The sequence below is a fragment of the Sphingobacterium alimentarium genome (assembly GCF_004342685.1).
In the GTDB taxonomy this organism is placed as follows: domain Bacteria; phylum Bacteroidota; class Bacteroidia; order Sphingobacteriales; family Sphingobacteriaceae; genus Sphingobacterium; species Sphingobacterium alimentarium.
Map to the genome: position 1 here is coordinate 1 of NZ_SMBZ01000027.1, position 49,147 is coordinate 49,147.

At 39.7% G+C, this 49,147-nt stretch carries 41 protein-coding genes, 2 tRNA genes and 2 pseudogenes; 22 read left to right on the forward strand and 23 right to left on the reverse strand.

The window, feature by feature from the left end; genetic code table 11:
• Window positions 1-570 (reverse strand): M15 family metallopeptidase (locus EDC17_RS10455; protein ID WP_132778031.1); only part of this gene is annotated, 570 nt, incomplete at its 3' end.
• Between the two features lie 124 nt (window positions 571-694).
• Here EDC17_RS10455 and EDC17_RS10460 point away from each other — a divergent pair.
• The 4 genes from EDC17_RS10460 to EDC17_RS10475 all read left to right on the forward strand — a co-directional run bounded on the left by EDC17_RS10460 (window position 695) and on the right by EDC17_RS10475 (window position 5,918).
• The gene (locus EDC17_RS10460; protein WP_132778032.1) at window positions 695-2,971 is read left to right on the forward strand and encodes an ATP-dependent helicase; all 2,277 of its coding nucleotides are present in this window, start codon (window positions 695-697) and stop codon (window positions 2,969-2,971) included.
• 57 nt (window positions 2,972-3,028) lie between these two features.
• Window positions 3,029-3,769, forward strand: coding sequence for a DUF4290 domain-containing protein (locus EDC17_RS10465; protein ID WP_132778033.1), 741 nt, complete (start codon window positions 3,029-3,031; stop codon window positions 3,767-3,769).
• A gap of 96 nt (window positions 3,770-3,865) precedes the next feature.
• The gene (gene murA, locus EDC17_RS10470) at window positions 3,866-5,191 is read left to right on the forward strand and encodes a UDP-N-acetylglucosamine 1-carboxyvinyltransferase (protein WP_132778034.1); all 1,326 of its coding nucleotides are present in this window, start codon (window positions 3,866-3,868) and stop codon (window positions 5,189-5,191) included.
• 97 nt (window positions 5,192-5,288) lie between these two features.
• Complete coding sequence (locus tag EDC17_RS10475) at window positions 5,289-5,918, forward strand: YceI family protein (protein ID WP_132778035.1); 630 nt, start codon at window positions 5,289-5,291, stop codon at window positions 5,916-5,918.
• A gap of 77 nt (window positions 5,919-5,995) precedes the next feature.
• Here EDC17_RS10475 and EDC17_RS10480 read toward each other — a convergent pair whose 3' ends face one another.
• From EDC17_RS10480 to EDC17_RS10555, 16 genes are all read right to left on the reverse strand, one after another.
• Window positions 5,996-6,514: an SRPBCC domain-containing protein gene (locus EDC17_RS10480; RefSeq protein ID WP_243646118.1), complete on the reverse strand. Its 519-nt coding sequence runs from the start codon at window positions 6,512-6,514 to the stop codon at window positions 5,996-5,998.
• A gap of 102 nt (window positions 6,515-6,616) precedes the next feature.
• Window positions 6,617-6,991, reverse strand: coding sequence for a response regulator (locus tag EDC17_RS10485; RefSeq protein WP_132778036.1), 375 nt, complete (start codon window positions 6,989-6,991; stop codon window positions 6,617-6,619).
• A gap of 10 nt (window positions 6,992-7,001) precedes the next feature.
• Window positions 7,002-7,571, reverse strand: a complete 570-nt coding sequence (locus EDC17_RS10490; RefSeq protein WP_243646119.1) for a chemotaxis protein CheB — start codon at window positions 7,569-7,571, stop codon at window positions 7,002-7,004.
• Between the two features lie 6 nt (window positions 7,572-7,577).
• Window positions 7,578-8,399, reverse strand: a complete 822-nt coding sequence (locus EDC17_RS10495) for a CheR family methyltransferase (RefSeq protein ID WP_132778038.1) — start codon at window positions 8,397-8,399, stop codon at window positions 7,578-7,580.
• Window positions 8,400-8,403: 4 nt separating this feature from the next.
• Window positions 8,404-8,781, reverse strand: a complete 378-nt coding sequence (locus EDC17_RS10500) for a response regulator (protein ID WP_132778039.1) — start codon at window positions 8,779-8,781, stop codon at window positions 8,404-8,406.
• A gap of 18 nt (window positions 8,782-8,799) precedes the next feature.
• Window positions 8,800-12,384, reverse strand: coding sequence for a response regulator (locus EDC17_RS10505; RefSeq protein ID WP_132778040.1), 3,585 nt, complete (start codon window positions 12,382-12,384; stop codon window positions 8,800-8,802).
• Complete coding sequence (locus EDC17_RS10510) at window positions 12,365-13,864, reverse strand: ATP-binding response regulator (protein WP_132778041.1); 1,500 nt, start codon at window positions 13,862-13,864, stop codon at window positions 12,365-12,367. The genes EDC17_RS10505 and EDC17_RS10510 overlap by 20 nt, the downstream gene beginning before the upstream one ends.
• 367 nt (window positions 13,865-14,231) lie before the next feature.
• The gene (locus EDC17_RS10515) at window positions 14,232-14,771 is read right to left on the reverse strand and encodes an Arm DNA-binding domain-containing protein (protein ID WP_132778042.1); all 540 of its coding nucleotides are present in this window, start codon (window positions 14,769-14,771) and stop codon (window positions 14,232-14,234) included.
• Between the two features lie 127 nt (window positions 14,772-14,898).
• Window positions 14,899-14,971 (reverse strand) — tRNA-Lys (locus EDC17_RS10520).
• A 143-nt stretch (window positions 14,972-15,114) separates the two neighbouring features.
• Complete coding sequence (locus EDC17_RS10525; protein ID WP_132778043.1) at window positions 15,115-16,374, reverse strand: DUF3472 domain-containing protein; 1,260 nt, start codon at window positions 16,372-16,374, stop codon at window positions 15,115-15,117.
• Between the two features lie 494 nt (window positions 16,375-16,868).
• Window positions 16,869-19,964, reverse strand: coding sequence for an efflux RND transporter permease subunit (locus EDC17_RS10530; protein ID WP_132778044.1), 3,096 nt, complete (start codon window positions 19,962-19,964; stop codon window positions 16,869-16,871).
• 18 nt (window positions 19,965-19,982) lie between these two features.
• Complete coding sequence (locus EDC17_RS10535) at window positions 19,983-21,065, reverse strand: efflux RND transporter periplasmic adaptor subunit (RefSeq protein WP_132778045.1); 1,083 nt, start codon at window positions 21,063-21,065, stop codon at window positions 19,983-19,985.
• A gap of 17 nt (window positions 21,066-21,082) precedes the next feature.
• On the reverse strand, window positions 21,083-22,354 hold the full coding sequence (locus tag EDC17_RS10540; RefSeq protein WP_132778046.1) for a TolC family protein: 1,272 nt from the start codon (window positions 22,352-22,354) through the stop codon (window positions 21,083-21,085).
• Between the two features lie 71 nt (window positions 22,355-22,425).
• Window positions 22,426-23,793 carry a sensor histidine kinase gene (locus EDC17_RS10545; RefSeq protein WP_132778047.1) on the reverse strand — a complete coding sequence of 456 codons (1,368 nt, stop codon included), beginning with the start codon at window positions 23,791-23,793 and terminating at the stop codon, window positions 22,426-22,428.
• Window positions 23,790-24,473: a response regulator transcription factor gene (locus EDC17_RS10550; RefSeq protein WP_132778048.1), complete on the reverse strand. Its 684-nt coding sequence runs from the start codon at window positions 24,471-24,473 to the stop codon at window positions 23,790-23,792. Before EDC17_RS10550 ends, EDC17_RS10545 begins: the two co-directional genes overlap by 4 nt.
• A 599-nt stretch (window positions 24,474-25,072) precedes the next feature.
• Complete coding sequence (locus EDC17_RS10555) at window positions 25,073-26,032, reverse strand: TolB family protein (protein ID WP_132778049.1); 960 nt, start codon at window positions 26,030-26,032, stop codon at window positions 25,073-25,075.
• A 510-nt stretch (window positions 26,033-26,542) separates the two neighbouring features.
• On the opposite strand from EDC17_RS10555, the pseudogene EDC17_RS10560 reads away from it, so the two are divergent.
• A pseudogene (locus tag EDC17_RS10560) lies at window positions 26,543-27,604 on the forward strand (DNA topoisomerase IB).
• 269 nt (window positions 27,605-27,873) lie between these two features.
• Here EDC17_RS10560 and EDC17_RS10565 read toward each other — a convergent pair.
• Window positions 27,874-28,155, reverse strand: coding sequence for a transposase (locus tag EDC17_RS10565; RefSeq protein WP_132778050.1), 282 nt, complete (start codon window positions 28,153-28,155; stop codon window positions 27,874-27,876).
• Between the two features lie 31 nt (window positions 28,156-28,186).
• On the opposite strand from EDC17_RS10565, the gene EDC17_RS10570 reads away from it, so the two are divergent.
• Together EDC17_RS10570 and EDC17_RS10575 are read left to right on the forward strand one after the other, a co-directional pair.
• Window positions 28,187-28,480 (forward strand): DUF3408 domain-containing protein, encoded by a 294-nt coding sequence (locus tag EDC17_RS10570; protein WP_243646120.1) that lies wholly within the window; start codon window positions 28,187-28,189, stop codon window positions 28,478-28,480.
• Between the two features lie 11 nt (window positions 28,481-28,491).
• Entirely contained in the window at window positions 28,492-28,644 is a 153-nt protein-coding gene (locus EDC17_RS10575) for a DUF3408 domain-containing protein (protein ID WP_207895743.1), read from the forward strand.
• A 56-nt stretch (window positions 28,645-28,700) separates the two neighbouring features.
• Here EDC17_RS10575 and EDC17_RS10580 read toward each other — a convergent pair.
• Both EDC17_RS10580 and prmC read right to left on the reverse strand, forming a co-directional pair.
• A tRNA-Lys gene (locus EDC17_RS10580) sits at window positions 28,701-28,773 on the reverse strand.
• Window positions 28,774-28,941: 168 nt separating this feature from the next.
• Complete coding sequence (gene prmC, locus EDC17_RS10585; protein WP_132778051.1) at window positions 28,942-29,802, reverse strand: peptide chain release factor N(5)-glutamine methyltransferase; 861 nt, start codon at window positions 29,800-29,802, stop codon at window positions 28,942-28,944.
• A 67-nt stretch (window positions 29,803-29,869) separates the two neighbouring features.
• Here prmC and ribD point away from each other — a divergent pair, with 67 nt between their 5' ends.
• Both ribD and EDC17_RS10600 read left to right on the forward strand, forming a co-directional pair.
• Window positions 29,870-30,925, forward strand: a complete 1,056-nt coding sequence (gene ribD / locus EDC17_RS10590; protein WP_132778052.1) for a bifunctional diaminohydroxyphosphoribosylaminopyrimidine deaminase/5-amino-6-(5-phosphoribosylamino)uracil reductase RibD — start codon at window positions 29,870-29,872, stop codon at window positions 30,923-30,925.
• Window positions 30,926-30,996: 71 nt separating this feature from the next.
• Window positions 30,997-32,238: pseudogene (locus tag EDC17_RS10600) on the forward strand (DUF2851 family protein).
• Here the strand turns inward: EDC17_RS10600 and EDC17_RS10605 are convergent.
• On the reverse strand, window positions 32,235-32,888 hold the full coding sequence (locus EDC17_RS10605; RefSeq protein ID WP_132778055.1) for an ankyrin repeat domain-containing protein: 654 nt from the start codon (window positions 32,886-32,888) through the stop codon (window positions 32,235-32,237). The pseudogene EDC17_RS10600 and the gene EDC17_RS10605 sit on opposite strands and share 4 nt — an antisense overlap.
• Before the next feature lie 345 nt (window positions 32,889-33,233).
• Between EDC17_RS10605 and EDC17_RS10610 the strand changes: the two genes are divergently transcribed.
• From EDC17_RS10610 to EDC17_RS10650, 9 genes are all read left to right on the forward strand, one after another.
• A complete protein-coding gene (locus EDC17_RS10610; RefSeq protein ID WP_132778056.1) occupies window positions 33,234-33,806 on the forward strand; it encodes a UbiX family flavin prenyltransferase in 573 nt (190 codons plus the stop codon).
• A 191-nt stretch (window positions 33,807-33,997) separates the two neighbouring features.
• Window positions 33,998-35,266 carry a dihydroorotase gene (locus tag EDC17_RS10615; protein ID WP_132778057.1) on the forward strand — a complete coding sequence of 423 codons (1,269 nt, stop codon included), beginning with the start codon at window positions 33,998-34,000 and terminating at the stop codon, window positions 35,264-35,266.
• A 4-nt stretch (window positions 35,267-35,270) separates the two neighbouring features.
• The gene (locus EDC17_RS10620; protein ID WP_132778058.1) at window positions 35,271-35,939 is read left to right on the forward strand and encodes a hypothetical protein; all 669 of its coding nucleotides are present in this window, start codon (window positions 35,271-35,273) and stop codon (window positions 35,937-35,939) included.
• Between the two features lie 3 nt (window positions 35,940-35,942).
• Complete coding sequence (locus EDC17_RS10625) at window positions 35,943-36,545, forward strand: DUF4199 domain-containing protein (protein ID WP_132778059.1); 603 nt, start codon at window positions 35,943-35,945, stop codon at window positions 36,543-36,545.
• A gap of 29 nt (window positions 36,546-36,574) precedes the next feature.
• Window positions 36,575-37,525, forward strand: a complete 951-nt coding sequence (locus EDC17_RS10630) for a glycosyltransferase family 2 protein (RefSeq protein ID WP_132778060.1) — start codon at window positions 36,575-36,577, stop codon at window positions 37,523-37,525.
• 4 nt (window positions 37,526-37,529) lie between these two features.
• A complete protein-coding gene (locus EDC17_RS10635) occupies window positions 37,530-38,537 on the forward strand; it encodes a glycosyltransferase (RefSeq protein WP_132778061.1) in 1,008 nt (335 codons plus the stop codon).
• 25 nt (window positions 38,538-38,562) lie between these two features.
• Window positions 38,563-38,835 (forward strand): hypothetical protein, encoded by a 273-nt coding sequence (locus tag EDC17_RS10640; protein ID WP_132778062.1) that lies wholly within the window; start codon window positions 38,563-38,565, stop codon window positions 38,833-38,835.
• A gap of 1 nt (window position 38,836) precedes the next feature.
• Window positions 38,837-39,607, forward strand: a complete 771-nt coding sequence (locus tag EDC17_RS10645) for an MBL fold metallo-hydrolase (protein ID WP_132778063.1) — start codon at window positions 38,837-38,839, stop codon at window positions 39,605-39,607.
• Between the two features lie 92 nt (window positions 39,608-39,699).
• Window positions 39,700-39,852: a lmo0937 family membrane protein gene (locus tag EDC17_RS10650; protein ID WP_132778064.1), complete on the forward strand. Its 153-nt coding sequence runs from the start codon at window positions 39,700-39,702 to the stop codon at window positions 39,850-39,852.
• Between the two features lie 11 nt (window positions 39,853-39,863).
• Here EDC17_RS10650 and EDC17_RS10655 read toward each other — a convergent pair whose 3' ends face one another.
• Together EDC17_RS10655 and queA are read right to left on the reverse strand one after the other, a co-directional pair.
• A complete protein-coding gene (locus tag EDC17_RS10655; RefSeq protein ID WP_132778065.1) occupies window positions 39,864-40,553 on the reverse strand; it encodes an IspD/TarI family cytidylyltransferase in 690 nt (229 codons plus the stop codon).
• Window positions 40,554-40,629: 76 nt separating this feature from the next.
• Complete coding sequence (gene queA, locus EDC17_RS10660) at window positions 40,630-41,679, reverse strand: tRNA preQ1(34) S-adenosylmethionine ribosyltransferase-isomerase QueA (protein ID WP_132778066.1); 1,050 nt, start codon at window positions 41,677-41,679, stop codon at window positions 40,630-40,632.
• A 259-nt stretch (window positions 41,680-41,938) separates the two neighbouring features.
• On the opposite strand from queA, the gene EDC17_RS10665 reads away from it, so the two are divergent.
• The 4 genes from EDC17_RS10665 to EDC17_RS10680 are packed head-to-tail and all read left to right on the forward strand — an operon-like array spanning window position 41,939 to window position 49,010.
• Window positions 41,939-44,389 (forward strand): glycoside hydrolase family 31 protein, encoded by a 2,451-nt coding sequence (locus EDC17_RS10665; protein WP_132778067.1) that lies wholly within the window; start codon window positions 41,939-41,941, stop codon window positions 44,387-44,389.
• A 3-nt stretch (window positions 44,390-44,392) separates the two neighbouring features.
• Entirely contained in the window at window positions 44,393-46,303 is a 1,911-nt protein-coding gene (glgB, locus tag EDC17_RS10670; protein WP_132778068.1) for a 1,4-alpha-glucan branching protein GlgB, read from the forward strand.
• 15 nt (window positions 46,304-46,318) lie between these two features.
• Entirely contained in the window at window positions 46,319-47,737 is a 1,419-nt protein-coding gene (locus EDC17_RS10675) for a glycogen synthase (protein WP_132778069.1), read from the forward strand.
• Window position 47,738: 1 nt separating this feature from the next.
• Window positions 47,739-49,010, forward strand: a complete 1,272-nt coding sequence (locus EDC17_RS10680; RefSeq protein ID WP_132778070.1) for a glucose-1-phosphate adenylyltransferase — start codon at window positions 47,739-47,741, stop codon at window positions 49,008-49,010.
• The last annotated feature ends 137 nt before the right edge of the window (window positions 49,011-49,147 follow it).

Here is a 49,147-nt window from a genome sequence, read left to right on the forward strand (position 1 = left end):
ACTTTTCAACTTTTGACGATTTTTCTTTTGCGAAGGGGATAGCTTAGCATAGCTATGCGCAGATTCCTCTCCAAAAAAGTCGAAGGGCACACCCATATCCAATTCTTTCTTGGTTTTGAGATCAATAATGGTCAAATCAATGGTGCTTCCGCGGCTATGTCCCGATTTGGAAGCTATAAAACCTTTTTTGAACAATTCCCGCTTGTCTACTTGGGGGTAGAACTCCTGGCGCATCAACGTATCCTTAATGTCTTTTGCCCATCTTTTGAAATGATTGACCGCTATCTGTGGTCTATAGCCATCAAATACTTTCAGACCGAGACCTTCTTTATTCAGTTCTTTTTCGACTTGCTGCAAGGCTCGGGCGGCACGCTCCGTCAGAATGACTTCTGCGCTGTGATAACCATCAATCGGACGGCCAACAAAATTGTGTGCGGTATGATATTTCATATCCACCTCGATGTGCGGAATATAATCGGTGACATACACAAAACCTTGCGGTAACTTCGCTTTTTGACCATATAAGGTCACATTCGATAGCAAAAACAGGATAAAAAGAAGTCTTTTCATGTTGTAAGGTTTAAGTCATAAAGGTAATCAAAAGTGCTAATAATTCCGGTATGCATGCGGTAGATTGAATCAAAATTCCTAACTTTACATCCTATTTCTAACGGAAAAAATAACGCATTATACTTTGGATTATTTAGCAGGATTAAATCCCTCCCAACGTGCTGCTGTAGAACAAACCGAAGGGCCGGTAATGATAGTAGCAGGGGCTGGTTCAGGAAAGACACGTGTAATTACTTATAGAGTTGCCCACCTTATTCAAAAAAGAGTAGACCCATTTAATATTTTAGTACTGACGTTTACTAATAAAGCCGCAAAAGAGATGCGCGAGCGTATTATGAGCGTAGTAGGGTCCGAAGCAAAAAATATATGGATGGGTACATTCCACTCTATTTTTGCACGTATATTGCGTGTCGAAGCGGAGTTGATTGGCTATCCTAAGAATTTCACGATCTACGATACGGATGACACCAAGAGCTTATTGAGGGCTATTCTCAAAGAGATGAATCTGGATGACAAGCTCTACAATGTCAATCATGTATATGGACGTATTTCTTCGGCCAAGAATAATCTTATTTCCCCTCAGGAGTATAATAAGAATGAAGCTCTCTTGGCGGAAGACCGCGAGAATGGTCGTCCACAGATGGGACAGGTGTATATGACTTACGCACAACGTTGTTATCGTGCGGGCGCAATGGATTTTGACGATTTATTGTTCAAGACCAATGTCTTGTTGAATAAATTTCCTGAAACATTGTACAAATACCAACATCAGTTTAAATATTTGATGGTGGATGAGTATCAGGATACCAACTTCTCGCAATATCTAATTGTGAAAAGATTGGCTGCGGTCAATGAAAATATTTGTGTGGTAGGTGACGATGCGCAGAGTATTTATGCATTCCGCGGAGCGAATATTCAGAATATATTGAATTTTCAGAAGGACTATCCAGATGTAAAAGTGTTTAAGTTGGAGCAGAATTACCGCTCTACAAAAACTATTGTCAATGCTGCCAACAGTATCATTGCGAACAACAAAAATCAACTGGAGAAAAATGTGTTCTCAGAAAATGAAGATGGTGATAAGATAAAAGTGGCACGAGCTTTTTCTGACAACGAAGAAGGAAAAATCGTGGCAGAGGCTATCTTGCAGGAGAAAGCGCTTAAATCGTTGAATTATAAAGCATTCGCGATACTTTACCGTACCAATGCACAGTCTCGTGCGATGGAGGAATCCCTACGCAAGCTCAATATCCCTTATAAACTTTATGGTGGAACATCTTTCTACCAACGTAAAGAAATTAAGGATTTAATTGCGTACTTTAGATTGACATATAATCCCAATGATGAGGAAGCATTGAAGCGTGTAATTAATTACCCGCGCCGAGGAATTGGAGATACCACGATCGAAAAAATTATTGTGGCAGCCGACCGCAATCAATACAGACTGTGGGATATTGTAGCCAATGCACAGATGTTTTTGGATGGGCGTAGTGCTACTTCAGTGTCGAATTTTGCGACAATGATTCAGAGTTTTCAGGCTGTTGGCAATAATTCTTCTGCTTTCGATACCGCTATGCACATAGCACAGCATTCGGGTATATTGAAGGATTTGTATGAGGACAAGTCGGTCGAAGGACTGGCACGCTATGAAAATATTCAGGAGTTGCTGAATGGTATCAAGGAGTTTTCGGAACGCGAAGATATCGAACAAAAAACGTTGGATGTATTCCTTCAGGATGTTGCGTTGTTGACGAATGATGACAATGACAAAGATCCAAATGCAGATACAGTGTCGTTAATGACTATCCACTCTTCCAAAGGATTAGAGTTTCCGGTAGTATTTATTGTCGGATTGGAAGAGAATTTGTTTCCATCGCAATTATCCTTAAATTCGCGAAGTGAGCTGGAGGAAGAGCGACGATTATTTTATGTGGCTGTAACACGCGCAGAAAAGAAATTGCATCTATCGTATGCCACCTCACGTTACCGCTGGGGTACTTTGAATAATTGTGAGCCGAGTCGATTTATTGATGAGCTGAATCCAAGTTTCTTAGACTTAGATTTCAATCCTCGTAGTTCTGCACCATCGTCAGATGGAGCCTTTAAATCAGATCGTATTGCCTGGCAGACGAAAGAGAAAGATACTTTTTCGAAACCCAAGCCGAAGGTTGTCAAAACGACTTCCATATTACCCAAAGCGCACGTACCAACACCGGGATTTGCGCCGTCCGACACGAGTAATCTCCAAGTCGGCATGGAAGTGGAGCATGAACGTTTTGGATTTGGTAAGGTAGTCAATCTGGAAGGAAATAAGCCGGATATAAAAGCAACTATTTTCTTCAAAGAGTTGGGACAGAAACAATTGTTGCTTAAATTTGCAAAACTTAGAATCGTTCAATAAGAACACATAGATAACTTGAATAAACTAATAACGTATCAATACGTTTAATATCACTATATGAATTTTGACTACAATAGCACTCGCCCCAAATTAATATTGGCCGAATATGGAAGGAATGTGCAAAATATGGTGGACTATATTTGTACTGTTCCCGACAAAGAGGAGCGTAATAGACTGGCACAAGTCGTAATAGATATGATGGGTGTGCTTAATCCGCATTTGCGTGATGTATCTGATTTCAAGCATAAGCTTTGGGATCATTTATATATAATTTCAGATTTTAAAATCGACGTTGATTCACCATTTCCTATACCTAAGCGAGAGGAAATCAGACAGCAACCAGAGCGTTTAGCTTATCCACAGCATAGAATTCGTTTCAAACACTATGGCCACATCGTAGAAGATATGATTCAGAAAGCCGTAGCTGTTACCAATGACGAAACAAAAGCAAAGCTGACTCTCGGTATTGCCAACTTCATGAAGATGGCTTATTTGACATGGAATAAGGATTCTGTAAATGATATTCAAATCGTTGAAGACTTAAAAGAATTGTCAAAAGGTGAATTGATATTGCCTTCGGATGTCGTGTTGACGAAATTAGATTTCCGTACACCGCCTCCAGGAAGCCGCGTGAAGACTTCACAAAACACCAATAACAATACTAAAGGTGGTACGCAGGTGAGAAAGCAGAACATGAAGAGCAATAATAATAACAATAATAATGATAAGAAAAGACCACACAGCAATACAGGTGGTGGTGGTTTTAAGAAAAATTATCAGAATAATTATAAAAAATAATCATTCTTACGTTATTTACAATTTTTTAATAAGTAACTAGTACATATAGATATTAGTTACTTATTTCATTTTAAAGAAATATCCTTTATAGTATATATGAATGCATTTGAAATACACGGTGGAAAGCCATTGAAAGGTGAAATAATTCCTCAAGGAGCTAAAAACGAAGCTTTGCAAATTTTGTCCGCAGTATTATTGACTGAGGAAAAAATGACAATCAGCAATATTCCGGACATTAAGGATGTGAATAAATTGATTGATCTATTAGGATCGTTGGGTGTTGCGACCACTAAAATAAATAAAGACACGTACGAGTTTGAAGCCAAAAATATAAATACCGATTATTTTACGTCTGAAGAATTCAAGCAAAAGGGTGGAGGTCTACGCGGGTCTATCATGATTGTCGGACCATTATTGGCGAGATTTGGTAAGGCAGCAATCCCAAAACCTGGAGGTGACAAAATCGGTCGCCGACGTCTTGATACCCACTTCATAGGCTTTGAAAAGTTAGGTGCTAAGTTTGTGTATGACGTAGAAAATGAGTTTTTCAATGTGGATGCTTCTCACTTGCAAGGTACATATATCCTGATGGATGAGGCTTCGGTGACTGGAACAGCAAATATTGTCATGGCTGCTGTACTTGCTAAAGGTACGACCACGATTTATAATGCGGCCTGCGAGCCATATTTGCAGCAATTGTGTAAGATGCTTAATCGCATGGGAGCCAAAATCTCCGGCATAGGCTCTAACTTACTGACGATAGAAGGTGTAGAACGCCTTGGAGGTACCGAGCACCGTATGTTGCCGGATATGATAGAGATTGGTTCATTCATTGGTCTGGCTGCTATGACGGGTTCTGAAATCACAATCAAAGATGTGTGTTATAAAGAATTGGGAATTATACCTACGGTATTCCAACGTTTGGGTATCAAGATGGAATTGCGTGGCGACGATATCTATATTCCTGCTCAAGATTCTTACGAGATTGATACATTTATCGATGGCTCTATCTTAACGATATCTGATGCTCCATGGCCTGGTTTCACACCTGATTTGTTGAGTATTGTATTGGTGACAGCCATCCAAGCAAAAGGAAATGTACTGATTCATCAAAAAATGTTCGAAAGTAGACTATTCTTCGTCGATAAATTAATTGATATGGGTGGCCAGATTATTCTGTGTGATCCGCATCGCGCTACGGTGATCGGTCTGAACAAGCAAACAAAGTTAAGAGGTATTCCAATGTCCTCTCCTGATATCCGTGCGGGTGTATCATTATTGATAGCAGCCCTATCCGCTCAAGGAAAGTCCACTATATTTAATATTGAGCAGATCGAGCGCGGTTACCAAAATATAGAAGAAAGATTAAAAGCACTAGGAGCGGACATTAGACGCATCGAAGCGCAGCCAATGGGGCATTAAGGAATTGTCGGTTTATTGTTAATAAATAAAATAATAAAGCAAAATATAGGAATGTATCTTATTTTTGTAACTTAATTAAAAACAACTTAATATACGCATGAATAAATTCGTTTTATTTGGAGCTGTAGCTTCATTAGTATTGGCGTCTTGTGCTGGAAATCCAGAAGGAAAAAAAGCTGAAACATCAGATTCAGTAGAAGTTGCTAAAAAAGTAACAGGTACATCATATACTGTGGATACTGCCCAATCTACATTATATTGGAAAGGCACTAAAGTTAGTGGTTTTCATGAAGGTACTGTAGACATCAAATCAGGAGCGATTTTCGTGGATAATGGTGCGCTAGTAGGCGGTAACTTTGTGTTGGATATGAACACAATCAACAGCACAGATTTAGAAGGTGAATACAAAGGGAAATTAGATGGTCACTTGAAAGCTGATGATTTCTTCGCAGTTGCATCTCATCCAGAAGCATCTTTCGAAATTTCAGAAGTAAAAGCTGGTGCTACTGCTGCTGATGTAGTTATTTCAGGTAATTTGACAATCAAAGGAATTACTAAAAACATTACTTTCGATGCTAAAGTTGATGAAATCTCTGATACAGTTGTAAAATCATCTGCAGATTTCAATATTTTACGTGAAGACTGGGGTGTAAACTATGAAGGTAAAAAAGATGATTTAATCTCTAAAGAAATCAACTTCAAAGTTACTATCGTAGCAACAAAATAAGGTATAATCTTTACATAAAAATAGGGTTTCAATTATTTGAAATCCTATTTTTTTTATGTATTAGTTCTACAAGTCTATTAGTAGATATGTGGGATTTGAAGCAGCAGCCTATCAAAATTTTCTTCATTTTTGTCTACCACATACGGTTTAAGCTTATTGCATTCCTCTACGGTGTCAAATATCATTTTGAATATAAGTTTTGTTTGCGTCGAGGATATACTTTCAAAAATAAACATCACTTGAAATAGCGGTTTAGAAAATCTCTTCCAGACAATCAATTGAGGAACAATAATCTGTGTGAATGCACAATGATTTTCATAATTTCCCTTTTCGGGCCCATGCATGGTATAGCGCCATTCTCCACCGACCTCAAAATTAAATTCGTGAAAGGTATTCGAAAAACCATGTGGACCCCACCATTGTGCTAAATGATGAGGATCCGAAAAAGCCTTAAACAGAATTTGTCTAGAGGTGGGGAATATCCGCATACTTACGATTTCGGCTTCCGGATTCGTATGCTCATTAGACTTGTCCATATTACAATGCTTATATGATTCTACAATTAATGACTTACCGGAGCGAACTTGATCCCACATCCTTTACTTTCTTATCCGGTATGCTATGTCTAATCTACAAATTTTCAGCCGATTATACGATGCATATACCACAGTCTCTCCTCTAGAAAAAAATGCATCTAGTTACGTCGTAGAAGATGCAATCACTTGTTCCACCTTTTGTTCTAAATCATCGAGATCAAAGGGTTTAGAAAGATATGTTTCTGCGCCTGCACGATTTGCCAAGGATTCTACATCATTATTTGCTGAGCAATATATAACAGGTATATGTTTATAATCAGCATGACTCTTCAATAATCGAGTAGCTTCCACACCACCGATATCTGGAATCCAATTGTCCATGATCACCACATCGGGGTTGACTTCCGCTACTTTCTCAATGATATCATGAGAGGTCGCAGATATTTGCACATTATATCCAGCACTCTCCAAAACTATAGTAAATATTTCCAAAATAGCTTTATCATCATCAAATACGAGAATCGTTTTGTTTTTCATGATTGTATTATTAGGTATTATATTTCAATTTATTAATAAAAGTAGCCATTTCATCTGGCTGCAATAGTTTGATGTCCGGTATTGCCTGTAAGGCTTGCTGCGGCATATAACTTACTTCGGCGGTAGCTGGATCTTGAATAGCTACAACACCCTTATTCTGCAGGATGTGCAGTAGGCCTTCTACACCGTCTTGGTTTCCACCCGAAAGTAGAAGTGCACCGACATTATTCTTAAAAATCCGAGCAGCAGACTCAAAGGTAACGTCTATAGATGGACGCGAAAAGTTTACTTTTTCGGAAGCATCCAGCGCCAGTAATCTCTTGGTTTCAAATAGAAGGTGATAATTGGCGGGGGCAAGATAACATTTTCCATTCTCAAGTTCGGTTTTATCCTCTGCTTCTAGTACACTCAAGGCTGCCGAAGTCTCCAGCAATATGTGCAAGGAGCTCTGAGGGAAAGACTTACGATGCAAAATAATGACAATCGGAAAAGGTAAATCCTTGTCCAAATGCGGCAGTATCTGCAATAATATAAGAATACTGCCTGCTGAGCCTCCTATCAAAAATACATCTGTTCCCATGATCACTTAATTACTTTTCTGCCAGATTTTGTGTTTCTGAATTTGTTTGTACCTATCTTGTAAAGAGGAAAAACGCAATGTTTCTTTATCACCTAACGCCAAATACCCCAATTTTTGCAAACTCCCGTCAAAGAGGCTAAAAACCTTATTTTGTAGATCTTTATCAAAATATATAAGCACATTTCGACAAAGGATCAACTGAAATTCATTGAAGGAACTGTCCGAAACCAAATTGTGCGTCGAAAAAAGTATACGATCGCTAAGTCCACTTTGGAATTTAACGACATCATACATAGCTGTATAATAGCTTGAAAAATCTTTCACTCCGCCGGAGTTAATATAATTTTCAGAATATAATTTCATCGTACGCAATGGAAAAATCCCCTTGGAGGCTTTTTCGATCACAGAAGGATTAATATCTGTAGCATATATCAATGCTTTATGTGCTAAATTTACTTCCTGCAATAGAATAGCAATGGAATAAGCTTCTTCGCCCGTCGAACAGCCAGCCACCCAAATACGGATAAAAGGGTAGGTGCCGAGCAGCGGAAGTATATCTGTTCTTAATTTCTTGTAAAAATTAGGGTCACGAAACATCTCCGTCACATTGACCGTGATCTCCTCCACAAAACGTTGTAGATAAGAGCTGTCATTGATCACCCGGTAGCGTAATTCTGCAAAACTTGCAAATTTATCCACGACACATATCCGATTGAGCCTTCTTTTGAGAGATGCTCTGCTGTATTGTGAAAAATCATAACCATATAAAGCTGATACATCCTCCAATAACAATTCTATTTCTTCATCTTTGATAATATCAAGCTCCATATTTTTATATATATTTTCTAAGTATTTCCATCAAAATATCTACATCAATTGGTTTGGCAATATAGTCTGTTGCACCTGCCGCTAGACATCTTTCTTTGTCACCGCTCATAGCCTGAGCTGTTACTGCAATCACAGGAATGTCCGGATATTTGTCTGATGATTGCATGATTTTAATAGCCTGATAGCCATCCATCTCGGGCATCATCATATCTATCAGCACGATTCCAATATCCGGCTGTGTAGCTATTATATCGAGACCTTCCTCCGCGGAGGAGCAAGATATAAATTTGTATCCCTTAGCCTTCAGGGTAAGCGATAAAGCAAAGGTATTCCGATTATCATCGTCGATAATTAAGACGACATCTCTTTTCACTGTTGTCATTTCTCCTTTCTTCTTAATTTATATCTCATATAACCAAACACGTAGTAGGGATAAAAGTTGATCTTTATCCACAGGCTTAGAAATGTAATCCGAGGCGCCAGCCTGAATACATTTTTCCCGATCGCCCGTCATAGCTTTTGCTGTCACGGAGATAATCGGCAAGTTTTTGTACTTTGGATGTTGACGGATCTTTTGAATAGTCTCGTAGCCATCCATCTCTGGCATCATCATGTCCATGAGTACAATCGATATGCTGTCATTACGTTCTAATTCTTCGAGCGCTTCCTTGCCATTGATCGTCGAGATGACATTCACTTGGTATTTCTCTAATATTTTGGACAGCGAGAATATATTGCGCACATCGTCATCCGCAATCAGCACCGTCTTACCATGCAGTACATCGCCAAGAGCACCGAGTTTATTTTGTTTGCTTTTCTGTTCGCCATTATTTTCTTCGACGAGATGTAAGAATAGACCGACTTCATCCAGGATACGCTGGAAGGAGTGCGCAGTCTTAATGACGATAGAATCTGCGTAGTTTTTGATTTTCATCTCTTCAGTATGCGACAAGTTCTTGCCGGTGAAGATGATGATAGGCAGATTTTCCAGCCCTTCATGGCTTTTGATAGCTTCCAAAGTCTCATATCCTATGCGATCCGGCAGCCCCATATCCAATATGACACAGTTTACCTTAGAATTAAGCAAGGTGTTGACACTTTCCTCCACATTGTTTTTGATTTCCGAACTGATGTCGTAGTTGTTCAAGAAGTAGGACAGGGCAGCTGCATGCTTCGGATTTTCTTCTACGATAAGCACTTTTTGCGCATTGCGCTGTAGTGCTTCTTCAATTCTTTTGAAGATGTCGCTCATTTTTTCCAACGCAATAGGCTTGTTGATAAAGTCGATTGCACCTTTGAGCAGACTTTCTTTTTTCATCTGCAGGGAGGACATAATATGCACCGGGATATGCCTGGTCTTCGGATTTTTCTTTAATTCGTCCATGACTTCCCATCCATTCTTCACTGGTAATTGAATATCCAATAAGATAGCCAGAGGTTGATATTTTTCCACTACAGGCAATACTTCATCACCACGTACAAGTACGATACCTTTGTAATTCTGCTGATGCGTATATTGCAACAAAGCTTTAGCGAAATTCGTGTCATCCTCCACTATTAATATACATTTCTCCCCAGGTTTTAGATTATCTCTATCGTCTTCGATATCATCCGGGATCTCGCTGAGCGTATATGGATCATTCACTATCAATTCAGCGGTCGGCTGAGGCATATTGGATGTAACATGCACCGTAGGACTCTCGAATTCATTTACCTCTTCGGTAATAGGTTTGATAGGAATACGTACGGTAAATGTACTTCCTTCACCATAACGGCTGTTTAATTCAATGCTTCCACCCAGGAGACGTACTATTTCACGGCTAATGGACAAACCTAATCCTGTACCTCCGAATCTACGTCGTGTAGACCCGTCGGCCTGTTGGAAGGCTTCAAAAATGATTTTTTGCTTGTCTTCACTAATTCCTATACCCGTATCCGAAACTGAGATAGTAAGATAATTTGGATTTTGATCCGCTTTAATGGATAGACGCACCTCACCTTGAGGCGTGAATTTGATAGCATTACCAATAAGGTTACGGATGACTTGCTCGACACGCAGTCTATCTGTTTCTATAAAATCTGGTAAAGTCTCGTCGAGTTCGGTATGGAAATTCAAACCACGCTCGGCGGCTAACGGCTGAAACATTTTGTGGGTGTCGTTACATACCGATTTCAGTGAAACCAATTCGTACTCCAACTTCATCTTGCCAGCCTCGATTTTGGATAAATCCAGAATCTCATCAATTAGACTCAGCAAACTCGATCCCGAACTTTGAATTACTTTAGCAGATTCGATTTGGTCATGGGTGAGGTTTTTATCATCATTTTCGACCATCAATCGCGATAGCAGTAAGATTGAGTTTAGCGGTGTACGCAGTTCGTGCGACATATTGGCCAAAAATTCAGACTTATACTTGGTGCTGAGCGCAAGCTCTTCTGCTTTCTTCTGAATTTCCGTGTTGCGGACAGCGATAAGCTGATTTTTTTCTTCGAGCAATTTGGCACGCTCTTCCAACTCTTGATTGGATTGAAGCAATTCTTCTTGTTGTACTTTTAGTTCCTCTTCGGAGGCTTGTAACCTTTGGGTGTAAGCTTCCAATTCTGTATTCAGACCTTCCAGTTCGCTGTGCTGCATTTGCAACTCTTCGGACTGCGCCTGTGTTTCTTCCAACAGCATTTGGATGCGTTGACGACTTTTGGCAGCCAATATCTCGAGCGTAACCAGCTTGCAAGCGTCTTCTAAGAATGTGATATCCACAGTTTCAAATGGCTTTGATGAAGCAAGCTCAATCACCCCGAAACATTCGCCTTTAGCTGTCAATGGTAACCAAATAATATGCGAAAGTTTGAGTTGACCCACAGCAAAGCTTACGACATAGTCATTACTTTCCACATTGTCAAAATGCCTGATCTTTTTATCTAAAAAGACTTGGCCGACCATCCCTTCGCCAGGTGCGTACTCATTTTTCATGGTATGCTCCATGCCATATGCGCTCTTTAACATGAGGCGTTTGTTTTCCAAGATGTAGCAAGCACCATTGGTACATTCTGTATAGTGAACAAGATGCGTCAACGCGTCTTCCGCAATAGTTTGCTCTGCTTTATTGCCAGTCAGTATTTCGTTTATTTTTACCAATCCAGTTTGTTTCCATTCATTCTGACGGATTGCTTCAAAGGACACTTGAAGTGCTGCGGTCATTTCGTTTAGCGCTGCTGCGATTCCGCCCAAGTGATCGCGTTCATTTTCGTCAGCCCGTACTGTATAGTCGCCTTCGGCTATTTTGCTGGCTATACGTTGTACAGTAGCCAATCGCTTAGCCAATTGTTCATCTTTCGTCTGCAATTCACGTTGCAATTTCTCCCGTGCAGAAAATTCATTACGTATCTGTCTATAGAAAATAAAGGTGATAAACAATGAAACTACACAGGCAAGTAGGATGAAGATAGACGTATAATTGGAGGATGCCGTCATAGCCCGACTACGCTCGTTCAGACTGGCGAACTCCGCCGAAATGATGTCTTGTATAATTGTACGACAGCTATCCATATATATTCTGCCTCGCTCCAGATCGGATAGATCGATTTCCTGACCCGATTTTTTAGCCTCCACCAATTCGTTTAGGATCTTAATCCTAAAATTAATGAGCCTGGATACCGTGTCCATTTTAGCCGCATGTACGGAGGTATCGGGAATTTGCTTTATGATCTGGTTAAGTGATTCGGGAAGCGATTCTAATCCCCTATAAAATGGGGTAAGAAACACTTCATTATTGGTCAAAAGGTAACCTCGCTGACCTGTCTCCGCATTGAGTAAATCGACGAGCACACGATCCGCTTGGAGCAATGTGTATTGGGTATTCAATACACTCGTGCGATGTACGATTTGATTGCGCACACTCATAAAGGAGGCGATCGAAGTTACCAGTAGAATGATAAAGGACATTCCAAACCCAATTTGTAACTTCTTAATAAGTTGCTTTGGCATAGGTAATATGATGTTTAATTGGTAATGTGAAATAGATTGTAGTGCCTTCGCCGACTTTGCTTTCTACACCAAAATTTCCTTGATGCTGTTTGAGAATTTCAGCACAGATATATAGACCTATTCCTAAGCCTTGGAATTTTAATGAAGACTCCTCCACACGATAGAATTTGGAGAATATATGTTTCTGTTTTTCTGCTGGAATTCCGATTCCGAAATCTTGAACAGCTATCAAGATATCATCCTCTTGTACCTCAGTTTTGATGATTACCTTTTCGGCATCGGGCGAATATTTGATGGCATTGGTCAGAAAATTTACCAACACCTGCTCGATACGCATGGCGTCAGCATAGATAGGCTGGTCAAATAAATCTCCCTGGCGCTCAATAGCTAGGCTGGAAGGGTAGGTTTGGTGGATCGTATCAATCGCATGGCTAATGATCTTTTCTAAATCTATTTCCTTCTTATTGACCTGGAGCTGGCCATTTTGAATTTTAGAAATATCCAACAAGTCTGCGATCAGGCTTTCTAATTTTAAGACCTCATCTTTGGCTCTTTCAATGTATAGGGGAGCTGTCGGTACGTCCGATTTCGTGACTACACGTTCTACAAGTTGTATATAAGCCTTTATACCCGTCAATGGGGTTTTTAACTCATGACTGGCGATACTTAAAAATTCATCTTTTTTGCTTTCTACCAGTTTTTGATCATTGATATCAGTGAGTGTTCCCACCCAGTTGCATACTTTGTTTTCTTCCGCAATAGGGATGATGCGCAACAAATGATAGCGGAAGGTGTTGGTTTCGATTTCCTTTATCCGTATTTCCCGCTCTACAGGTGCATGCAGCGAATGGCAATTGAGTTGAAAATTCTGCAAGGCATTTAAATCATCGGGGTGAGTCTCCGGAAAGCGTGCAGATGATAAAGAATACTTATACCAATTGTGGTTTACGAATGTGATATTACCTTGATTATCAGCGGTAAAAGCAATCTGAGGCAAGCTTTCCATGGTGGAATGCAAATGTTCCACCTGCGTTTTCAGCTCTTCCTGTGCCTGTTTGCGGCTTTCAATTTCCAGTTGAAGTTTCTGTTGGGCTTCATTCAGGGATAATGTCTGCTCATACAACCGAACAAATGTGCGAACTTTCAATAATAAAATATCGGGATCTACCGGTTTGGTAATATAGTCAATACCACCCGATTCATAACCTTTGGTGATAAACTTCTTATCCGTATTATTTGCTGTCAAAAATATCACAGGAATATCTTTGGTCTTGCTGTAGCCCGATAATGCTTCGGCTACCTCAAATCCGTCCATGCCGGGCATTTGCACATCCAAGATTATGAGCGCATAATCTTTTCGTAATACTTTTTTCAAGGCCTCTTCACCTGATAAAGATGTGTCCACTTCAAAATTCTTGGACTCCAAAAGGGTCTTTAATGAAAAGATATTCTCTTTTTTATCATCGACAATCAAGATCATAGATTATTATTAAATGTTTTTTTTCTAGGATTAGGAGGCTAATCATAGCTCATAACCTCGCCCTTGCAATAAGCAAATATCACACCAACAATGCTTTTTTGGCCAATAAACCGACTTTGACACGAAAAAAAGGTCAACGGATTAAGCTTAATTCTTTAAATGAAAATTAATTAAGCCTCGTCTGGAAATCCTTACTTACAATTAGGTACGCGGTAGATTGATTGGGAGGGAAGGGTATGGTTGTTTTACCGTCGTTGGTTGTTCGGAAAGGTCTGGGACCTTTGGTAAGAACCCAAAGGAATGAGGGTTTATCTTGTAGCAAGATCTGCGATACACTGTTCTCTAATTTTCCAGAGTTCTTAAAGGGTTAATTTTGGAGAATTTTGTTTGTGAAGCCAACTTTTTTGTGTTTTACCTGAAGGAATGTTTGTAGTTTCTTCTTTGTAGTTTTTAATTGAGTTTTTGTAAATGGTGATCGGTCATCCTTTTCCACCATCTTTTGAAACTTTTCGATGAATTCATCGAAAACTTCAAGGAGGGTAGGAGGCAGAGTAGAATCTTCCAATATTGATTCTTCAACTATTGGCTTATTGAAATAAACCCGTTTGATCATTTCAGGAGTAATAATATTATGTTCAAAAAAGAGTTTATCGTAGATCCTATTAAGATCGACTAACATTCCTTTAATTTTGTTATTTATAGCGCGGTGATCAGATTCGGATTTTGATACTGTTTTGCTTTCAACATCCCAATTCTCTGGGAGAATAGTCGTTCCAATGGGTACCTCCGTTGTTTTTTGATCTTTAAGGGTAATCCGAATTGTTAGTGGAGCTTTTCCAGTTGTCTTTCTTGCTTTAGTTCTTAAAACCATAGGAAGTAAATCCAGCTGATGTTTGATTTTTTCCATTTCTACACATTTAGAGTTAACAAAATTGCTAAGCCTTATCAGCCATTCTCACGTAAATCAAAATTAGTACTTTGAAGAAGTTTAGATATAGAATAAACTAAAAAAGGCACACCTAAGTGTGCCTTTGTGATCCCGCTGGGATTCGAACCCAGGACCCATACATTAAAAGTGTATTGCTCTACCAGCTGAGCTACGGAATCCTAATTCTCTCGAATTATCCTTCGTTGTTTGAAGTGATGCAAAGGTAGGGCTTTTAGTTGTAAATGCAAATTATTTCCAAATTAAATTTGCTTATTCAAGCTAATTCATTCTTTTAGTGGTTATTATTTTTAGCGTACCATATTTAAGGTAGTGCATTGAAGTCGATAACAGGAACTTGCGCATTGTTGTTATACTGGAATACCGAATTTGGTGGAACAATTTCATCAAAAAAACCACCCATTTTTAGGTAATATCCATTACTTGTCGTGCCACCCGATGCATCGACACGGTTGCCTTGTCTGTATGTTGCGTCCACGGTCAGCTGGGCTTCTTCCATCTTGGTCCAAGTGCCATTGTATACCCATTGATTTCGAAATTCTACCTGACGCTTGAGGTAGCCTTGATTGGGGCTGAAGTTTTCGAGAAAGCTGTGAAAACCTTTGAGAAAGGTATTCGTCTTTGATCGTTGGAAGCTGGCTATTAATTGCCAGTTGTTATTTTCGGGAGCAAAAAACCATGCACTGTATACCGTATTTCCTTTTCCGTCGGGCTCACCTTTTAGCAAAAACTTGTAAGTAGTTTCGGCCTGCCAATTGTAGCGCAGAAAACTCTGTCCACCTGATCTTTCATTTCCAAATTCGCCGGTATAGACGCCCTCGCCTTTTTTGAGAAGCAGAATTTTTTGGTCATCAGGAATAGATTTAGGATCGTCAGTATGAAATGGGCTCCATACGGAGAATAATATTCTGCGTTCTTTTTCCGAATTAACTTGTATGCCAAAGTACCCTTCCGCAAATCCATTTGCCATAAAGTAGGTTCCGATCATATCCTGTCCTTTAGGTACCCGTACCTCATTGTAAAAATAGGTTGCATTCTCCACTTTCGGGCTGTAGCCCAGGTGGCAGGAGGGACCACGGCGTGTCCAATAGAAATTCGCGGGATCACTGCAGTAGATGACGCCTTCCGTCGTAGCCGACCCTTCCAGCATAATATCCTTGATCGTTATGTCTCCATTACTGGAGATAAAATCCAAATGGGCATATCCGGCTTTCGGCACATTAAAGTTGCCAAGATCGATAGTGGTATATGCACTAGCCGTAATGTTTATGGTCTTCGTTTTGCTTCCGAAGCCCACTCGCAGGCGCGCTTTCTGACCTTCATTGATTTTTGCGAGGAGTTTAATGTTCAAGTTGCCCGAAGCCCCCAGTTTGAAATAGGAGCTTACCTTTTTGGAGGAGGACGTTAGTTTAATACCGTTTTTTTCTACGGCATTGCGTTCATGGGTATAATCAATTTCAAAGGAGTTTCCCGCAGTAGGGATGATGATGCTTTTTGGACTGCTATTCTGTGCAAAGCACAAACTTATTAGTCCCATTATACATAATATAGATCGTATTTTCATATCGTCTCAGTTCTTAGGATGAATGTATTGATTTTTGCCTATGAAATATAAAAGAAAACCCACTGCTTTTGCCAAATCGGGTAGGAGGCTTTATTTCAACCGTTTGTTCTAAATTGTAAAATTTTAGATGGGATATAATTGCATTAGTACTAAAGTTATCGTGTTCGGAACTTTATGAAACGAATGGATGGCATAAGCAAAGTCATCGTACGTTACTCACTGTACTGTACAAAGAAACTGGATTTTGCCGAGCGAAATAAAATTCAAGGTAGAGAATTACAAAGAGCCTGATATTAATTCGTATCAGGCTCTTGTTTACCGATTTCTTTTTTTCATTTCGGAAACTCTTGGGGCTGCTTGAGTTACTCGCTCCACTATACTTAACTCCTATTGACGAATAAGTATGTATATTCAAGGATATCTACATTCTTAGGCTTCAAGAATTGGAGGGTAGCCAATAAATGAGGAGATTTGCGGATCTCCATATTTTAAATCTATTTACTCCTTTCTTTCTTACTATAAGCCCAATAAAATACTTGGGGCAATACAGTAAAGGATAAAATCATACAAATAATTAATCCACCTACAATCATGATGGCTAATGGCTTTTGTGTCTCAGAACCCATCCCTGTGGAAAGTGCGGCAGGAAGTAAACCCAATGAACCCATTAAAGCAATCATAATGACCGGGCGAATCCGGCTGCGAACACCTTGTTCGATCGCTTCCACCAAGGGCATTCCTCGTCGGAAATTGTCCCGCATGACACCCAACAGGACTATGCCATCGATTGTGGCTACACCAAAAAGAATGATAAATCCGATACCAGCAGAAATACCGAACACAGTTCCTGTGACCCACAAGGATATAAATCCTCCTACAAATGCAAAAGGAATCGTAATAGCAGAAATAAGCGTATCCTTAATAGTTCCGAAATTGAAATATAACAGAAATAAAATCAGTAATAACACCGCAGGAACAATCACTACTAGCTGTGCTGTCGCACGTTCTTTACTTTCAAATTCGCCAGCCCAGACTACTTTATTTGCCTCTGGAATGTTTGTTTTTTCGGCTACTTTGGCCTTTGCCTCTGCAATAGTGCTTCCTAAATCTCTACCTTCAATACTAAATCCTACCGCAATGTACCGACTGCTTCCCTCTCTATAGATAAATGTAGGACCCGTAATATAACTGATGGTGGCAATTTCTCGCAAAGGAATTTTTACGCCAGACTCAGTAGGTATAAGGATATCCCCAACTTTCACTTCGTCATCACGATATTCTTTCTGAAAACGAACCGTTACGTCAAACATTCTTTCATCTTCGTAAAATGTAGTTGCAGCACTTCCACCGATTGCCATCTCTACGACAGCCTGAGCATTTGCTTTATCTACGCCATAGCGCGCCATTTTATTGTCGTGGAGTTGGATACGAAGTTCGGGAAGTCCAATATTACGGTACACATTCAAATCCTCAATTCCATCTACATCTCTGATGGCATCGGCTACTTGGTCGGCATATTTCTCAAGTTGAAATAGGTCATTGCCGAAAATCTTCACCACTAAAGAACTCTTCACGCCGGCAACATATTCCTCTACATTATCCTGTATGGGTTGGCTAAACCCAAATACTATACCGGGATAGGTCTGCAATGCTGTCCGCATTTCCTCCACCAATGTTTCCTTCGACCGCTTGTTTTTCCATTCTTTTTCAGGATCCAACTGAATATGGAATTCGATATTAAAAAAGCCAGTAGGGTCGGTTCCATCATTGGGTCTGCCCACTTGGTTCAATACAAATTTCACTTCTTCAAACTCACGGATTTTGCCTTTCATTTCATGGGCTAGCCTTGTTGCCTCCTGAATATTTGTACTATTGGGAAGTGTGGCTCTGACATACAATGCACCTTCATTTAGCTTAGGGATAAACTCCGTTCCATAATTCATAAACCGTACACCACAAATTATAATCAATACAACGAAAGCAATGGCAGTTATCTTTTTGTACTTGGTACTCCACTGAAACATGCTGAATAGGTTTTTGGTGAAGAATTTGGAAATTTTATTTTCCTTTTCTACTATATTTTTGCGAAGTAATGCTTTGCACATTGCTGGCACATAGGTAATGCTCAATATCAATGAGCCCAAAAGGGCATATCCTAAGGTAAAAGCAAGTGGAGCAAACATTTTTCCTTCTACTTTTTGGAAAGAAAAAATAGGGAATAGGGCGACTATAAGGATGATCTGCGCAAAAACGATATAGGTGGCGACACTACCTGCACTTTTTTTGATAATTCCCGATTTGGCCATAGTGTTGAATACCGGCATGCCCACTTTATGAGCTTTCTTTTCCATGGCTACAAAAACGGTTTCGACGATGACGAGCGTCCCCTCCAAGAGCAGCCCAAAGTCAATGGCTCCCATCGAAATCAAATTGGCGGGTAATCCTTGAATTCGTAACATCGTAATCGCAAATAGAAATGAAAGCGGAATGACGGAAGCGACGATAAAGGTGGTTCGCCAATTGTACAAGAATATAAAGACAATGATGGAAACAAGTAAAATACCTTCTGCGATATTTTTAGCGACGGTATTTACGGTAGCATTTACCAATTCTGTACGGTCTATGAAAGGTTCAATTTTAACGTCTTTGGGCAAAATACTATTGTTGAGCTCTTCGATTTTGGCTTTTAGCCTAGGTATGACTTCGTCAGGGTTCTCACCACGAAGCATAATCACAACACCTTGTACGAGATCATTTTCATCTTGCAGGCCGACCTGGCCTAAGCGCGGTTTTGCTGAAATTTCGACATGCGCCACATGCTTTACCAGAATCGGTGAGTTGTCACGGACCTCAATCAAGATGTTTTCGATGTCTTCGGTTTTCTCCAATAGCCCTACACCGCGTACCACATAAGCCTGCACGCCTCTTTCAATCACATCTCCACCTACATTAATATTACTTTTGGATACGGCCTCGTACACGTCCAGGGGCGACAAATCATAATTCGCTAGCTCGGTTGGGTTAATTTTGATCTCATAAATTTTCTCTTCTCCTCCGAAGCTCACGATGTCGGCTACTCCGGCGACCGAAACTAATTCACGTTCGATTACCCAATCTTGTATAGCGGTTACTTCTTTGATCGGTTTGTTGCTCCGGAGTACATACCTAAAAATCTCTCCTGTAGCTCCATATGGGGGCTCGATACGAGCTTCTGCTCCATCCGGTAGACCAATATTCTGTAAGCGGTTGGAAGCATATTGCTGTGCATAAAAATTATCCACATCATCGTCAAAGATCACAGTAACCACCGATAATCCGAATAGCGAGATAGAACGTACATCCATCTTTTTGGGAATGGTATTCATCTGCTTCATTATCGGCAGGGTAACGAACTTTTCTATTTCTTCGGCACTTCTTCCAGACCACTGCGTGATAATCCTTGCCCTCGTATTGGTTACATCTGGAAAGGCTTCAATGGGGGTGTGCTTTAGATTGATTAGACCCACTACGATCAATAATCCCGTTAGGAAGAAAATAATAATGGGATTTCTCAAAGATAGAGCTACTATATTTTGAATGAGTTTTTGCATGAAAAGGGAATTTGTCGATTAGTTATTAAGGGCTTCGAAAATTAAAAGCTGATTTTTGGTAATGATTTTTTCGTTTTCCTCCAATCCGCTTTCGATATAGGTGGTTTCATTTCGTTTGGTATAAAGCGACACCTCACGTATTTCTATATCACAAGCGCTCTTATACACCAATACGTGATTTTTATTATCAAAAAACACCAAGGATGACGTGGGTACAGCTACTTTTTCTGTGTCTGTATATTTAAGGGCAGTAATGTCGGCTATCATCCCAGGCTTTAGCCTGAAATTTCTATTACTAAGTACTATTCGCGCTTTCAATACTTTCGCATTCTCATCCAATACCTGTGAGATTACGCTGATTTTTCCGCTGAAAATTTCGTCCGGATAGGATAGGGTTTTGATTTCAACATCCATTCCGCTATGGATGCGTGCTATATCTGTGGAATATATATTGGCCATTGCCCATACATTATTTAAATCTGAAATCGAAAAAAGTGGTTCTCCTTTGTCGGCTACGGTAGTACCTGAATTGATGTTTTTGACTGTGATGATTCCCGAGGTTGGAGCTTTTATTTGAAACACATTTTTGGAGTTGCTGGCATTGAAAAGACTCAAATGCCTTTCTACTTTCTGCTTTTCGGATTCTAGAACCCGTAGGTTGGATTGTGCTTCAATCAATTCCTTATTAGACGAAACCTTATCTTCAAACATCTGCTCTCTAGCATTCAGCTCTACTTTTGCGACTTCAATCTGGGCGTTCAAGGCATTTAGCTCCGCCTGTAGTGCGCCCAAATTGGTGCTATACATCTCTGCCAAGACCTGCCCCTGGGTTACGGCATCACCTAAGGAAAAATAGGTCTTGGAAATAACTCCATCTACCAAACTTACAAAATGGATAACCTTATCGGGATTACTTTCGATGCTACCGGTGAGGTGTATTCCCTCCGTTACTACTTGTTTATGGACAGTTTCAACGTCAGTTTTGCTCATGAAGCTTTCGTTCAGGCAAAACGGCTCTTTTGGGATTTCTTTAGTTTCTTCCTTGTTCTTACAGCCCACAAGGGTTACCATTAATGTAATAGGAATAATATATTTTTTCATTGTCTGAGTTTTGTTGATTAAAGGTCTCTACCTATTGAATAATTAAGTTCTTCTGCTCTATGCTCTACGTCTCTGCGGGCTTCTAAAATGATTTTCTTATTATTCAGATAAGCATGCATAAAGTCGAAATACTCCAACATGCTCACATTACGGGAAGTAAAATTTTTGGTTTGCTTTTTTAGTAAATCATCCAATTCAACTTCGTAATTAGCGTCGACATGACGGAGAAAGTCCAGCGCCTGCTGTAAGGATTTATAGGTCAGAAAGACTTCGTTTTCTATGGATAGGAGGGTTTGTTTTTTATGAATTTTAGCATTTTCAATACTAATTTGCGCTTTTTTGATACCACCTTGATTTCTATTAAAAAATGGCAAATCCATAGAAACACCTACCCCGACGAAATTGAGCATCGTACTTCCATTACGATCGTAGTTCATTCCGAATTTTAAATCAGGAATTCGTTGAGCTTTTTCGTAAACTAATAGTTTGTGTGAATACTCCTCTTCCAATAAGGCGTATTTGTAATCTGGACGGCTTTCTTTGGCACGTTCGAACATCTGCTCTAACAGTATAGGCGGATGCGATTTGACATTAGTGCCTACACCCTCATTTATGATTTCAAGTGTTGTAATAGGGTCAAGGCGAAGCAGTAGTTTCAGTTGTTTTTGTATTTCGTTGGATTGATGGTTCAATTCCAAAATCTCTTTGTTGATTTCCAGCTCTTCTGCTTTCAACCGGATAGATTCGGATTTGCTGATATATCCTTTGTCCAATTGATTCGCGTAGGCAGAGGTCAGTTTTGAGATATTTTGTGACAGATTTTCATATACTTTTACCAGCTGTTGGACGTAGAGCAATTCAGTAAGGTTATTACGTAGTTCGAGTTTCAGACCTCTTAATAGCTCTTCAAAATATTGTTCTGCTTTCGACACGTCAACTTGCTCCAAAGCGATGAGTTTTTTACGTTTTCCTGCTGTTAAGATTAACTGGTTGATTTCAAAAGCAATCTGCTGATTTTGACCAATATTTCCGAAAAATGGGGGGGAGGGCTCGACGGTGGAATTTTTCCAGAGATTGATTTCGTTCAATGAAAATTCTGGATTGGGCCAGAGTTTTGCCTGAATCACTTCGGCTTTTTGTCTTTCGATATGTAGCTTTTCAGAAATTAGAAGCAAATTATTCTGTAAGAACAGTGCTTCTGCATCCTGCCGTGCTAGTCTGAGTGTTTCCTGAGCTTTCAACCCGATGGCTGAAGCCACGAGCATACATAGTATAAGAGTTTGTTTCATCCTGCAACAATTTGTGCCGCAAAGATGGATTTATCGACCTTAAAAAAGGCTTAAAGCTTATAAAAATTGGCTTAAGGCTGAAGAAATTCTATACTGAAAATATTGTTACGATCTTCTTCTGCACGGTATTTTAATACAGCATGATGCATATTGAAAATTCTCTGAGCTAGTACAAGACCAAGTCCGAATCCATGTTGGTTTTGTGCATTTTGTCCTCTAAAAAAGTATGTGAAAATAAATTTTTGCTCATCGTTGGAGAGTATCTTTCCGGAATTTGAAATACTAATCGTCAATAGTTCGGATGATCCGTCAAAAGTTATTATCGCTTTTTGATGATCTGAATAGTGTACAGCATTCATCAGCAAATTGATAAATGCCTGCCGGATGAGCGGTTCGTTAGCTTCAATATTTAAGATACTTTCATTGAAATTTTCTGGAGTAAAATATATCTCAAAATTAAACGCTGGATACAGTGCATTGATTTCGGATATGCAGTCAAACATGACCTCATCAATTCGGATATTGGCTGTTGTTATTTTTTGTCCGGCCTCGATTTTGGAGATTTGAAGTAACACATTTATGATGTTTCCAAGGGATTTTGCTCTTTGAGTCTGTGCGTGTAATTCGGTTTTTATTTGGGCAATGTCACTTTGCTGCCGTATTTTCTCGAGTTCGGAAACCAAGACCGCAATAGGGGTTTTTAGTTCATGAGAAATATGCTGAATGCTGTGCTTTTGAAACATAAATGCATCGTTTGTCCTTCTCAGAAGCTCGTTGAATCTCTCGGTAAGGTTTTTTAATTCGGAAGTCGAAGTTTTGAGCTTTAGGGGTTGGCTTTTTTCGTTGCTTAGATCGTATTCTTCCATCTTTTCTGTCAAGTCGGATAGGGGTTTGGCTATAATATTTGAGAGGTAAAAAGATATAGATATTACAATCAATACTATAGCAACAAAAATTCCGATAAGTACTTTTTGTAGGAAATCTTTTTTCGAATATCCAAAATAATCATACGCTTTACTAATCGCATAATAACCCTTTGAATTATGTTCTATGTACACCCCAATCAAGTCATACCCGTCCTCTTTGGTTTCCAGCCAGCTGGTTGAAACAGAGAGCTGATTAAGTATGGTTTGGGATTTAGCGATGTCAAGACTGTCAATGCTCGAAAAGATAAGTTTCTTTTTGTTGTCATATACAAGCATTTTTTCGTCGTAGAAGTCATGTATATCTTGTTTGTCGAGGTATTCAGATACTTTTTCACTTATTTTTTCAAATTCCTCAATTAGTCCAACGGTATGCTTGATCTTAGAATATTGTTGTTGCTGAAATTCTTCCTCTCGATGCTCCGAGAATAAAATAAAAACAATAACCAGTGACACCGCCGAGAGTAAGATCACTGTACTCGAAAAGTAGATAAGTATTTTGTTTCTGATCTTCATTCAACATCTAAATAATACCCATAGCCGATTTTTGTTTTTATGGAGTTCTTTCCGAAAGGCTTGTCGATTTTGTTTCGTAAGAAATTGACATATACCTCAATCGTATTGGTGTTGAGATCTAGCGAAGATCTCCAAATCTCTTTTATCAATTCGTTCTTAGAAATGATTTCACCCTGATGCTGACAGAGTTTGACCAATATTTGATATTCTCGTGGAGTAAGCTGGATTTCTTGATTTTGTCTTTTTACCTTTTTTTGAGCAGTATGTATAATAATATCCGAAGCAATAATGAGTTCGGAAACATTATTGTCGGACTGACTTTGGCTTCTTTTCAAAAGTGAATTAATGCGCATAGTGAGCTCTTTCATAAAAAAAGGCTTGGTGAGATAATCATCTGCACCCGAATCGAAACCTTTGATTTTGTCTTCCAATTCATCAAAAGCGGTAAGCATCAAGACAGGAGTGTGATTATTGTACTGACGATAATCCTTGCATAAATCATAGCCATTTTTCTTCGGCAAATTTATATCCATTACCACGCAGTCGAACTTTTCTTTTTTGAGTAATCGCTCAGCTAAAAATCCATCATAAGCACGCTCGACTACAAATTTTTCAGCCAATAGCGCATCACAAATATTTCTGTTGAGTGTAGTTTCGTCCTCAATTACCAAAATTCTCATATAACAAAAGTAAACGAAATTATATATAGATTGCACTCTTGAATTTACTAACGTTCAGCCTCACACCGTCCATTACCATCCCTAAACCTTCTTTGAAGCGAAGCCTGGGGTTCTCATCCCAGCGCAAAACGTAAAAAACCAATCTTTCGATTGAGCTTTTCTTGTTTTGTGATCCCGCTGGGAGTGGTTTGGCCCCGTGATTCCCGCACGCTTTCCCTAAACATTCTAGAATCGAACCCGTGGGTTCTCATCCCGGCGCAAAACGAAAAAAGCCTCCCTTTTTGAGTGAAGCTTTCTTGTTTTGTGATCCCATTGGTACAGAATTCGAACCATTTATTAGAAGATTTAAGGCGATTAAACCAAGTTAAAGACATTTATTTCAGTATGATTTGGCAGACAATCAAGGTAAAGAACCTCAGGATCCAACTAGAATAAGGAAGTTAATACGATAACTTTACTATAATATTCCGTTTTCAAATGGCTCCTTTGACTTGAATTAAAGGAGTAATGGTTGTTCATCACTTACAAAACTCATGAACCGCCCATGATTTCATAAACAGGAACTCACATTGCATCATCATTAAAAGATTCCTGGAAAGTTATGGTCGCCAGTACGTTACTTCATTAGCTTTTACGATCTTTTTCTGGCCATTTGGAATAACAGGAATAACTTCAGGACTAGAGTTCAAATTATATTTTTTTCCATCGGCGGGGACAATCTTTAAGAACCAATGGCTATTACTGGATACCGGAGCATGAAAATAATCTGCACCGACTAATAAGTACTTATTATCGGGCGAAAACTCACCAAAAACTTCTGAACCATCGCTTTCTGTAACTTGAATAAGATTACTACCATCGATATCCATAATATAGATATGATCATTGATAACCATACTCACTTTTTTACCATCGTTGCTTACACGCAAATTACCCCAGTTTTCGTAATTCATTTCTTTTACAAGAGTCAGGTTGGTGAAGGGGGCTTTACCACGAAGAAGAAAACGACCGTCAAAACAAATCAAGATACTATTATCAGGTAACCAAACGGCTTTATCGTCTCGCGTCAATTGTTTATCATTGATATTATCAAGTCGGTACTTTACCGTTCCATCAGTATCTATAATTACAATTCCATTGTCGTGATCAGGATTAACCAATATTAATGAGTTGTCAAAAGATAGCTCCCCACGGTTATTAGTGTAATTACCAAACCGAGGAATATAATCAAATTCTTTAAGAACAACTTCGTCACTGACTCTTATAATCTTGAATCGATTCCGATCGTATACACCGGCTTCTCGTAAGGACATTAATCGAAGTGATCCATCGTGGCTAATATCCCAACCAGCAGTCGAACCGGCTTTATAAGAAAATAATGTAGATTCATTACTCGTACTCGCGTCTATCTTTTTAACCTCCGTAGTATACTGGTGTAAAATTGAACCGGTGAGCCTTTTACCCAAATTCCCCTGGGGTCCGTTATCATTTTTCGAACAGGACATCAAGGTAATAAAAGGAAGAATTAAAATTAGTAGAAAGGAAGAAGACGCTTTCATAGGCGAGTATTTAATTATTATCTGTAAATCGTTATCTTGTACCTAAAAGGATGCACGAGGCAACCAATGTAATAAAAAATGTTATAGCAAATATAATGCCAATTTGGCAACAAAGAAATACGTGTTAATCACAATTAACACACTTACTGTCCTATTACCTTTTGCTTTACAACTTATTAACGGATTAAACATTCCGCTCCAGTACACTGCCTTTGTTGTTGCCCATACATGCGAATTGCCATTTCAGAAAAGGACAAAAGTTGTTGGGATGTATAGACTTGGTTATGAAGAAATTATCGGCTAAACTAGCACAAAGTGGAACATGAAATACCTTGTATCTAAAAGCAAGTGATGCTTTGGTTGAACTTGCAGGCACATATCACTGTTGAGAATAAAGGAAATGTACCCGCTTACAAGATCTGATCTCGAACGTTCTTTTGCTGTTACGCCCCGGCAATAAAAAATGTACATGAACTATTTTTGCGACATTTTGTTGTGCTATAAATAAGTATGATAAGTACCAGCGAAGTAATCAACGATAGTCATTTAGTCTTTGTAAGCCCCCAAAAAGGAGGGATTTATCGCAAAGGTTCACCTGGAAAGTTTAGATACGAAGACAGTAAGGGCAATCGCATAACCGATGAATCCACACTGGAACGTATCCAGAAACTGGTATTGCCTCCAGCTTGGAAAGATGTATGGATTTCTCCCAGAAAAAATGGCTATTTACAAGCAGTTGGTATTGATGTAGCCGGTAGAAAACAATACCGTTATCATTCGGATTGGGTAAAAAGACGCGCTAATGAAAAATACTTTAAGCTGTTAGAGTTTGGCAAAGCGTTGCCCAATTTGAGAAAACAAGTTGAAAAGGATTTGCGAAGAAGAGATCTAGATGAAAGAAAAGTGCTCGCTATTTGCGTTAAAGTGTTGCAAGAAACGTTAATCAGAATTGGAAATCCAGCTTATGAAAAAAACTATAATAGCTATGGGCTTAGTACATTAAAGGACAAACATTTTAAAGAAAAAGATGAAGCTGCCTGCTTATGCTTTGTAGGAAAAAAAGGTGTAAAACAAGAAGTAAGACTAACAGATAAACGCCTAACCAAACTCGTTAAAAAATGAAAGGAAATCCCAGGTCAGGAATTGTTTCAGTTCTACGCTAGTGGAAACGAAAGAAGAACTGTAGAATCTGGAATGATTAACAAATACATTCAGGAAATTACCAGCGACGATTTCACGGCAAAAGATTTTAGAACCTGGGGCGGAACTTTAGAGACTATGCGCCAATTAGCTATCTGCACAAGAGACAATCCAGGAATGTCGGCAAAGAAATTAGTTGCTGAAGCCCTTGATTGTGTGGCCGCTAAATTGGGGAATACAAGAGCGGTTTGTAAAAGTGCCTACGTTTGTCCAATATTACTGGAAGCTTTTGAAACGGGCGATCTCCAGCGTTATTTAAAACGACTTGCTCTTTCAGAGAAGGACGAGAAGAAAGCTTTGAGAAATGATGAGGCAGTGTTAATTCAATTCTTAAAAGCAGTGAAAAGAAAAAGAAATAAAATAACCTGCTGACCTTTACGATTATCATATAAAATACTGTCTTCTGGTAGCCAGCGATCAGGTAATCAGACTGAATGCAGTATTCACGGATCATATCGCTTGACCGTAATCCCATCCAGAATCTGAAATAGTAGGATACGACTGAAGGCTGAGTTTTCTTGTCCCAGTTACTTTTAGGCTTCGATAACCATTTGTAAAAGCCACTGCTACTTGCGTTTATCACTTTGTACATCTTTCAACTGAAAGGAGATCCATATACTTCTTTATGAACTCGTATTTCCTCAGTCGCCCTTGGAAAAGATGGCAACCGCCTTTTTTAGGATAATATTTTCTAGCTCAGCATCCTTTAATCTCTTTTTTAATGTTCTGATCTCTTGTTCCTCTGGGCCTAGTTTCGGATTAAAGGGCAATACGGCTCCGCCATTAAATCTTGGATCCATACGCCATTTACTTAATCTACTGGCATCTAAATCCAGTTCTTTAGTAGCTTCTGCTACTGATCCCTTTAAATAGGATAATTCTACCGCCATTTTCTTAAATGACTCATCAAATATTCTTGCCATGTCTTAACAAATTTAATTCTATTTTTCAAATCTGTCTCCACTCAAAGGTAGCAACTCCACCAAAGAACGTACCCGACAAAAGAGGGCTTCCGATACGGACTATGGCGAGCGTTTCCTCAATAGCCACACCATGATACGACGCGGCGATAAGAGCATCTATATCCGGCAGGAATACCACGAACGGCTTTCCCGTATCGTGCAGGTTATCGGCGAGGATAAAATACCTCTGTACGCTTATTTGGACAATATTCTCGAACGTCATTTTGAACAGTTCGAGAAAGCCATCACCGATGATGTCAACAATAAGTTTAAACCCATTTTATAAAATATTCGATTATGAACAAAACACAGCAAAAACAACCGGAAAAGTTACTTCGCAAAGCGCATTATAAATCGGCATTTTTAAGACCGACAGGGGTCGTGGCAAGGTGCGGAAAATCGGTCTACATAAGTCCCGATTTCCATAAGAAATTATCAGAATACCAGTAAATTACAGGGTAAAAAAAATGGGACAAGTCTATCATTTTTAGACTTGTCCCAAGACGTGATCCCGCTGGGATTCGAACCCAGGACCCATACATTAAAAGTGTATTGCTCTACCAGCTGAGCTACGGAATCCTAATTCTTTCGAATTATCCTTCGTTGTTTGAAGTGATGCAAAGGTAGGTTTTTTCATTTAAACTGCAAATAATTCTGTGATAAATATCCGCTGTTTTTTGTAATTCGCTCGTGCAAAGAGATTTATTTTTTGTTCTTAATCATATTTCTAGCCCTCTTAAAGGGCGATTATCCTCTTTTGGCCCGAATCATACGGTCTGCACCGTTGATGTCTTTCAGTATATCCACAGTTTTAAAACCTTTTTTGCGAATAAGGTCGGCAGTTTCGTTGCCCAAATATTGATTGATTTCAAAATATAAGGTTCCATCTTGGGACAAATGATGCAAAGCGAAGTCGCTTATATAGTCGTAAAAAAGAAGTGGAGCCGCATCTTCAACAAAGAGTGCTGTATGCGGCTCATGATTCAACACATTGGCGTGCATCTGCTGCATTTCAGCTTGCGTGATGTATGGCGGATTGCTGACTATAACATCAAAATTTTGCTTTTTGGAAAAAAGAAATTCCCACTCCAGAATGTCGGCAGTGATAAAATTTACTGCTGTCTGCAGCTGCTGATTGTTTTTTTTTGCAACCGCAATAGCAGGAGCGGAGATGTCTACAGCCCATACCTCACTATCGGCAAGAAGTTTATTCAGGGTGATAGGAATACAGCCACTGCCTGTTCCGATATCGATTATTCTAGGAGCCACGTGTTGCTTGTAGTCTTGTAGAATGAGATGTACCAGTTCCTCGGTTTCGGAGCGGGGAATAAGCGTATGTTCATTGACTACAAATTTATGACCATAGAAATCTGCCATGCCTAATACATGCTGAATCGGTCTGCCTGTGCTCAGCGCGGTCAGGATGTCTTCGAGTTGATCTTTATAGGCTTGCGCATCATCATTTTTGATCAAAAGATATTGAGAAGGCTTAATGCCGGCAAGTTCAGAAAGGACTAATAGGAATAAAGCCTTGATTTCCTCCGGTGGATACAAGGATGCTAACCTATCTTGATATTGTGATTCGAGATCTTTCCACGTAATTGACATAATACAAACTTACAATATTATCAGAGTCCTTTCTTTTTAAATATGACAAAATGCATAAGTTTGTACTATGCAAGCAGATGAAGTATATATCCGTAGATGTCTAGAATTGGCTGCCCTTGGTGCAGGTTCCGTAAGTCCCAACCCCATGGTGGGTGCCGTTATTGTGCAGGCGGATAAAATCATTGGTGAAGGCTATACATCACCCTACGGCGGTCCACATGCGGAGGTGAATGCTGTGCAGCATGCTATTCACTTATGGGGTAAAGAAAAGGCGGAGGAGCTGTTCAAAACCGCTACGATATATGTATCGCTGGAGCCATGTGCGCATTTTGGTAAAACACCACCTTGTGCCGATTTATTGATCTCTTGTCAATTCCAAAAAGTAGTGGTCGGCTGTCTGGATCCCTTTGCAAAAGTAAATGGGTTGGGGGTTCAAAAATTGCGGGAAGCAGGGATAGGAGTGGTTGTGGGCGTGAGTGAACAAGCCTGCCAATGGATGAACAGACGATTTTTTACCCGAATTGCAAAGCATAGACCTTATGTTATCTTGAAGTGGGCAGAGACGATGGATGGTTATTTTGCGCCAAAAGATAGCATGCAAAAATGGATTTCGAATGCTGCCAGTAAGCAACTGGTGCACAAATGGCGTGCAGAAGAAGATGCGATTCTGGTAGGAGCGCACACTGCAATAGTGGATAATCCTTCGCTGACTACGCGTTATTGGACGGGCAAATCGCCCAAAAAGGTACTTATTGATAAGAATTTAAGTGTTCCTCTTGATGCACAGATGTTTCTGACGGAAGCAGAAGACTTAATTGTTTTCAATGCGGAAAAAACCGATTGGAAAGGACACCTCAAATATATTCAGCTCGAAAACTTTGATTTATATCTACCCCAAAATATTCTTTATCAGCTTTATCTGATGGACATACAGTCAATTATTATTGAAGGAGGAGTCAAGACACTTAATCACTTTATTCAGGCAGGACTGTGGGACGAAGCGCGCGTGATTGTGGGCAATTCCAATTGGAATGAGGGATTGAAGGCCCCAAATTTGGATAAAATACCGCAAGAAGAAATGGCTGTAGGGGATGATAAGCTAAAAATATATTTTAATAATTAATTTTATATCGTTATTTTAATAAAATGAAGTTCTCCGAGAAATTGCTTCATTTTATATAGCGATATAAACTTATTGACCAATCCAAATTAATTACTTCCGAAGGTACGATGCTGCGTATTCTTAATTTTGGGAAGTATAATGAAAATGCTGGGCCTGATTTTGAATTTGCCAAAATAGAACTCGGTCAGCAGACTTGGATCGGCAATATAGAAATTCACTGGTCTTCTTCGGAATGGTATCAGCATAAGCATCAGCTTGATGCCCGTTACAATACAACCATCCTGCATTTTGTGTGGCATCATACCGATACCCAACCTACCTATCGCAAAGATGGAACGATCATCCCCACGCTAGAATTACAGCACTTTGTCCATCCGGCGCTCCTAACAAAATATCAATATTTGATGGAACAAGAGGCATGGCTCCCGTGCGAAAAACAATTGCCATTTATCGATCCCTTTCAAAAAATCAATTGGTTGGACAGAATTATCGTAGAACGGCTCGAGTAGAAAATTAAATTAGTTCAAGACTGGTTACAGCAAACAAATTATGATTGGGAAAAGGTACAATTGATTGCGATTGGCAGATCATTCGGAATGAAAGTGAATGCGGAAGCATTCGAAAAATTATTATTTCTCATGCCGCTGTCCATATTGCATAAATATGCTGATGATCCCCATAAGCTCGAATCCGTACTGTTTGGAATAGGTGGCTTTCTGGAATTATCCACCAAAAAGGTCGATAACTATTATGCCGACCTGCAAAAAGAATTTCGTTACCTGAAGCAATTGCATCAATTGCCCGTATTGGACGTACACGAATGGAAATATATGCGGATGCGTCCTTATAATTTTCCGACCCATCGTTTGGCGCAGTTTGTCGGCTTAATAGCTAAACGGTTGCAATGGTTTGAATTTGTCAAGCAAGCATCGCTGGATGAAGTAGTGTCTGATTTGGAAAATATTGCAGCTTCTTCTTATTGGTCTACTCATTTTCATTTCCGGCAGCCCTCCAAACTCCATAGTACCAAGCTGACAAAAGAATTTATCCAGCATATTTTGCTCAATGCATACGTACCCTTACTATTTACGTATGGTGATTATATTGGCCAAGCTGCCATGAAAAATAAAGCTTTGGAATGGCTCCAGCAGTTACCCGCCGAAAAAAATAATATAATGAAACGGTATGCCCACAGGGGGTATGAGGCTACCTCGGCAAGTGAGTCACAAGCTTTGTTGCATCTGTATAAAAATTACTGCTCCAGAAAGAAATGCTTGGACTGTGCAATAGGCTACCGAATTCTCAGCGGTTAGTTTATCTTTAATATTTCTGCAATTTCGCGGAATCCTTTTTCCGCAGCCAGCGACGCCGCGGATTCTCCAGTATCCGTGAGCACTGTGATGTCGGCTCCTTGTTCCAATAATATAATAATCAGATCTATGTTGCCGTGTTGTGCAGCGATATGAATAGGGCGAATACCGCCATTTTGGTGTACGTTGACTTCTGCACCTGCTTCGATCAACATCTTGCTGATATTTCCATTGTTGTTGCTGAGCGCAGTGTGCAATGGGTATACATGATAACCATTGCGTGAAGGCGTATTGGGGTCCGCTTTATTCGTCAAGAGTAGGCGAACTATATCTTCTTTATTGAAATGGGTAGCAATACCGAGTGGTGTAAAACCATTTGAGGACCATTCTTCTACAATATCGGGCTTGTGATCTATCATCATTTCCAGGTGTTGTAACAATCCTACAGCGCAGGCTTCATGCACGGTGATGCTTGTGGTGTACTTGAGGATGACCTGTACGATTTGGGGTTTGTTGTAATAGCAGGCCAAGAGCAAAGGCGATACATCGTGGCTGGTTTTACTCTTGAGGAGAGAAGCATCTTGATTTAATAAATGTTCTAAATCCCTAAAGTTGCCGGTTTCGATATATTGTTCAAGTACATTTATGTGCATAATCGTGTGGTTTTACAATTCGAATTAAGCAAAAATATTATAAAAAGCACTTTGTCCAAGCCAAATAAATAAAAAAAGGATTTTTTTAGAAAATATATTTCGCTGAAAACCTTGCCGATCCCTGCGTTTTAATCCAAAGGATTTGAATGATTCTGTTATTTACAAACATAATGTAGTGCTATAATTACAAATTTATTTAAACAACGCACAGATTAATAGTTTCCCCTTGTGGTTAATATTACTCTTATTACTTTTGTTATGCCCTCCCCAGGGGCATGTTTTTCATAGGTAGATGTAGGGGTCGAATATTTCTTATTCGACCCTTTTTTATTTAGCTTTGTTTTTATGGAAAAAAGGAAGATTATCGTGGCTATTACCGGTGCCTCCGGATCGATATATGCAAAGTTGCTTTTGGATAAATTAGCACAAATCGGCGATGCGCAAATTTCGGATGTAGGAATCGTAATGTCGGACAACGCGAAAGATGTGTGGCGGTTTGAATTGGGAAATGATTCGTATAAGGATTATGATTTTACTTTCTATTCCAAAAATGATTTCATGGCGCCCTTTGCTTCGGGATCAGCCCAATATGATAGTATGGTCGTATGTCCCTGCTCTATGGGTACGTTAGCGCGTATTGCTACAGGAACATCTTCGGATCTCACCACGCGAGCGGCTGATGTGGTGCTGAAAGAACGCCGAAAACTTATCCTTGTCACACGAGAAACGCCACTAAGCCTTATCCATATCAATAATATGGCTACAGTTACCCAGGTAGGAGGAATTATTTGCCCAGCTTCACCTTCCTTTTACAGCGTGCCGACCTGCATCGAAGAGGTAGCTGCTACAGTAGTAGATAGGGTGTTGTCCCTGCTGGACCTGAAAATTGATACGTATCGTTGGGGTGAGAAAATATAGTAGGCAAACAAAAAAAGCTTCAAATCTCAATTCAATTTTACGTACATTTGTCTTTTGATGAATAAACACAGAAATATCGTCTATTTATGCAGATTTCCCCTAGTCAGCTTGCTTGATTTTTCTATTTCTTATTCATGGTTACCTAGACTTTTAACAAATCAAATTCCTATTTATTTCAAGAATTAATACTCATGAGTACATTTCTAATTACTTCTGCCAAATTGATTTTGCCCAATCATAAGTTTAACGGACAGCATGTCGATATCTTAATTAAAGATGGTCTCATCGCTGATATAGGTAATAAGATAACTACGAAAGACAAGAATATACAAATCATTGATGCAGCAGATGCAGTAGTAAGTGCAGGATTTTTTGATTTGAACGCGAATATCGGAGAACCAGGCTACGAAACGAAAGAAGATGTACGCTCGGGTACAGCGGCAGCGGCAGCTGGCGGTTTTACCGGCATATCCGTACATCCAAATACCAATCCCGCTATACAAAGCCGATCGGAAGTGTCGCTATTGGTCAATGCGGCAAAAGGAAACTTGGTGGATGTATACCCGATAGGAGCAATCTCCAAGAAAAGAGAAGGCAACGAGTTGGCGGAGCTTTACGATATGAAAATCAATGGAGCTATAGCTTTCAGCGATGGAAATAGAAGTGTACAGCAAGCAGGACTTATGGGAAGAGCATTGTTGTATTCCAAAGGTTTTGACGGTCTTATCATCTCCTTTGCGCAGGATGAATCGATAGCTGGCGGCAACCAAATGAATGAAGGTATCGTAAGTACATATCTGGGTATGAAAGGTATTCCTAATCTTGCAGAGTCATTGATGATTTCTAGAGATTTGTACCTGGCCGAATACAATGAAGCGCCTATACATTTTACGACGATCTCCACGGCAGAATCTGTTGATTTGATCAAAAAAGCAAAAGCCAAAGGACTAAAAGTAACCTGTGATGTGGCTGCGCATAATCTGGTGTATACCGACGAAGAAGTAGCAGGTTTTGATTCCAACTACAAAGTAAGCCCACCATTACGTACTAAAAATGACGTAAAGGCTTTATTGAAAGGCTTGAAAGATGGTGTAATCGATGCAGTAGTGTCTCAGCATACACCGCAGGAGGTCGAATTCAAAAATGTAGAATTCCATATTGCCAAGAACGGAATTACAGGTTTACAGACTACATTGCCATTACTTATCAAAGCGGGCTTGTCTGATGAACAAATTGTTGATAAATTAGTAGTGGGTTCTCGTCAAGTGGTTGACGTGAAAGTCCCTACCTTTGACATCGGCGAACAAGCAAATCTTGTCCTTTTCGATAGAAAAGAAACGTGGACATTTGATGAGAAATCTAATAAATCCAAAGGAAGAAATAATCCGCTATTCGGTACAGTATTAGTAGGAAAAGTTAAATTGGTTGCGAACAATAACCAATTGTATATAAATAATTAATAGTATGGATAATAAAGTAAAAAATGCGTTAGAAGGTGGAATTTCTTCTTATGCATCTCTCGAAAATATTGACGCTGCCGAATTTCAGGCAGCCTTGTTTAAATCTTTTGCTCTTGATGCACCTTTTATGGATAAGGTGGCAGCCATGGATGCTGTTTTTGACGATTTCCAAGCCTTTGATGAATTACGCGAGGTGGCTTTTGATTTGTTGATGATCAACTTCTTCGCAGAAGATGTTCAAAAATTGGAAGAAGATTATTTGGAGTCGGAAGAATGGGAACAAATCGAAGAGGATACCTTGGACAGAGGTACAGAATTGTTAAATATATTCTTGTACCTGAAAGAGTGTGAAGATGATAAAATCGAAGCCACTTTGGATGATTACTTGAAAGAATTCTTGCTGGTAGAGGAAGATGAATTCCAAGATGAATACCGTATCTACGAAAAGGTAATCGCCAATCAGATTCTTGCGGAATCGGATTACTCCGAAATAGCAAAAGTGTCTACATCAGTAACACCAATGGATGAATTGTATGAGCTATTCTATCCATTAGTATCCTTTTTCTACGAGTCGAAGCCTTCTACTGCACAATATGGGGAATTTACTTCTCATGCAGGGAACAAGTCTTACGAGACAGCGCTTTATCACGTAATCGTTAACTTCAATAAATAAGATATGGCTGAAGCCAATTTTTCGGAGGCAGGCTTTAATGCCTCGTACAATAAGAAAGAAAGCATCAAGTATGGTGTTATTTTAGGTGTAATATCATTCTTATTGGGTATAGTCGTGCTTTATGTGAGCAAGCATGTGGAATCTTTCTGGATGCTTACCTCTATGTCTTTCGGTATTAATACCGTGTTGTATATGCTGATCGCGTTAGCTTTTGCTTATACTTTGCGTAAGCAAAACGGCGGCTTTTGGAATTTCTCCATCGCTGTAAAAAGTACATTCTTAATGTTGCTTATATCTACCGTTTTGGCTACTGTGAGCACCATGGTTTTTGTGAATGTCATTAATCCTGCCTTGCAAGAGGAAGTGTTGCGCAACACAATCAATATTACCATCGAACAACTAGAAAATAGTGGTGCACCTGATGACGTTATCGATTCTCGTGTGGCAACATTGGAAGAGCAAATGGCCACATTGGGACAGATCACTGTAAAAACTATATTCAGAAGTTTAATGATTTCGATTTTGATACAGTTTATCTTCTCGCTGATATTAGCGGCGTTGACGCGCAATGAGAAATTGATACAAAGACCTACGACCCTTAATTAATACACATACAATTAGCTCAATATATAAAAATGGATATATCTGTAGTAATACCATTATATAATGAAGAAGAGTCTCTGCCTGAGCTGACGGATTGGATTCGTCGCGTCATGCTTGCGAATAACTTTTCGTACGAAATCATCTTAGTGGATGATGGCAGTAAAGACAATTCCTGGAAGACAATCATGGATTTAAAAAAAAATCATGAGCAAATTTCGGGTATAAAATTCAGAAGAAATTATGGTAAATCTGCAGCCCTCAATGTGGGCTTTGCAGCGACTCAAGGAGAAGTTGTCATCACTATGGATGCCGATCTTCAAGATAGTCCGGATGAAATCCCTGAATTGTATGACCGTATAATGAATCAAGGTGCTGACCTGGTGTCAGGATGGAAGCAAAAGCGATACGATCCATTGACCAAGACTATCCCTACCAAATTGTTTAATTCGGTAACGCGAAGTGTCTCGGGAATAGATAATCTGCATGACTTCAACTGCGGACTGAAAGCTTACCGCAAGGATGTGGTAAAAAGTATAGAGGTCTATGGCGAAATGCACCGTTATATCCCTGTGATAGCCAAGTGGGCAGGCTTTAGTCATATTCAAGAGCAGGTCGTACAGCATTATCCACGCAAATATGGTACAACTAAGTTTGGTCCGGGGCGCTTTGTGAAAGGCTTTTTGGACTTAATGTCTATATTTTTCGTAGGTAAATTTGGAAAGAGACCTATGCACTTCTTTGGTCCTGTGGGCGTAGTGAGCTTTCTGATCGGTTTTTTCATTACCATATATTTGATAGCAGAAAAATTGATGAGCATAGCTAATGGTACAGCTTACCGTAATGTAACTGACCAGCCTTTGTTCTATTTATCCTTGTTGGCTATTATGATCGGTACACAGCTGTTTCTTACGGGCTTTATTGCCGAATTGCTTTCCCGCAATAGTTCTGAACGAAATAAATACCATATTGAACGCGTCATCTAATAGTATGTTCTTCTCGATAATAATTCCGTTATACAATAGACCCGATGAATTGAGAGAATTGTTGACTTCTTTAGTCAGCCAGACCTATCAATCTTTTGAGGTCATTATTGTAGAGGATGGGTCGAGTAGGCCAGGTGATCTCATTGCGCAGCATTTTAGCAAGAATCTTGATGTCAAATATTTCAAAAAAGAAAATGAAGGACAGGGGTTCGCGCGCAATTATGGATTTGCACGCTCATCAGGTGACTATTTCATTGTTTTTGATTCGGATATTCTCGTGCCGCCCAATTATTTGGAGCAGGTAAATGCAGCGATAACGCTTCATGGTTGGGATGCTTTTGGAGGTCCGGATGCAGCACACGCCTCATTCACTACGATTCAAAAAGCGATTAGTTATTCGATGACTAGCCCTTTTACGACAGGAGGGATACGTGGCAACAAGAAGCATGTGGGGCAATTTCATCCACGCAGTTTTAATATGGGACTTTCCCGCGCGGTATGGGAATCGACAGGAGGCTATAAGTTGTCTAGACGGTCCGAAGATATTGAGTTTAGTATACGTATGATAAATTCGGGATATAAGGTAGGACTTATCCCAGAAGCTTTCGTGTATCATAAACGCCGCACGAGCTTTCCTCAATTTTATAAGCAGACCAAAGGATTCGGAAAAGGTAGAGTGGATATATCCTTATTATATCCGAAAGAGTTGAAATTAGTACACACTCTTCCTTCGATTTTTACATTGGGAGTTATCGTGCTACTGGTGCTCAACATTATCAATTCTTTCATATTCAACGATATACTGTTGCTTAAATACATGGTGTACCTGGGGAATATTTTCTTGCTAGCATACACTGTATTGTTGTTTTTGCATGCATTGGTGGTGACCAAACATATTCTTGTTGCGGTATATGGTGTAGTAGCTGCCTTTACCCAATTATTTGCTTACGGTACAGGTTTTATGAAAAATTATGTCGATCGTATTTGGTTGAAAAAGAATACATCGATGTAAGGCTTTAATCGTAAAATTTAAGATAGTGGTATCGATTACACAGTATAATTTAGACAAAATAGAAAATCTATTATTAGATTTGGGTTACAAAGTACGGTATGAGAAAGGTAATTTCAGAACCGGTGCTTGTGTGATTCAGCATACAAAAGTAATTGTGGTCAACAAATTCTCTAATCTGGAAATTAAGATTAATTCCCTGATTCAGCTTTTGCGCGAATTTGATGTGTCGAAAGAAGACCTGAATGACGACAAGCAATGGACATTTTATAAATCACTTATTAAAAAGGAAGAAGGGTAGTTTGAAAGTTCGATTTTTAGGAACGGGTACTTCCCAAGGTGTACCTGTCATCGCGTGCGAATGTGCTGTATGTACCTCCTCAGATGTGCATGATAACCGCCTACGTTCCTCTATTTTGATCGAACTGGATATTGGGAAAAATATAGTGATTGATACAGGGCCGGATTTTCGGTACCAAATGTTGCGTGAGAAAGTCCGTCATCTGGACGCAATTCTAATGACCCATGCACACAAAGATCATATTGCTGGATTGGACGATGTCCGGGCTTTCAATTATCAGCAGCAAAGCTCAATATCCATATATGCAAACAACTTTACGCTGGAGGCTCTGCAGCGTGAATTTTATTACGCTTTTTCTGCGGTGAAATATCCGGGGGTTCCTCAGCTCGAATTAGTGGAAATTACCGCTTCGGATGATTTCCAACTTTATGACCACACGATCGAACCTTTGGAAGTGATGCATTACAAAATGCCCGTTTTAGGCTTTCGTATCGGTAAATTTGCCTACATCACTGACGCCAAAACGGTATCCGAGCAATCGCGCGATATTTTAAATGGTGTGGAAGTGCTGGTGGTGAATGCATTGCAGGAAGAACCACATATCTCGCATTTTACACTCGAGGAAGCTTTAGCATTTATTGCTGATATCAATCCGCAGTCAGCTTATCTCACGCATATTAGCCATCGCTTTGGTACACACGAATATATACAATCAAAATTACCTCCCCATGTATATGCTGCGTACGACACGCTGTGCATAGAAATAAAATAATTTATCGTTAATCAAACTTTTCTTAATCCTGCTTGTTATTACTTTAAACAAAAGTATTTAACACACTAAGTTCAATTATAAATTTTAGGAATATGGGAAATCTACTTTATTTGATCGCAGTAATATTAGTTATTATATGGGCGATTAGTTTTTTAGGAGGCTATGCAACAGGTGGTATCATTCACATCTTGTTAGTAATTGCAGTCATTGTTGTATTATTAAGAGTTATACGGGGTAATGCTTAGCGCATAATACATCACGTATTCAAATACAACTTGGCTATTTCAAAGTCTACTGCGAAAGTTAGTTTTATATTTTTATAGCTGCTTTCAACGAGATGGATGAAATAGCCATTTTTTTCTACTACCGATGCGTCATCCGTAAAGGTAGGCAATTCAGACTGTTGGTAGGCCTCTAAAAGCACTTGTGCCGGAAAGGTCTGTGGGGTTTGTATTTGCCATACCGTTGAACGGTCACATGAGGTATTGTCTGAGATCGTACCTATGCGTATTGAATTCGTGGATTGGTGTGCGAGGACATTACATTTCCCTTGTTGCGCCATAGCAAATGACTTTTCTATCAAAGTTTGATCTACCAAAGGCCGAGCGGCATCATGCACGGCAATAATTCCGTGTTCGTTGTAAAAAAAATCCGGAAATCTTTGTTCCAAATAATTAATGGCGTTTCGCACACTTTGGAAACGTGTTTTTCCGCCGATGATGAGGTCGTGCGGAATGTTGAAGTCATATTGTATACAGAGGCTTTGCCAATAATCTACCATATCGGCATGTAGAGCGATAATAATCTTATCTACATGATGCTCGAAAGCGCTAATGGTATGCATAAGGACAGGTAAGTCCTTCAACAGCATATATTGTTTGGGTATATCTGCATTCAATCGGGAACCTGTGCCACCAGCAGCAATTATAACAACTCGACTCAACATGTTTTTTCGCTATAAAATTAAAAAGCGTGATTGAAAATCAATCACGCTCAAAAATATTGAAATATTTCTTAAATTCTTAAATAATCAACATTGCATCTCCGTAGCTGTAGAATTTGTATTTTTCTTTTACAGCTTCTTCGTATGCATTCATTACATTTTCATAACCCGCGAATGCCGCTATCATTACCAATAGGGTAGACTCTGGCGTGTGGAAGTTTGTAATCATCGAGTTTGCAATGCTGAAATCATATGGAGGGTAAATAAATTTACTTGTCCAGTCTGAAGCAGGCTTCAAGCGTCTGTCTGCGGATACCGATGATTCAATGGCACGCATTGAAGTAGTACCTACCGCACATACACGTCTTTTGTTTTCAATGGCTTTATTTACCGTTCTGGCAGCTTCATCAGTAATGATGAATTGCTCTGAATCCATCTTATGTTTTGTTAAGTCTTCTACTTCTACTGTACGGAAAGTTCCTAAGCCCACGTGAAGGGTGATTTCAGCGAAATCAATACCTTTTAACTCAAGGCGCTTCATCAATTCACGAGAGAAATGCAGACCAGCAGTAGGCGCAGCTACAGCACCTTCGTTTTTAGCATAGATAGTTTGGTAGCGGAATTTATCTTCAGGTGTTGCCTTACGTTTTATATATTTAGGAAGAGGAGTTTCACCTAGAATTTCAATGTTACGACGGAATTCTTCATCCGTACCATCGAATAAGAAACGAATGGTACGACCTCTGGAAGTCGTGTTGTCTACTACCTCAGCTACTAACAAATCATCATCACCAAAATATAATTTGTTACCGACACGGATTTTGCGCGCTGGATCTACCAACACATCCCACAAACGCAATTCTTTATTTAATTCACGCAACAAGAAAACCTCGATAGTCGCTCCAGTTTTTTCTTTATTACCGTACATACGAGCAGGAAACACTTTCGTGTTGTTCAAGATCATAACATCCTTGTCGTCAAAATAATCTAAGACATCTTTGAAAATCTTATGCTCAATTTTTCCAGTATCCTTATGAAGTACCATTAAGCGTGCTTCATCGCGGTGTTCTGAAGGTTCGTTTGCAAGTAAAGATTCGGGTAAGTTGAATTTAAATTGTGATAATTTCATTTGTTATCTATTTATGTTTTAATTGCCAGCTTACAGGGCAGGCTAAAAAGCATACAAAGTTACTCTTTTTAATGTATATATTCTATTTCAAACTAATTATTATGACGTAATTGTAGCAATTTTCGTGCCTCCCGTCGTTGATATAAACCCTGGTCAAGACAAGTGAAAAAAAAATCTGAATTAATTGAAAGGTTATGAAAAATAATTGTAATTTAAAAAGCAGTAAACTTATCCAGCATAAACTTATCACTGTTAAATTATGGCAGAAACCAAAAAAGAAGGAATAGCTTCCGAACTCATTACTGAAGAGACACTAGAAAATATTCAGCACGTCAACAATCCAGTGTTGGACTTGCCCTCTATAGAAAAAACCTATTTAAAAACTGTAAAAAGCTTTCATCGTGAAGGAAATACATTTTTCTTTTCGGACAGCAAAGCCTGTATAGAAGTCAAGGTCGTGACGGATGACATTATCCGTGTACGTCTTGCGCCCATTGGCGTATTTTTGGACGACTTTTCATATGCTATCGTAGAGCAGGAACATCATCCGATAAGCTACGATTTGTCGGAAGATGAAGAGAACTACCATGTCAGTACGAATAATGTGCGCTGCACGATTCGCAAGCAAGACTTTTTAGTTTCGTTTTCGGATACAAATGGCAAGCTCATGAATTCGGATTATGCACCAATGCACTGGGAAGAAAATGTGGATTTTGGTGGCTATTATGTATACTGTACGAAGACAGCCTTTGAAGATGAAGTATTTTTTGGCTGTGGTGACAAAGCTTCGCACCTCAACCTTCGTGGTCGTCGAATTGTAAACTGGAATTCCGATACTTATTCGTATGCGTTCAATCAGGAACCGCTCTATAAGACTATTCCTTTTTATCTAGGTGTGACCGGGGGAGATGCCTATGGAATCTTTTTCGATAATACCTTCAAGACGTATTTTGATTTTGCAGCAGAGCACAATGATCAAACGAGTTTTTGGTCGGAAGGCGGCGAATTGCAATATTATTATATTCACGGTCCTCAATTGGTGGATGTGGTGAAAAGATATCACCAGATTACGGGTACGCATGACCTACCTCCGCTGTGGGCAATAGGTTATCACCAATGCCGATGGAGTTATTTTCCAGAGGCGAATGTCCGCTATATAGCGGATCAATTCCGAAAACGCGAGATTCCATGTGATGCCATATATTTAGACATCGATTATATGGATGGGTATCGCTGCTTTACGTGGAATAAAAAATATTTTCCGGACCCTAAAAAAATGATTTCAGATCTAGCGGCACACGGGTTTAAGACGGTGGTCATGATTGATCCGGGAATTAAGGTGGATGAAAATTATTGGGTATTCAAAGAAGGGCAAGACAATAAGTATTTCTGTCGAAGAGGAGATGACTATTTTATGGAAGGCTTTGTTTGGCCTGGCCGATGCCAGTTCCCAGATTATACCAACCCTAAAGTTCGTGACTGGTGGGGTGGACTTTATAAAGGCTTAGTAGAAGATGGTGTTGCCGGATTCTGGAATGATATGAACGAGCCTGCAATATTTGGTAAAGGGACTTTCCCTAATGATGTACGCCATTATTATGAAGGATACAGAGGTTCTCACCGTAAAGCGCATAATATCTACGGGATGCAGATGGTGCGTGCTACATATGAAGGATTAAAAAAATTATATAAGAATAAACGACCTTTCACACTGACGCGAGCGGCCTATTCAGGTACGCAACGCTACTCTTCGGTTTGGACAGGTGATAACATAGCTACGTGGGAACATCTGCGTATAGGAACATTGCAACTTCAGCGCTTGGCGGTATCGGGATTATCCTTTTGTGGTACGGATATCGGTGGTTTCACGGGCAATCCAGATGGCGAATTATACACGCGCTGGATGCAATTTGGCGTGTTTTCACCATTCATGCGTGTGCACTCCGCGGGAGATACCGTAGACAGAGAGCCATGGAGTTTTGGCCCCGATTGGGAAGCTATCTGTAAGAAGTTTATCGAATTGCGTTACAAATTGTTGCCGTATATCTATACGACTTTTTGGCAACAACACAAGTATGGTCTTCCTATTCTTCGTCCTATAGCGCTGATCGAGCAGCATGTATACAAGAATTTATTACGTGAGGAAGAGTTTGGTTTTGGTGATAAAATCATTGTTTCTCCGGTATTGAATCCTGGACAGACCTCTAAAATGGTTTACTTGCCTGAAGGAAATTGGTACTACTACTTTAATAATGCGTTATATATTGGTTCTCAAGAAGTGGAAATTGCAACTCCTCAAGATGAGATGCCGATTTTCGTAAAAGCGGGAACGGTGATGGCCGAATATCCTGTGATGCAGTATACCGACGAAAAAAAGATCGATGCATTGAAATTATTGCTGTACTATGATGAAGGCGAGAACCATAGCTATGGTTATACCGATCACGGCGATACCTTTGCCTATGAGCAGAATATATATTTAGAAAAACATTTTATTCAGGAGAGTACAAAAGAGCATGTTCAGTTGTTACAGCAACGTGAAGGCTTATTTACTGAGCGTTATGACGACTACAAAATCTACCTCATAGGCTTCCCATTTGAGCCAACTAGCATTAAGGTAGATGGCTTGACCCACGACCTGAAGGTTGACGAAAATGGCCAACAGTATATTCAAGTAGACAATGACTTTAAAAAACTTAAAATAGAATAATTTATGAGCAAACCTGTTGAAGTTTTTTCATTATTTACGGACTTTGATATCAGTCTGTTCCGAAGCGGGAAGCATTATCGCTTGTATGAGAAGTTTGGTTCTCAGACTGTATTCCTTAATGGTCGTCAAGGCGTCTATTTTGCAGTTTGGGCACCCAATGCAAAGAAAGTATCCGTGGTAGGTAACTTTAATGGGTGGAATCCGCATAGTCACGAATTATTCGTGCGGTGGGACGAAAGTGGTATTTGGGAAGGTGTCATCTTTAATATCGGGATTGGCGAACTGTATAAATACAGTATCGAAACTCATCAAGGGGATATCCTTGAAAAGTCAGACCCTTTCGCCTTGGTCATGGAAGTGCCTCCCAAGACAGCCTCCATGGTATCCACTACGTGGTATCAATGGAAGGACGAGAAATGGATGCGCAATCGTAACGAGCACAATCGTCTCGACCGACCTATTGCGGTCTATGAATTGCATCTGGGTTCATGGATTCGTGATCCGCATGAGTCGGAGAGATTGTTGACATATAGAGAAATAGCAGAAAAGCTGGTGCCGTATGTAAAATCCATGGGATTCACGCATGTGGAGTTGATGCCTATTATGGAGCATCCGTATTATCCATCTTGGGGCTACCAGATTACAGGATATTTTGCCGCCACATCACGCTATGGTACGCCGCAAGAGCTGATGTACCTCATAGAGCAGCTACACAAACAGGATATAGGGGTAATTTTGGATTGGGTACCTTCACATTTCCCGGGCGACGCGCATGGACTTTATCGATTTGATGGTTCTGCGCTATATGAGCATGAGGATATGCGCAAAGGTTTTCATCCCGATTGGAAATCCTATATTTTTAATTATGGACGCAATGAGGTTCGTTCGTTTTTGATAAGCAATGCCTTGTTTTGGCTGGACCGTTATCATATAGACGGACTGCGTGTCGATGCGGTAGCTTCCATGTTGTATTTAGATTACTCCCGAAATGCGGGAGAATGGGAGCCCAACGAATTTGGGGGACGGGAGAATCTGGAAGCCGTACATTTTATAAAAGAATTTAACGAAGCGGTATACGTAAATTACCCAGATGTGCAGACCATAGCTGAAGAGTCAACGTCATGGCCGGGAGTATGCAAGCCGACCTATGACAATGGACTAGGCTTTGGGATGAAATGGATGATGGGCTGGATGCATGATACCTTGAATTATTTCAAAGAAGATCCTATAAATAGACAGTATCATCACGATAAGTTGACCTTTTCATCAGTGTATGCTTTTCACGAACATTTTATGTTGCCACTGTCTCATGACGAAGTGGTGTACGGAAAGCATTCCCTGATTAATAAGATGGCGGGTGACGAATGGCAGAAATTTGCCAATCTGCGCGCGCTGTATCTGTACATGTATACGTTTTCGGGCACCAAATTGATGTTCATGGGCGGTGAGTTTGGTCAGCTGGGGGAGTGGAATGTCAATCAATCCTTAGACTGGCATTTGATAAGTGAAGCACCGCATAAAGGACTGATGAGCTATGTGAAGGGACTCAATACCCTTTATAAAAATGAGCCTGCCCTTTATGAAAAGGCATTTAGCGCAGAAGGATTTGAGTGGTTAGAAATGGGGGATACCCAACAAAGTATCTTCGCTTATATCCGGAAGGGGCATGATAAACATAATGATGTGGTGGTGGTGATAAATATGACTCCGGTGGTGCGGGAGCATTACCGATTGGGAGTGCCATCCTCCGGGAATTGGGAAGTTATCTTTAATTCGGACGAATTGAATTACTATGGCTCGGGGGTAAGCGTCGGGAATATCAAATCGGAGGCAAAGCATTGGATGAATAAGGATAATTCAATCACCCTTACGCTACCGCCATTAGGAGGGCTTGTACTCAAATTAACGACTTAAAATTTTGAATATAATATGAAGGTAATACATTTAAGTGTAGAATGTTATCCTATTGCAAAGGTAGGCGGACTGGCTGATGTAATCGGCGCTTTGCCTAAGTATCAACGCAAATTGGGTGTAGATGCCCAGGTAGTGATGCCTTGGTACGACAAACCGAGCCTGCAGCAATTTGATTTGGAGAAGGTAGCCGAAGGAGTATTTTTGCAAGGGTCTCAATCTCTCACTTATACCGTGTACGCCATTGCCGAACAGCACTTAGGTTTTCCAATATATTTAATTAAAGTTCCAGGTTTATTAGACCGTAATGAGGTATACGGATATGCTGATGAGGGTGAGCAATGGATAGCTTTCCAGCATGCTTTTTTAAATTGGATATTGACGGATAATATACGTCCCGATGTGATTAACTGTCACGATCACCACGTCGGCTTAATCCCATTTTTGCTTCAATACGGTAATGATTTTCGCGAACTTTCCTACATCAAGACCTTATTCACGATTCATAATGGGCAATATCAAGGCTGGATGAATTGGAATAAGGGAATTCTATTACCTGGTTTTGATACCTGGAAATGGGGTCTCCTTGACTGGAGCGGGGTGATTAATCCATTTTCTTCCGCGATACGTTGTTGTGATGCCTTTTCTACAGTTTCCGAAGGCTATTTGGAGGAGCTTTCTCAAGAATGTAAAGGTCTTGAACAATTATTCATTGATGAATCAAGTAGAGGTTTTGGCATTGTAAATGGAATTGATTGGGATGTGTGGGACCCATCTTCGGATCCACTTATTCCTTATCATTATAGTAACATTACGGTCAAAACTGGAAAGCGCAAGAATAAGGAGGCTTTTTGCAAAAAAGCTAATCTTCCTAGTGATTCTTTACTACTGACTTATATTGGACGATTTGCTGAAGAGAAGGGTGCTGATATTTTGTCTGAAGTAATCCGCAATTTTTATTCGAAGAATGAAAAAAAATTAATTATATTTATTTTAGGCTCAGGGAATGAACAGATTCAGCAAGATCTGGAATTACTGTGCCAATCTTATCCAAATCGAGTATCAGCTTTTTTTGGGTACAATGAAACACTAGCTCACGAAGCATATGCAGCATCGGACTTAATTTTAATGCCATCGAGGGTAGAACCTTGTGGCCTAAACCAACTCTATGCGCTAAAGTATGGCACTATCCCGGTGGTACGGGGAATAGGAGGTCTTAAAGATACGGTTATAGATATTTCTGAACCAAAAGGCTATGGATTTGTTTTTAAAGAATTCGAGGTTGATAAAATTGTAGAGACAATCGAGCGTGCTATAGAGTTCAGTTTGGACGAAAAGAAATGGGCAAGTATAGTGAAGCAATCCATGGCATTGGATTATTCATGGGACAAGTCTGCAAAGAAATATATAGAATTATATAACCAGTTACTTAAATAATATGACACATAAAGTTGTATCCATCGTGCTAGGTGGTGGTCGAGGTACTCGACTTTATCCACTGACAGACCAAAGATCAAAGCCTGCTGTTCCTATAGCAGGTAAATATAGATTGGTCGACATCCCTATCTCCAACTGTTTGAATTCGGGATATAACAAAATATTTGTCCTCACGCAATACAATTCGGCATCCCTCAACAAGCATATCAAGAATACCTATAATTTTAGTGTATTCAGCAAGGGGTTTGTGGACATACTTGCTGCCGAGCAGACGAATGAAGGCGATCGATGGTTTGAAGGAACGGCAGATGCTGTTCGCCGCACCCAAAAGAACTTAGCCAACGTGGATTACGATTATGTGCTTATTCTTTCTGGAGATCAACTTTATCAAATGGACTATGAAGCTATGGTGAATTTTCATGTCAATAATGGCGGTGAAATTACTATAGGTACGATTCCTGTGACTGCCAAAGAAGCTCATGCCTTTGGTATCTTGAAATCTAATGAAAACAATGAGATTGTCTCTTTTGTAGAGAAGCCTTCCGACGATCTACTTCCTGATTGGACTTCCGAAGTGCCGGAAAATTTAGCGAGACAGGGACGCAACTATTTGGCTTCCATGGGTATTTATGTGTTTTCAAAAGGTGTTTTAGCGCAACTATTACGCGATAATCCTGGTATGGATTTCGGTAAGGAAATCATTCCCGAAGCTATTGAAAACAACAAAGTATTAAGTTATCCATTTGATAGTTATTGGACAGATATTGGTACGATACCTTCTTTTTTTGAAGCCAATATCAGCTTAACAGATAATATTCCTTTATTTAATCTGTTTGGCGACCCTGTATTCACACGTCCGCGTATGCTTCCGCCGTCCAAAGTTTCGGGAACTACGCTTAACAGTGCTATTTTGGCGGATGGATGTATCATCCTTAGTGACAAGATAGAGCAGTCTGTCATCGGTATTCGTTCACGCATAGGCCGCGGTACAGTCATCAAAAGAACTTATATGATGGGTTCGGATTATTATGAAGACTTGAGCGAAGTAGTAGAAAAGACATCTTCCCAACAGCCACCACCGATCGGGGTAGGCGAAAGATGCTATATTGAGAATGCGATCTTAGATAAAAACTGCCGTATCGGCAACGATGTTCGGATAATAGGAGGTAAGCATCTTCTTGACCAAGATTTCGAACATTATACCATAGTAGAAGGGATAGTGGTGGTTAAAAAGAATGCGATCATTCCAAATGGTACGACCATTGGTCATTAATCAAAAAGAAAAGAGGCTGTATCATAAATAAGTGGTACAGTCTTTTTTATGTTATATTTCCTCTTATTTTTATTGATATAATCATTTGATTTTCATATATTTAAGTATTAAAAATCGATGATTATGTCTCGGAAATT

Coding starts and splice junctions, on each gene's coding strand:
- EDC17_RS10505 (WP_132778040.1), bottom strand. CDS start 12,384: ATGCCAAAGCAACTTATTAAGAAGTTACAAATTGGGTTTGGAATGTCC.
- EDC17_RS10540 (WP_132778046.1), bottom strand. CDS start 22,354: ATGAAACAAACTCTTATACTATGTATGCTCGTGGCTTCAGCCATCGGG.
- EDC17_RS10575 (WP_207895743.1), top strand. CDS start 28,492: ATGAACAAAACACAGCAAAAACAACCGGAAAAGTTACTTCGCAAAGCG.
- EDC17_RS10525 (WP_132778043.1), bottom strand. CDS start 16,374: ATGAAAATACGATCTATATTATGTATAATGGGACTAATAAGTTTGTGC.
- EDC17_RS10555 (WP_132778049.1), bottom strand. CDS start 26,032: ATGAAAGCGTCTTCTTCCTTTCTACTAATTTTAATTCTTCCTTTTATT.
- EDC17_RS10635 (WP_132778061.1), top strand. CDS start 37,530: ATGTTCTTCTCGATAATAATTCCGTTATACAATAGACCCGATGAATTG.
- EDC17_RS10630 (WP_132778060.1), top strand. CDS start 36,575: ATGGATATATCTGTAGTAATACCATTATATAATGAAGAAGAGTCTCTG.
- EDC17_RS10605 (WP_132778055.1), bottom strand. CDS start 32,888: ATGCACATAAATGTACTTGAACAATATATCGAAACCGGCAACTTTAGG.
- EDC17_RS10465 (WP_132778033.1), top strand. CDS start 3,029: ATGAATTTTGACTACAATAGCACTCGCCCCAAATTAATATTGGCCGAA.
- EDC17_RS10485 (WP_132778036.1), bottom strand. CDS start 6,991: ATGAAAAACAAAACGATTCTCGTATTTGATGATGATAAAGCTATTTTG.
- EDC17_RS10615 (WP_132778057.1), top strand. CDS start 33,998: ATGAGTACATTTCTAATTACTTCTGCCAAATTGATTTTGCCCAATCAT.
- EDC17_RS10680 (WP_132778070.1), top strand. CDS start 47,739: ATGACACATAAAGTTGTATCCATCGTGCTAGGTGGTGGTCGAGGTACT.
- EDC17_RS10490 (WP_243646119.1), bottom strand. CDS start 7,571: ATGGGAACAGATGTATTTTTGATAGGAGGCTCAGCAGGCAGTATTCTT.
- EDC17_RS10475 (WP_132778035.1), top strand. CDS start 5,289: ATGAATAAATTCGTTTTATTTGGAGCTGTAGCTTCATTAGTATTGGCG.
- EDC17_RS10655 (WP_132778065.1), bottom strand. CDS start 40,553: ATGTTGAGTCGAGTTGTTATAATTGCTGCTGGTGGCACAGGTTCCCGA.
- queA (WP_132778066.1), bottom strand. CDS start 41,679: ATGAAATTATCACAATTTAAATTCAACTTACCCGAATCTTTACTTGCA.
- EDC17_RS10530 (WP_132778044.1), bottom strand. CDS start 19,964: ATGCAAAAACTCATTCAAAATATAGTAGCTCTATCTTTGAGAAATCCC.
- EDC17_RS10550 (WP_132778048.1), bottom strand. CDS start 24,473: ATGAGAATTTTGGTAATTGAGGACGAAACTACACTCAACAGAAATATT.
- EDC17_RS10480 (WP_243646118.1), bottom strand. CDS start 6,514: ATGTGGGATCAAGTTCGCTCCGGTAAGTCATTAATTGTAGAATCATAT.
- EDC17_RS10620 (WP_132778058.1), top strand. CDS start 35,271: ATGGATAATAAAGTAAAAAATGCGTTAGAAGGTGGAATTTCTTCTTAT.
- murA (WP_132778034.1), top strand. CDS start 3,866: ATGAATGCATTTGAAATACACGGTGGAAAGCCATTGAAAGGTGAAATA.
- EDC17_RS10545 (WP_132778047.1), bottom strand. CDS start 23,793: ATGAAGATCAGAAACAAAATACTTATCTACTTTTCGAGTACAGTGATC.
- EDC17_RS10675 (WP_132778069.1), top strand. CDS start 46,319: ATGAAGGTAATACATTTAAGTGTAGAATGTTATCCTATTGCAAAGGTA.
- EDC17_RS10515 (WP_132778042.1), bottom strand. CDS start 14,771: ATGGAAAAAATCAAACATCAGCTGGATTTACTTCCTATGGTTTTAAGA.
- EDC17_RS10535 (WP_132778045.1), bottom strand. CDS start 21,065: ATGAAAAAATATATTATTCCTATTACATTAATGGTAACCCTTGTGGGC.
- EDC17_RS10510 (WP_132778041.1), bottom strand. CDS start 13,864: ATGATCTTGATTGTCGATGATAAAAAAGAGAATATCTTTTCATTAAAG.
- EDC17_RS10495 (WP_132778038.1), bottom strand. CDS start 8,399: ATGGAGCTTGATATTATCAAAGATGAAGAAATAGAATTGTTATTGGAG.
- EDC17_RS10500 (WP_132778039.1), bottom strand. CDS start 8,781: ATGACAACAGTGAAAAGAGATGTCGTCTTAATTATCGACGATGATAAT.
- EDC17_RS10650 (WP_132778064.1), top strand. CDS start 39,700: ATGGGAAATCTACTTTATTTGATCGCAGTAATATTAGTTATTATATGG.
- prmC (WP_132778051.1), bottom strand. CDS start 29,802: ATGTCAATTACGTGGAAAGATCTCGAATCACAATATCAAGATAGGTTA.
- EDC17_RS10625 (WP_132778059.1), top strand. CDS start 35,943: ATGGCTGAAGCCAATTTTTCGGAGGCAGGCTTTAATGCCTCGTACAAT.
- EDC17_RS10610 (WP_132778056.1), top strand. CDS start 33,234: ATGGAAAAAAGGAAGATTATCGTGGCTATTACCGGTGCCTCCGGATCG.
- EDC17_RS10665 (WP_132778067.1), top strand. CDS start 41,939: ATGGCAGAAACCAAAAAAGAAGGAATAGCTTCCGAACTCATTACTGAA.
- ribD (WP_132778052.1), top strand. CDS start 29,870: ATGCAAGCAGATGAAGTATATATCCGTAGATGTCTAGAATTGGCTGCC.
- EDC17_RS10565 (WP_132778050.1), bottom strand. CDS start 28,155: ATGGCAAGAATATTTGATGAGTCATTTAAGAAAATGGCGGTAGAATTA.
- glgB (WP_132778068.1), top strand. CDS start 44,393: ATGAGCAAACCTGTTGAAGTTTTTTCATTATTTACGGACTTTGATATC.